This window comes from Streptomyces sp. NPDC127117, from assembly GCF_042677325.1.
Lineage (GTDB): Bacteria > Actinomycetota > Actinomycetes > Streptomycetales > Streptomycetaceae > Streptomyces.
Window position 1 is genome coordinate 1 of the sequence record NZ_JBHXTM010000058.1, and the last position, 44966, is coordinate 44966.

The following is a 44966-nucleotide window of genomic DNA, read 5'->3' on the forward strand; positions in this document are numbered from 1 at the left end:
CTGCGCGGCAACCGACCTCGCCGCGGGGGATGCGGACTGCACGCGGTTCACCGAACTGCTCCGCCAGAGCCGGTACGTGGCCCGCATCGCACCCGAGGCGCTGCTGGAAGCGGCCGAGGGCGCCGGCCTCAAGGAGGCCCCGATCGGGTCGATGCTCGCCGACGCGGTGCACGCGCGGGACCACGCCCTACTGCCGTGCGACCAGGCGACCTGGGTGGCCTGGCTGCATCTCCAGGCGACAGTGCGCGGTGACACCGAACTGGCCCAGGAACTGACCGGCAGCGGCCCCCGGATGCCGTGGCGGGTGAGCTGGACACGTTGGCGGCCGCCCGCCGCACTGCACCTGTCGTATCTCTACTGCTCCACGGTCACCGACCTCATGGAACTGCGCCTGGACGACCGGCCGGTCGCGGCCGCGACCACCTACCGTGCCCAGCAGCGCCACGTCACCCTGTACAACGCCCACAGTGGCGAGGAGTTGGCCACGGCGCCCTGGCCGAGAAATCGGGATCCCGAGGAGGTACTGCCGGGGCTGCGGTGGCCGACCGCGGGCGGCGAGGACGACAGGCCCGAGCCGGAGCCGGTGAACGCCAGCCTTCTGGGCGCCGGTCCCGTGCTCATCGGTGACACCGTGGTGATCGCCGGTCAGGGCGGCCTGTTCGGCATCGTGCCCGCGCCGGGAACGCCCTTCGCCGGGATCACCAGCTGGCCCGGCGGCCGCGTCGAGGCCGCCTGCCCAGCCGTCCTCAGGGCCCCCGCCACCATCCCGCGCCATGGGCCCGCGCCCCGACCCGCCGATCTGGACACCTTCTTCGCGTCCGAGGGCGGCACGCTGGTCGGCGTCCCGTCGCCGCTGGTCCCCGCCGGACTCACCCACCGGGCCACCCGCGACTTCCTGGCCACGCATGGAATCCCGTCGTTCCGCGATGTGCATGGCCTGGGCTTCTTCGGCCTCGAACGCGACCCCGACTGGTGGAGCGTGCAACACGGCACCCACACCGGCCCGCTGCCGCCGCGACCGGAGCGGTTCCTTCGCGAGTTGGCGGGGCCCACCGGCCTCACCGGCGCCCGCGGCCCGGGCGGCGAACAGGTCACCCTCACCGGCCCGTACTACCGGATCGGCCTCTGGATGGGCGACGACGTCGTCATCGACGGCCCGACCGGGCAGATCCTCCTCCTGCCCGCCGCGGACGCCGAACCTGCCGCGCGCGCCGAGGTCGTGGGGCGGAACCTGCACGACTTCCTCGCGCTGGTCTCCGTATGGCTGCTCGGCGTCCACGTCTTCACCGCGACGGGCGACAGCATCGAGACCCGCGAGGCCGCTGCCCGAGTGAAGAGTCTCCAGGCTATGGTCGACCCGGTCGGGGCAGCGGCCGGGATCTGGGGTGTGGCGCTGATGGACCACTGAGCGGAAACGCCCCTTCACGAGGCGATTCACCGATGCAGCGCTCACGGCTGGACCACCCCCCGTCCCCGCTGTCCTTGCCTGAAGGCCCGCTCCAAAGCGGACGGGGCCCGGGCCCGTGTGCTGCGCCCGTCCGGTGAACCGCCTGCCGAAAGGAAACGCCCCGTGGGCCACTTCCGGCGCCCTGGGGGACCGCGGAGCAGATGAGGACGACCGAAGACCGGCCAAGTGTGTTACTTCCTTGACACAGTTCAGTCTGTCGGGGCAGTGTGTCACATAGTTGATACACGTTGTGGGAGGGAACGGGGTTGCCATGTCTGTTGCCGCGGGAACGGAAAGAGCGAGGCGGGCGAGGCTTGAGACTCCCGTGCGATGGGCCGGTGCGGCGACCGGTCTGACTGTCAACGCCCTGGTCTCCTTCAGCCCCGAGTCCGATGTGGATCTGCTGTACGGGTTCCCCGTGTTCGGCCTGTGTGTCATGGGCGGCGTGTTCGCGGCAGATGTAATAGCGCGCCCGATTCCTGGCCGGCTACGAGTGGCCGAGGTTGCAGCGCGCCGGATCCGGGACAATCTGCCCCGATTCCTGACTGCTGCCCTGACCGCGCAGGCTGTTGTCCTGCTGGTCCTCCTGATCGTCGCCGCGACAACGGGCTCGGCGGACGCCGACGGTCGTTCAGGACGTGCTCTGTCTGTCATGTGCCCGGAGGGCACCCAGCTGCTTTCGCCCTGGCCGGGCCCCCACTACGCATGGCCGGCCCTCGGCGGTCTCGCCCTCGGTACTGTTGCCTGCACGTTGCTTCTGCGCCGTGTCACCGCGCGGTGCGGGAGCGACGATCAACGTCGGACGAACGTCCGGGCGGCGGTCGGCGCATGGGGAGTGCTGGTGACTGCCCCTCTTTTCGCTGTCTCCTTGACGATGGGCGTTGTGGTGCTGAGCTTGTCTTGCGCGGGCGGGATGAAGGACGTGGCCTTGTGGGGGCTGGCCGTCACGGCCTTCACCTCCGCACTGACCGCGTGTCACTGCCTGGGTGTCCTGTTGCTGCCGCAGGCCTACATCAAGGGCCGACCATGACAACAAATGGCATCAGCATCTGTGTCAACCACGCTTCCCCTGTCCCGCCGTACGAGCAACTCCGCGTACAACTGGCGGATTTGATCTCCGTCGGCCGGCTGACGCAGGGGGACAGACTGCCGTCCGTGCGCCAGCTCGCTTCCGACCTCGGGCTGGCCAACAACACCGTTGTGCGGGCATACCGCGAACTGGAAACCGCTGGCATGGTCAAGAGCCGCCGAGGTTCTGGTACCCAGGTCGTCGCCCCTGCTACCACTACCGACATCAAAGCGAAGCTCGCGGCACACGCAAGCAGTTACGCGGCCGCCGCCAGACAGCTCAATGCCACTGACGAGGAAACCCTCGCTGCAATCCGGCATGCTCTCGCATGTCGCGATACACCCTGACCTCAGGTAGGGCCGTACGGACCGTCCGACGCGCCTCGCGGGCGCCGGGCTCGCAGGATCGGTTTCGTGGAGTTCCCGACCAAGGTGGCACTGGCCCAGGCCGTACCGGTCCTGCCCGAGGGGCCGGGCTGGTGGTACGAGCCCAAGTACGACGGCCACCGGACTGTGCTGCGCCGTATCGACGAGACTGTCGTGTTGTACGCCCGGTCCGGCAGAGTCGTCACCCAGCACTGGATGGACCTGGTCGTCGCTGGCGTGACACTGCGCCGCGGCACGGTTCTGGACGGGGAGGCCGTGATCTGGCGGTACGGTCGGCTCGACTTCGCCGCGGCGCAGTCACGGGCCGCGTCATCCGTGACCCGGGCCCGCGCACTGGCAGCCCGGCATCCGGCGTCGTACGTCTGCTGGGATGTTCTGCAGCACCCGGACCCGAAGATCGGCGACTGCCGACACCTGCCGTACACCGAGCGCCGCGCCTTTCCTCCTGGAGCTTCTCGCCGATGTCGGGCCGCCGGTCCAGGTCACCCCGGCGACCGATGACCGGGACGTCGCCGTGCTCTGGTACGACGCCCTGCGCGAGCAGGGCATCGAGGGGATTGTCTGCAAGCGCGGCGGGGCGGGCTATCCGCCGTCAGGGCAGCGCTGGTGGTTGAAGGTTCGGCACGCGGACACGGTCGACGCCTTGGTGTTGGGGTTCACCGGCCCCGTGTTCAGGCCGCACCTTCTGGTTCTGGCGGTGGGGGACGAGGGTGGGCCGGCCAGGGTGTCCGCGCGCCTGGAGCCTGTCCTGGCGGCTCGTGTCGGTGAGGCCTTGAGCGGCGCGGTGGTGAGGGAGCGGCGGGCAGGGGGCGAGCCGTACACGCGGGTGGAGTCGGATCTGGCCGTGGAGGTGCTGGCCGGGTCTGGCCGGCACGGCACCCTCACCGTGACCCGGATGCGGTGAGGGTGCCCGTGTCTGACTGCTGGCCAGGGGACGCTCTCGTATGCACTGTCACGGGCCCGGCTGCGGCGCCCGGTACGACTTCTTATCCGGGCGGGTGACGCCTGCCGGGCAGCAACGATTCTTCGTTGGCCTGGGCCTAGGCCTGGGCCTGAGCATGATCGGCATGACTCGTCATCTGCGCCGAACCGCGCTCCTCACAGCTGTTTCGGCTCTTGCCGGGCTCGCGCTGACCGCCGCCCCGGCCACCGCTACCGCGGCCGGCCCCCACGCCCCGCCCGACAGGCCTCCGCCGGTCAGGCACCGTCCCTGCGCGGGCTCCCCGAACCGCCGGACGCGGCCAAGGCCCGCGAGCTCCTCGGGGACCTGGTGGTGGCCGGCGAGGACGACGTCCCCGGCTACTCCCGGGCGAAGTTCCCGCACTGGATCACCCAGCACGGCACCTGCGACACCCGCGTTATCTGCACTGCTGGTTCCGGAGACTCACGGAAGGCCGGTGGTAGTAGAGGAATGCAGTTGAAGACCACTGTCTGAGGCACGTGAGGCACAGCCAGTGTTGAGCAATGCTCAGATCCTGTGGATCGGCTCGGGAGGGCGTACCTTCCCGAGTGATCGATCGACTGGTATCGAGTAGGCCGACGTTGGCGCGTCGGTCGGGAAGGCACGCCCGTGCTCACGGTAGTCAACGACGACGGCTCGACGCGAGATGGATCCCTCATTGACGAGATCGTCCGGGAGGGTGCGCGGCGGATGTTGGCCGCCGCGCTGGAGGCCGAAGTCGACGCGTATATAGCCGAGCTGACCGGAGAGAAGGATGATCTGGGGCGTCGTTCGGTGGTCCGCAACGGCCATCATCAGGCGTGCAAGGTCACCACGGCATCCGGGATGATCGAGGTGAAGGCGCCGCGCGTGAACGACAAGCCCATCGATGCGGCCACGGGTGAGCGTAAGCGGTTCTCCTCGGCGATCCTGCCGCCCTGGGCGCGGAAGTCCCCGAAGATATCCGAGGTGCTGCTGCTTTACCTGCACGGCCTGTCCTCCGGCGACTTCATGCCCGCGCTGGAGCAGTTCCTGGGCAGCTCGGCCGGCCTCTCCCCGGCCACGGTCACCCGCCTGACCGCGCAGTGGCAGGCCGACCACACCGCATTCGGCGAGCGCGATCTGTCCGAGGCGGACTACGTCTATGTCTGGGCCGACGGCATCCACCTGAAGATCCGCCTGGAGCAGGCGAAAGCCTGCGTGCTGGTACTGATGGGCGTGCGCACCGACGGCACCGAGGAACTCATCGCAATGGCCGACGGCTACCGCGAGTCGCCGGAGTCCTGGGCGAACCTGCTGCGCGACACCGCCCGGCGCGGGATGCGTGCTCCCGTCCTCGCGGTCGGTGACGGCGCCCTCGGCTTTCGGAAGGCCCTCGCCGAGGTCTTCCCGACAACTCGCTCGCAAAGATGCTGGGTTCACAAAACCGCGAATGTCCTCGACAGCCTCCCGAAGTCGGCCCAGCCGGCGGCGAAGAAAGCGATCCAGGACATCTGCAACGCCGAAGATCACGACCACGCGGCCCGGGCTGTTAAGGCGTTTGTCCAGCAGTATGGTGCGAAGTTCCTCAAGGCCGTCAAGAGGATCGTCGATGACGAGGACGAGCTGCTGGCGTTCTACGATTTCCCTGCCGAGCACTGGATCCACCTGCGGACCACCAACCCCACCGACTCGACTTTCGCGACCGTCCGCTTGCGGACCAAGGTCACCCGCGACGCCGGCTCCCGCCCTCGCGATGGTCTTCAAGCTTGTCGAGTCCGCCCAGGCCCGCTGGCGAGCCGTGAACGCACCCCACCTCGTTGCCCTCGTCCGCGCCGGAGCCCGCTTCGAACGCGGGCAACTCGTCAAGCGACCGGAAGGGCGAGCCGCGTGACCGACTCCTACATCGGTGAGGAACCAGCCGAGCACCGGCGCTTCGCCCGCTACCTCACGGCCCTGGAAACCGTCGCCGAGACAGACGAGGCCAAGCTGGTGGCCGCCGTTCTGCGTGATGAGGACGCGACCATGGCCCAGAGCGCGATAGTCCGCCACATCGACCACCGGGCCGCCCGGCTGCTGGCCGACCCCCGATTCACGGCCTGGGCCCACACCCTGACCGGCGTCATCGCCGAACGCGACTTCCTCACCCGCCGCCTGCAGGAGTGGATCCTGCTCAGAGCAATCACCCTGGGGGAAACCTGGGCCCCCGAGGAACTGACCACCGCATCCGACTGGTGCCAGCACACGGCCGCGACCGGTCAGGCCGCCACCTCGCCCGAGGCCCTCATCCTGCTCGCCGAACACGGACGAACCCGCCGCGTTCGAAACGCAGCCACCCGTGGCCTACAACACCCCGCACACCCGAGCTGACGTGATCCACAGGTCTTGACTATTACTCTCAGCAAAATGAGGCTGCGGAAAGTTCGGTGGCGTCGGGCTGCTGCGGGGTTCAGTGGCTTCCTTCCCTGCGGTCCGCCTGTGTCTGCGGGCGTGCCTGGCGTGGTGGTCGTACGCCTGTGCAGGCGGCAGGTCAGGGTGGTCCAATTACCTCTATCTGTTGGGGAGTTCGCGGTTTCTCTGTGTGCCGGTGCGCGTACTGCGGTGTGACTGTGGCCGCCATGGGCCGGCGGTGAGGGAGCGGCGACGTGGGACAGCAGTTGGCGCGGGTGCCGCTGGAGGGCGGGGGCTCGATTCTCGTCGAGGCGGCGGAGGGCGCGGCCGGGCCGGTGAAGGCAGGCCGGGTCGGTGACGCGGTCCGGGACCTTCCGGCGACTCTTGGATCGGCGCTGGAGCCGGTGACCGACATGGCGCGCACGGTGCTGCGGCGGCTGCGGGATGCGGGGCCGGCCGAGGTGGAGGTGGAGTTCGGGGTCGATCTCTCCACGGAGGCCGGGGTGGTGATCACGAAGACCACGGCCAACTGCCATCTGACGGTGCGCATGGTGTGGAGCAGGGACGAGGCCGGCGCTCCCGCCGACGGCGTTTCTGCGGCTGGTGGCGAGCCGGCGGCCTGATCGAGTGGCTGCGGGATGGGGGTGCAGGGCATGGTGGTAGACGCGGTTGCGGCGGCGGTCGCGCAGGTTCGTGACGGGGCCGGGCTGGTGGTGGGGGCGGGCTTCCTCGTCGCCGAGGACCTGGTGGTGACGTGCGCGCACGTCCTGGCGGACGGCGGCTACGCGCCCGGTGCGGCGGTGGCACTGGTCTTCCCGCACGTGCCTGGTGTCCCGGAGGTCACCGGCCAGGTGCTGGAGGCCGCGTGGCGCGAGCCGCATGAACAGGACGTCGCCCTAGTGCGGCTGGAGCACGCGGTGGGCGCGGCGCCGTTGTCGCTGGGGTCTGCGGCGGGCTGTCGCGGTCATGGGGTGCGTTCGTTCGGGTTCCCCGCGCATGCGCCGCCGGGCGGGCACTTCGGGTTCGCTACGGCGGGCGGCCTCCTGCCGGCCGCTGACAGTGTCGGTGAGCTGCTGCAGCTGACCGAGGCCAACGACCTCACCACCGGGTTCAGCGGCGGGCCGGTGCTGGACGAGGTGACCGGCATGGTGGTGGGGATGCTCACCGCGATCACCGCGCCGGACAGCTACGACCGGGGCCTGGGTATCGCCTACGTCACCCCGACCGCCGTGCTGCGGGAGGTGTGGCCCGATCTCGGCGAGTTGGATGTGTCGCCCTACCGGGCGCTGGAGACGTTCACCGACGAGCACGCCCGCTGGTTCCGGGGCCCTGAGGAGGCGGTGCGCCAGGTCCTGGAGGGTCTGGCTGGCGGGCGGCGGGTGGCGCTGCTGCTCGGCCCGTCCGGTTCGGGGAAGTCCTCCCTGGTCCAGGCGGGGGTGCTGCCGGCGCTGGCGGAGGGGCGGCAGCCGGGCAGTGACCGCTGGCGCCAGGTGCTCACGCGCCCGGGCCCGGACCTGCCGGCCGCCCTCACCCGCGCGGGTCTGCCCGGGAGTGAGGCCGAGGACGGCGGGGCGGCCCGCACGACTTCTGGACCCCGTGTGGTGCTGGTCGTGGACCAGCTCGAGGAACTTCTCGCCCCCTCCGCCGGTCCTCAGGCGCTTGAGGCGCTTGACCGGATCACCGCCGCGATCCGCTCCGACGCGGCTCTCGGCGTGGTCCTCGTGATGCGCGACGACTTCTACTCCCGCCTGTCCGTGCTCGCCCCGGACCTGCTGGACACCGCCCAGCGGGCAAGCGGTGTCCTCAACGTCCCTGCAACTCTCACCGCCGCGGACCTCGACGCGATCGTCACCGGCCCCGCCCGCGACCTGGGCACGGCCTTCGAGCCGGGTCTGGCGGAGCGGATCATCGCCGACGTCCTGGAGCTGAACCCTCGCACCGACGGCGTCCACGGCGCGCCTGTCACTGTGCTGCCCCTGCTCGAAGTCGCCCTCACCCGGCTGTGGGAACGCCGCCTGGAGTATGACGGCTGCCTCACCCACGACGCCTACCGCCGCATTGGCGACGTCACCGGTGCCCTCACTGAGTGGTGCGACACCGCCCTACGCGAACTCGACCCCCGGCAACGGGACATCGCCCGCAGAATCCTCACCGCTTTGGTCCGCCCCGCCGACCCGTCCCTGAACATCCCGGCCGCACGCCAGCAGTTCCCGATCAGCGACCTGCGCGACATGGCAGCCGGGGAGAAGCTTCCCGCCACGCTGCGGGCCGTGGACGAGGTCCTGGCGGTCCTCTCCCGGCACCGCATCGTCACCACCGACCGGGTCCACGACGACGGACGGCCGGAGATCGTGGAGGGGACCGCGGTGGCCGAACTGGTCCACGACGCGCTCATTCGCGACTGGGTCACCCTGCGTGAATGGGTCGAGGAGGACGCCCGCTTCCTAGACTGGTTCGACCGAGCCCGCAAACAGCACACCCGCTGGAAGGAACACCGCGACCCCCAGGATCTGCCCGCCGGAACCCTCCTGGCCGAGGGCACCGACTGGTCCCGCCAGCGTCGGCTGTCCGTCGACCTCGACGACTTCCTCACCGCTGGACGCCAACGCCAGCAGGCCGCCGCTCGCCGCAGCCGACGCCTCAACACCGTCCTGGCCACCGCTCTCGCCCTCGCGCTGATCGCCTCGGGCATTGCGCTCTGGCGGCAGCAGGCAGCGGTGGCCGCCCAACAGGACGCTCTGCCCCGGCAGCTCGCCGCTCAGTCCGTTTCCCTGGTCGCGTTCGAGCCCGAACTCTCGTCCCTCCTCGCAGTCGCCGCCTATCGCACCAGCCCCACCGAAGAGGCTGGCGAGGCCCTCCGCGACGCCGCGCACCGTCCCTTGCGGCGTCGTTTCGCCGCTGGCATCGGCAACCGCAGGGGGCGGTGGCGTTCATTCGAGACGGGCACACCCTCGTTGTCGTCGGCGACGACCACTCCGTGCGGCTATGGGACACCACCACCGGCGAAACCAGCATCCCCGACATCGCCAATGGCGTCGGCAACCGCGCGATGTCGGTGGCGTCCAGCCCGGACGGGCGCACGCTCGCCATCGTCGGCGAGGACCACCTCGTGCGGCTGCGGGACACCACCACCGGCAAGACCACCGGCCCCGAGATCGACCACCTTGGTGAACTGACGTCGGTGGCGTTCGGCCCGGACGGGCACACCCTCGCCATGGCTGGAAGCGGAGGCTTCGTGCGGCTGTGGGACACCACTACCGGCAAGACCACCACCGCCCCCGCCGGTGGCCAGAGGTCCTTTGCGCCGATGGCGTTCAGCCCCGACGGACACACCCTCGCCACCACCGCCTACGGCGATGGCTACGTCGCCACCGTCGTGCGGCTCTGGTTCTATATCGCACCGGACACCGCAATCAGCAGGATCTGCGCGGCCGTCGCCCGCGAAATCGAAGAGTCGGAGAGAGACAGGTACCCAACCGTGTCCTCAAAGCCGGTCTGCCGCTCGTGAGCTGGCCGCCCGACGACAACCCTCCCACGCGCCCCACCTCCGGGACGGCCCCTGGCCACCCGTCCGGAACTGGTAACCCGGGTCGGCCCCGATGCATGCTCAGGCAGTGAAGCAATTGGTCAACCCGCCAATCTGTCGGATCGGCAAGCTGTAGCGGGTCGGCTCACCCGGCCGGTCAAGGGGTGGGGCCCGGTGTCGTCACCCACCGCCGTCCCGGCCCGGGAAGGGCCACGAACCCCCGGGGCAGGTGTCCCGGGCACCGGGCCACCCGCCTCTCCCGCGGCCTGGCCCGCGTGCTGCCCGATGAACACACCGCCGTCGGCGGACAAACCGGCACAGGCTGGGGCCTGCTCGCTGCTGAGGCTGATGACGAAAGTTCCGGCATCGGAGAACGGACAGCGTCCGGCCGCACTTCATGCCCTCAGGAGGCGATTGCCGGGCTTCGCAGCCTGCTCGGCGCCGAGCGTCGCCCGGCGCCGAGCCGTTCGGGTGGCCCTCCTCTCCGTACCCGCCGCGTACGGCGACGGCGAGGATGCCGCCGACAGCGGCCAGGATCTGGGCTCCAGCGGCTACTGAGCCGGGTCCGGAACCGCTCGAATGGTTCGTGTGAGGGCTCTACGGACCGCGGTGACCTCGTCTTCCAGTTCAGCTGTGCGGCGTTCGAGGCTTCCGGCTCGCTCGGTCTGCTCGGCAAGGTCGGAGATCAGGAGCGCGTTGTGGCTCTCCAGGTCCCGGATGCGGCGGAGGAGTTCGGTTCGCTGGACGTCGTCGATCTCGGCGCCGAGGGCGAGCCTGACCCGGTCCTGGAGCCGGTCCCGTTCTGTCTTCAGGCTCTTGATCTCTTCGCGGGCGAGTGCGAGGTCGGTCTGCAGACTGGCCTCGCTGACCCGTCGCCCGGGGAGAACGGCGGCGGCCGGAATGCCGTGCCGGGCCTGTTCCGCGTCGGATCCGTCACGGGGTCCTCCGGATGTCCAGGGTGTCTCCGGGGAAGAACGCCTGGGCGGCGCGGACCTTCCGCAGCTCTTTCGACGCCGTCTCCACCGCTTCCCGTTCCTGCGGTGACAGACCGGCCAGGCGCTCATCCATCTCGGCCAGGACCTTCGCGTATGCCTTCAGCTGGTGATCAAAGTTCGTCAGCACCCAGTCCGCCGCGCCCATGGCGGTCGCTGCCTCCCGGTCTGCCCGCAGATCGGCGATGGTCTGCTCCAGTGCCGGACGGTAGGAGGGGTCGGGCTCGTAGAAGTCGCCGCCGGCGCACTGGAAGCGGATGCGGCAGTGCCCGCCGCCGGCCTTGACGTTGCTGGGTTCGGTGCATCCTCCGTTCGGCACCGCGACGGATCGCGGCTCGTAGGCGAGCGGGTCGCTGGAGCCTCTCGGATTCCCGTGGCGGTCGGTCGCGAGTACCGCCACCGTTTCGACGGCCTTGCGACGGCGCTCCTGGGAGACGGTGTAGTAGTCCATGGTGACGTCGAGCGAGCGGTGGTCCATGAGCTTGCACAGCACGTCGATGGCGGTCCCGGCATCGGCGTGCCGCTGTGCGTAGGCGTGCCGCAGACCGTAGGCCATGATCTCGGAGCGGCGGAAGGCGACCTGGTCGCCGTTGTCGTCGAGGCGGTTGTCGAGGAGTTCGGGGACCGCGTGGACCCAGTCGCGGAAGACCTTGGACGAGAAGTAGTGAGCGGTCAGGTACCTGACGCGGGACCTGCGGGTGGCTCCGGGTGCGGGGAAGAGCCACTCCTCGCAGCCCGGCATCTCCGGGAGGCTGTCGCGGTGTTTCTGCCACTGCTGGATGTGCCGGGCGGTTTCCGGGCTGATGGGAAGGCGTCGGCCGTAACGTCTGCGCTTTCGGTGGTCGTAGATGAGGGACGGCTTGCCGTCGGTCCACCGCAGGCAGTCGCGCTTGAGCGAGTTGGCTTCCTCGGGACGGCGCCCGGTGTCGCGGATGATCCGGTAGACCTCCTGGTACATGGCCGCGAAGTCACCAGCCTGCCAGTCGGCGTGCTTGTAGGTGGAGCCCGCGCCCATCAGTGGCAGGTACCGGTCGAGCTGGGCGATGACGTGTTCGGGGATCGCGTCGCCGCTCTCGTCCTCGGTTGTGTCGACAGCCTCGATGCTGTGCAGTTCGGGGCTGAGCGCGAAGGTTCCCGGGATGTCGTCCATCAGGCCGGCCAGGCGCGCGTACTGCAGGAGCCGACGCCACCAGCCCAGCATCGCCTTGCGCTGGGCGATCGAGTAGGCGCTGCCGTCCTTCGGGATACGGGCGGATTCGATGGCCTCGACAACAAGGGTCATGTCGGCCAGGGCGAGTGTCTGCGGCCTCTCGGCGGCGGGCCTGGACGCCAGTGCGTTCGAGGCGAGCGCCGCGACGTTGGCCGTGCGCCTCAGCTCCGTCACGGTGGGCCGCACGGCCCGCCCGTACTCCTTGACGATCTCACGCAGCCACCGTTGCCGGTTCGGCTGGAAGTCCAGGTGCCCGTTGGCCGCAGGATAGCGGCGGTTCGGCGCGGACAGCAGCCCCACCAGCGCGCAGTCCCAGACGTCTGCGAGCGTCGGATCGACACCGTCGTACTGGATACGGGCCCGGTGGAGTCTGACCTGCATGTCGTTGACCAGGCTGTGCGTGGTCTTGGGGAGGTCGGTGACGGACAGCGGCGTGTCGAGGTCGAGAAGCGAGGGCAGCCTCGGGGGGAGGTTGCGGATGATGCGGCGCATCATCGCGGGCACGACCGGGCGGTCCTCCTTGTCACGGTGCTGAAGGCACAAGAGGATCTCAGCCCGCACCGCTGTGGAGAGGTCCCCGAGAGCGAACTGTGCGCGGCCCGGTTGCAGGCCGTCCCCCACATTGGGCTGTCGCACCGCGGGCAGGGCCGAGGTGTGGGTCGTATCGAAGTCGGCCGGCTGACCGCGCCGTGCGCTGACGGCCCGGCAAGCTTCGCAGCGGGACTCTGGCGACCTCGACCAGCGTGTCGCAGGCCGTCACGCGGCAGGCGAAGGCCCGGGTCCGCGGGTTGTCCAGATCCGCTGTGAACAGCAGGCTGCCGGGATCCCACTCATCCGTCCGCCACTGGAGGTCGAGCCGGTCGGCGAGCCAGGCCGCCCAGTCGGGCCGTGCCACCTGGCGCGCGGGCAGTTCGGCGTAGTCGTGCGCGACAGTCATCGGTTTCCCCCGGCTGCCACCAGATCGACCGCTGCCCGCAGGTCGTCGTCGCTGGCATGGAGGTAGACAGCCGTGCTGGCCGCGGAGACGTGACCGAGCAGGGTCTGCACCACGTCAGGGTCGACTCCCGCACGGATCCAGGCGGTTGCCGCCGTGTGCCGCATCATGTGGGGCCGGGCCCGGAACCCGCAGCGGGCGCCGGTCCGCTCGGTGATCTGCTTGGCATTCGAGTACGACATGGGTAGACCGGCATGGCGCGAGACCAGGTTCACGAACACGAAGTCGCATTACGCTGCCTCCTGGACACCGTCGCGCTCGACGAGGTGGTCCCGGTAGGCGTTCACCACCCGCCTCTCGACGGGAACATGCCGGTGCCTCCCGGATTTGGCGCGTGCACCGTTGCTGTTGTTCTGGCGGGGCCTGACGTGCACGTGTGCCCCGGCAATCTGGCAGCCGAGATGCTGGCAGTCGGGCAGGAAGTGCATGTCCTCGCGCCGCAGGCCAAGTGCCTCGCCGATGCGTAGACCGGTCCCCAGGAGCAGCGCGAGCAGGAAGCGGTCGCGCGCGGTGCGAGCAGCCGAGATGATCCGGTCGGCTTGCCCGGTGAGCAGGACGGCGGGCGGCATCTCGATCTCGGCCGCTTTGAGGACACGGGCGCTGACGTGCCGGAACTGACCGTCTTCGCCTTCGTTGAAGCCCTTCGGCGTGTACTGGAGGAACCGGGGCTCGCTGAGCGCGGACGCGACCTCGGGAGCCACGACACCGGTCGCCGCACACCAGCGCAGGAACCCGCAGGCCGTGCCCACCACGGCATTCACGGTCTTACCGGTCGGCAGACGGAGGGTGCGCGGGTCCGGCGTCTGCTCGGCGTGGAACTTATAGCGCGCCATCTCGCCCAGCGACACGCTCTTCCAGTCGGTGCCACGTCCAGAGCACCAGTTCAGAAACCGCCCGACGCGGGGCAGATAGTTGCGCTGGGCCTGCGGTGAGCGGTTCTTGGCACGTAGGTGGATGGAGGACTCAAGGCTCTCCGGGTGAGGGACGTACGTCTCCTCGTCGACGAGAAGCCAGGTGATCTCCCCGGTGGCCGGGGATATCGCCTTCTCTGCTCTGAACATGCGGTGGTGCTCTCCTGCATCATCTGTGGATCTCGTTCCTCACCGTATGGTCGACAGCGGTGAGGCACAGGAGCGGCCTGCCCCTGTGGCCCACGTGGCACGAAGTCAGCGAACGCATGCAGATAACCCGCGAAGTCACGCTTCAACGCGACGGCCAGAACGTCGTCCAGGACGACCAGTGCCGCGCCGTGTCCGGCACCTGGTACTCCGAGTACGACGGCCTGACCATCGATTCCGTCTCCCGCATCGACATCGACCACGTCGTCCCCCTCAAGGAAGCCTGGCGCTCCGGGGCCTCGGAGTGGACGACGCCTGAGCGGCGCGCCTTCGCCAACGACCTGGTCCATTCGCAGCTGATCGCGGTGTCGGCCGGCAGCAATCGGGCGAAGGGCGACAAGGACCCCGGGAACGGCGGCTGTAGGTCGTCCCGAACTGGGGACGTCAGCGCCGGACGCGGTCTCTGTCACTCGACTGCAGAGCAGCGCATGCCACTTGGCTGAGACCGTGCAGCCGTGGTGGCTACGCCGTTTGACGGAATGCCGTTTCGTTTGGAACGCGGGGTCTTCGGCGACAAAGCCGGTTGAGATGGCATCCTTGGTGAGGAAAGCTCTGTGACCATGGAGTACTTCTGCTACCACCGAGACCGGCCGGGCTCCCTCGCGTTGCGCGAGGAGTTGCTGGAGAAGCACTGGTCCTACATGGACCGGTACGCGAAGGAACTGATCGCCCGCGGCCCGACCTTCACCAATGATGGTGAGACGCTTACCGGAAGCGTGCACATCATCGATCTGCCCGACCCCGCCGCTGCCCGCGCGTTCGCCTTCGACGAACCCAACTACCAGGCCGGAGCGTACCGGGACGTGCTGCTGCGCCGATGGCGCAACATGCTGGGGCGCACCATGTGGGACTTTCCCGGTGACCGAAGCAGTGGCAGCCAGTACCTGGTCCTCGGCCTCGGCGAAGGCCCGGCCGCAGACCTCAACCTGCCGCCCGACCAGGACGAACTGATCGCGTACGGGCCACTGCTGGCCGACGACGGCGACACATGGCTGGGTACGGCAGTGCTGCTCAGGGCCCCGAACCCGGATTCGGCACGCGCCGTCCTGACTCCGGACCGGTACGGGGACATCGAGGTCCACGCCTGGGAGTTCGGCGGACGCCGATGAACCACGGAGGCACCGGCCCGATGCCACCCCCGGAACACATCGACCTGGGACAGGAACGGTGACGGTGACGATGCGGACGGTCCCGTTGGTGGGCGGGCCGGTGGAGTTACGGGGTGCGCTGGACCTGGAGACCACAGCGGCAGGGGTGATGCCGCGCCGGCTGCCCGCGTGGACCAAGGAGCAGTACCAGGACCCGTCGGTCTACGGGGTGACCGTGATGCCTTCGGGAGTGCGGCTGGTGTTCCGCACCGATGCACGCGCACTGGAATTGGAGATACTCACCTCCACTGGCCAGCTCGCCGCCGACCCCCACCCTCGCCCGACCGGGATGCTGGAGTTGTTGGTGGACGGTGCCCTGGCCGGGCGTCGGCAGGCACCGGTGGGCAACGTACTGAGAATGGCGGGCCCCGGAGCCTCACAGCGACTCATCCCGGGCAAACCCGGAACCGTACGGTTCGCCGGACTGCCGGCTGGCATGAAGAACGTCGAGCTGTGGCTTCCGCAGCAGACCCCTACGGAACTGGTGGCACTGCGCGCCGACGGCGACGTGCTGGCGCCGCTGCAGGACGGGCGGCGCCGCTGGGTGCACCACGGCAGTTCCATCAGCCACTGTATCGAGGCTGACGGTCCGACCGGGACCTGGCCGGTGGTGGCAGCCGCGCTCGGAGGGGTGGAGGTGATCAACCTCAGCCAGGCGGGCAACGCACTGCTGGACCCCTACGTCGCCCGGACGATCCGCGACACGCCGGCTGACCTGATCAGCCTGAAGGTGGGCATCAACATCGTGAGCCTGTCCGCCTTCCGGCTGCGGACGTTCGGCCCGGCGGTACACGGATTTCTGGACACGATCCGGGACGGTCACCCGGACACCCCACTCCTGCTGATCTCCCCGGTGAGCTGCCCGGCCCTTGAGCAGGTTCCCGGCCCGACCAGGACCGGACCGGACGGGAGGATCACCGCCCTGGGCGACCCGGCCGATGTGGCCGACGGCGCACTGTCGCTGACGGTGGTCCGCACCGAGCTGGCCCGGATCGCCGCAGCACGACAGGCATCTGATCCCCACCTCCACTGTCTCGACGGACGAGCACTGCTCGGCCCGGACGAGACAGACGACCTGACCGACGGCCTTCACCCCACCGCCGCCGCGTACCGCCGAATGGGCAAGCGCTTCGCTGCCCACGCCTTCACACCCGACGGTCCCTTCCGCTGAGCTGTTCTTGCCCTCCCGTGTCGAAATGCGCTTCGAACTGGTCCGCTGGCCTGGGCATTCGCCGGACGCTGAGGCGGCCTTCGCCTGATCATGTGCTCCGACCCGGGACGAGTTGGGAGCGTCAGCTCGACCGCCGAGTGCATCGCACCCGGCGCACACAGCACCGCGTCCACCAGCTCGAACAGCTCATCGCCTCGAACGGTCAGACACGCGTATTTGCGCACGGAGCTTGCCGGTCCGAGCGGTGTACTGACGTTGCCTCACGCAGCCCTGATGGCGCATGGCCGGGCTTGACGTTGCTCTGCCCAAGTGGATGGGGTGAGGCTTCATTCGTCCAGCTGACCTTCGCCGGTCAGCCGTCGGCAGCGGTCGGATTCTTCGGCCAGCTGGGGGTCGCGCCTTTCCGGGCGAGGCGCCTGATCATGAGGGTGATGGCGGCCCAGGTGATTTAGAGTTTCGGAGTGCTGGACGAGCCGTGAACGCACCCCACCTCGTCGCGCTGGTCGGTGCCGGGGCCGGCTTCGAGCGGGGCGTCCTAGCGAGAGATCCGCGGCCCGCGCGGCATGAACCCCACCGACTACCGCCGGCCGGAAAACCGGTGGCAGGCCCGCCAACCCGTGGTGAAGATCGCGGCATGACCAACTTCCTGGAGACCGACCGACTCGTCCTGCGCGCGTTCACGACGGCCGACACCGACCACCTGCTCGCCCTGGACAACGACCCCGAGGTCATGCGCTTCATCGACGGAGGCCGCCCCACCAACCGCGAGGCAATCGAGACGCGGACCCTGCCGCGACTCCTGCACGACTACCCGTGCTGGGGGATCCGCGGCTACTGGGCCGCGCAAAAGAGGACCACCGGTACCTTCCTGGGTTGGTTCGAGTTCCGGCCGCTGAACGAGCACAGCCCCGCCGTGTTCGAGCTCGGCTACCGGTTGAACCAGGCGGCATGGGGGCACGGCTACGCCACCGAAGGCTCCCGGGCCCTGATTCACAAGGGGTTCACGAACTTGGAGGTCGAGCGGGTCACGGCGAACACGATGACCGTCAACATCCGGTCCCGCCGCGTCATGGAGAAGTCGGGCCTGTCCTTCGTCCGGAACTTCACCGGGGACTGGCCGGAGGCGATCGAGGGCTCCGAGCACGGTGAAGTCGAGTACGAACTCACCCGGACCGAGTGGGAACAGCGGTAGACGGCAACGACCCAGTCCACAACCCTTGACAATTTCTCGGGGCGTTCTGGTAAGTGAGGGTGACGGACTTTGGCTTCGTGCATCTCTAGGAACAGCAGATGTGGACGGGGTCGGGAGGCGGTTGGTGATCTTTCGCCGCCTGGATGTCGGTGAGAAAATGACGTCACTCTCTGCGGTGGAAGCCGACTCACTCCCTGGCAGGTGCGGTTTGGAGCCTGGCTCCCTGGCTGGGTTGTCGGCTGCTGGGGAAAACCGACGTGACAGGCGATGTCTGCTGAGGAAGACTCGCGCCGTGCGCGATCGTGTGGATGCTTCCTCTGGCCTGGTGTTGCGGGGATGGAGGGCCGAGGATGCCTGGGCGGTGATGGTCGCGTTCGCGGATCCGCTCATGCGTGGCCAGGCCAGCGAGCCAGTCAATTCTGTCCAGGCTGCCGAACGGTGGATAGCAGCTCGCGATGACCAGTGGGCTGCGGACTCTGCCTATTCCTTCGCCGTCGTCGATGGCGATGACCTCGTTCTCGGCCAGGTGTGTGTCAGCCAAGTGGATCGGCGTCATACCACTGGATGGGTGTCCTATTGGACGACGGCAACGGCTCGTGGCCGGGGCATTGCTTCTTGCGCCTGTCGTGCCGTGGCCCGCTGGGCTTTCGATGACGCGGAGCTCTTCCGGCTGGAGCTTGGGCACCGGGTGAACAATCCCGCCTCATGCAGAGTGGCCCGTGCTGCTGGCTTCGCGGTGGAAGGACAGCAACGACAGAAACTCGAATACAACGGCGTCCGCTTCGACGTGGAACTCCATGCCCGTCTGGCATCGGATACGGAGCCCGCGTCGTTGTGAGGCCCGCCGCCGTTCCAGCGTTCCACCGGGAGAACCGGGCTGTTCCACCTGTTCCACTTGTCCCACCGCGGACAGGCCCTCGGTGTTGGCAGGCGCCCGGTGGCCGGCCGTCGCCCGCGGCCGCCTGGTCCTCGGTGCCGTCCCGCGCGCAGACGCTGGCCCGTGGGCGGGCCCCACGGCCCTGGCCGGCACCGGGCAGGAGGGTGCCCTGGCCCGGGATCTCCTGCGTCATCCCCTGCGCGATCCCTGGCGGTATCTCCTGCGGTATCTGTTGGACCCTCTCCTGGTCTGTTGGGCCGGTCTGGGCTGCTGACGGCAGGTGTGCCGAGTGCGGTGGCTCCGGCCACACCGGGCGCGGCACCATCTACGACCCGTCCCACTCCCGTCATCGTCACAGCGCCCCCTGCCCGGCTTCGGCCGGGGCAGGGGGCTTTCGTGATGCTGCTTCGTGCCGGTGTACCCGACCGCCCTGAAGGGGTCAGCGGACGTCGAACGAGTGGGCCTGGTAGTTGTTGGCGGGGGCGCAGTCGTTCAGGACGGCGATGGTGGGCACGGCGGAGGAGGACAGTTGCTGCATGCACTTGTTGTAGGCCAGGTTGCGCAGCAGGTGCCGGCTGGGCTTGCCGGAGTCCGCCATAGTGAAGGTCTGCTCTTCCCACCGGGGATCGCACGGACGCTGCTGGAGGGCGTCCCCGGTGCTCGCGCTCATAGCGGTGACGCACATGTCGCTGTTGAGATTACGCAGCAGGAAGGTGGTGCTGGTGACCGGGTCGATGGCCCACTTCTGGGCCAAGGCGTCGGTGTCGGTCTGGTACTGGAGCTGGGCAGCGCCGACCGTCGAGTTGCTGGCGACGCCGAGGACGAGACCGCTGGCCCAGGCGCGGACCTTGGTGCCGCTCAGCGGCCCGGTCGCGTCGGCGGTACCCACCCCGAGTACGGTCGCGCTGAGCGCTGCGGCAACCATGACGCACGCAGATCGGATGCGCATGAAGGACTCCTCCACTTAGAGCGGTCACACTTTGTGTCCGATTGATCACGGAATGTATAGCACTGGTTTGGGTGCCCCCCCGCCAACGCACCGCAACGAAGAGGGTGACTCGGCTCGCCCGATCAGGCAGCCCTCGGCTGCGGCAGTCACCGCTCCGCTCTGCGTGGCTCTGTCGATGACGAGGAGCAGCGTTTCTCTGGCGGTTCGGGAGGCGTTCCCCGCGTCGAATAGTCGTCCTAGGTGAGCTTCCACCGCAGCTTGGTACCCACCCAGTCGGCACCGTACGTGCACTGTGCGGACGTGGCCGGCGCACCCTCCGGGCACTCGCCGCCGTCCTGGCACCCGGCTGACAAGGGTGACGTCCGCCTCCGGACAGCCCGTCCGGAGGCGGAACCCTGCACCGCCACGAGCCAACGACCGCAGAGCCTGACGCGCCCGGGCCCGGACAAGGCAGACGCCCCGGACCGCGACTGCTACGGGTCCGACGAGATCATGCCGAGACGCCGTCGAGGCGGGCGGCCCGCGCCGGAACACCCCATTCCTCGAAGTGCCTGTCAGGAATGCAGCGTCGTGAACTTGATGTCGTCGGTTTCGAGGCCCGTGGCCGTGTTTCGCCCGGTGGGGAATTGGCCGCGCACTTGGCCGTAGAGGTCGTACCTTCCCGTGTCGTTCTTTTTGGTCCAGAACTTGATCGTGCCCCGGAAGTCAGGGCCGCTGAGGTCCTGCTTGATCTCGGCGAGGAGACTGCCCGTGACGGGGAACGTCCTGATGTTCCCCGGCTCGATCTCCACGGAGAGAGTGACATCGGCGTCCAGCTTCTCTCCGCTGACCTTGCCGGTCAGCTTTAAGTGGCCGATCTCGGCGAGGACGGAAGCAGTGAGCCTTTTCCATCTTGATCAGCTGGCGAGTTCGAGGGCGACGACGGCCCGGACGAGGGCGGTGATCCGGGTGGTGCTGCAGCGGATTTTTCGCAGGAGCCGCCAGCATTTGAGGATCGCCATAGCGCGTTCGCCGAGGCTGCGGATCTTGGCGTGGTCGCGGTTGTGACGTCGGCGCCAGCCGCGCAGGTGCCTCCCCCGGATCGGGACGCGTATCGCGGGGTCGGCACCCTGATACGCCTTGTCGGCCCAGCACTTGATGTTGTCGGCGGCGAGGGCGTCGGGGATGCCGTGTGTCCGGGCCGCGGTCAGGTCGTGGGTGGCTCCCGGCAGGGCGTCGGAGGCCCAGATCAGGCGTCCTGCGGGATCGGCGAGGACCTGCACGTTCATCCCGTGGTGCTTCTTCTTGCCCGAGTAGTGCGGCCGGTCGGCGGCGATGCGGTCGATCGGGAACGCGGTGCCGTCGAGGGTCACGTACGCCTTCCGTCGAACGCCTGCTCCAGGGTGGGCGCGAGGGCGGCGAGCAGATCGACGGCCTCGCGTATGCAGCGGTAGACCGTGGCGATTCCGATCCGGAAGCCCGTGGCGAGACGGGCGTAGGTATCGCCGCACCTCAGATGGGCCAGGTCGAGCAGGGCCTGTCGGCCGCAGGCCAGGCGGCGCCACCGGGAACCGATCCGGCGACGGTGGTCTGCGAGCAGGCCGGCGAGGTACCGCAGGGTGCGGCTGGACAGATCGATGGCGGACGGGTAGACAAGCACGCGAAGCTCCTGGCGGACTGGTGATCTTGGTCGTGAACCCGTCTACCAGGAGCTTTCTTCGTGCCCACGCCGGGGCTGCCGATCCGACCACCCGTCAGGTTGGAAACGGCTCACTGACCCTAGGCAGACTTCCGGCGGTCGCCTCCTGCACGGGGGCGACCGCCTTTGCCGCACTCAGGCTTCACGCCGGCACCCGCGATGGAAGCAGCCGTGACGGGCTCGCTGGTCACCTTACCGCCCGGGTTTTCGTTCAGCGGCCAGCTTCGAGAAGGCTCACCCCCGCTGAGCGAAATCCATGGCTCCGCATGTGCGGATTGCCAGGAGCACCGCGCGCGGGGAAGCGCCGGCGCGTGACGGGGTCAGGGAAGAGGGTGGCAGGTGATGTGGCCGCGTCAATAGAGTGACGGGATGGGACTGTTCAAGCGGAACAAGGCGACGTCCGGCGTGCTGCTCGTGTCCGACAGGGGCATCCAGCAGGTGAAGACCGCGTCGTACGGGATGGATCTCGTGCAGGAGGTCGCTCGTCTTCTCGGTTCGGAGCACATACGCTCCACCAAGCTCGGCGAGGAGCTCACCCTCTGGTGCGCCGAGGACGGCCCGGGTCGGGCGCGCTCCGGCCCGCCCAACCCCGTGGCCAGTCGGCTCGCGTCCGATCACGGCGTGGCGCCCGTCACCGGTCCCGCCGTCGTCACCGGTCCGTTGCTGTACGGCAGCCCGTACCCGCTGGGCGCCGAGGAGATCACGCAGGTCTCGGGGCGACTGCACGGATAGCCGCGGTTCAGCCGGCCATGGCCGCCACGATGCGGGGCAGGAGTACGGCGTTGGCGCTGCCGAGTGACACCCTCACCGGCTGTTGCCTGCCCCGTTCATGGATCCACACCAGGCCGTTCGCGACCTCGACGTCCGTGATCGAACCCCAATCGGCCTCCATGACCCCGCGCAGCGTGAGCCCGCCGCGGTGCACGCGCATCTCGCCGATGGTGAACGACCCGCCGCGCCGGATCAGGTTGAGATGCTCCGCGAGCAGCTGGGGTTCCAGGACACGCTGTGCGAACTGGACCAGGGCCCGCCACGCTTCGGGGGCCTCGGCCCTCTTGCCGCCCTTGCTCCAGATCAGATTTCCCAGGCTCTCCGGTGAGTTCCCGTATCTGCCCACGCCGAACGTGTACGTATTGGTGTACATGGAGGGGAACAGGAAGCCCTGGTGTTTGGTCCGCGAGACGGGATACCGGACCCACTCGATCTCCTCCCAGGCCAGCGAGTCACCGCCGTACGTGATCCGCTGCTGGTCGGCGACCACGTGTGTCGTCCAGCCGACCAGACTGTCCACGAAGGGGCGCTCGGGGGCCTCCTGGCGCGGGGGTGCGGATCGCGGAGGTGCCGTGTGCGGGGATGCCGTGCGCTGGCCGTTCGCCCCGGCATAGGCCCGCAGCCACGCCGGTACCTCGGTCCGCGGGTAGGCGGCGAGGTCGTTGCGGTAGTGCGTGGGGGCGAGCAACTGCCCGTCGGGGAGCCGCTCGTCACCGTAGTCGTACTGGGTGGAGACCTGGGCCTGGCCGCCGGATCCCTTGGTGACGGCGACCATCAGACGCAGCCACGGTCCGGCCGGCATGGCGGCCGCGAGGTGGCGCTGGCGGCGTACGAGGAGGGCTATCTGCTCCGGCACCCGTGCCTCCATGGGCCGTTCGTGCTGCCAGAAGCGCAGATCGGCCGTCTCGGCAGAGACGGCGCAGGAGAATGCTGCCACCATGCGCTCCCACTGCTGTGGTCCGCACAGCGCCAGCTGGCGGGCGATCTCGTCGGTCAGCGCGGTCACGCGGGCCGCCGTCACGTCCTCGGGCGGGGCGCCGACGACGGTGAAGTCGGTGATCGCGCCCGGCTGCCCGGACCGGGCATCGAGGCGCTCGAACTCCGCCTTGAGGTCGTTCATGAACGTCTCCTCGGCGGGCGGACGCCGTACGAAGGCCTCCTCCGCGGTGAACAGGGCGGCGGCCTGTTCGGGCGGGATCGCGGAGGTGACCTCCTTGATGCGCCCCGTGTCGCCGACCATGAACACCGAACGGCCGACGGGCATGTCGAGGAAGGCCATGGGATCGCTGTCGTCGACGTCGACGGGCGCGTATACGCTCCAGCCCGCGGCGAACCGATCCGCGACCAGGCCCTGGGTCGGGTAGTCCAGGCCGCCGGTGGCGATGTGCTCCTGGACCAGGGCGATGGCGCGCCGCTCGTCGATACGTCCGACCGCACCCGGCTGCGGGGCCCTGCCCAGCGGATGGCTCGGGTCCGCCCCGTCCGGGCCCGGGTAGTGGTGGGTGAGCTCGAACCACAGGCGCATCTCGTCGGCGGTCACCGCGTCGGTCCCGGGGCTCACAGCGTCCCACGTGCCTCCGGGATCGCGGGCGTAGAGCCCGACGGACTCCCCCTGGGAGACGGTCACGTACTCGCAGGCATGGAAGTCTCCGTACGCGGCGACCACGGTGAGCGATGGCGCGGCGGGGCGCTCCTCGCGGGCGATCTCCCTGCCGTCCATGCTCGTCGCGGCCAGTACATGGCGGGGCATCAGCACCACTCCCTTGCAGACATGGGGCACGACCGTAGCCCAAGGCGACCATCATGGTGAAGAAGGGGATCCCGTTTCGGGGCCGCCGCCTCAAGCGGTGGAAGCGCCGCCACAACACCACCCACGCCAAGATCCGCTGCCTCGGCGAGCAGGCCATGGTGCACCCTCAAGGGGTGGCGCCTCCTGCGAAGCTCCGCCGCAGCACCAACCGCATCACCGACGTCGTCAAGGCTGTCCCCGTCCCTCACCACGCATCAGCGTGAGGTTGGAAAACGCTCAGTCTGTGAGTGCACAGCGAGTCTTCCGCGCGGCGGCCGGTGACCATCCGGGTTCGGAGCTCTCGGCACCAAGCCGTGCGTCCCGTCCCGGGGGCCGGAACGAATGGCCGCCGCTGTCCCACTGGCATTGACAAGGAGCACCTCGTGCAGGGAATCATCGTGCTCCATCCCGACAAGCTCGGGGAAGACCCCTCTGTCGGCATGGACTTGTGCCGCCGCCGTTGCGGGAGCGGGCCGCACACCATGCGCGACCCGCCATGGCGACGGACCGACCGGCCCGTGGCGCTTCCGTCCCGGCGTGTCCCGGCGCCGCCTCCCCGTCGCGGCCGGGGCAGTACGCAGGACGCACATCGGCGACCCGTCCTGCTGCACCTGACGTACCGCCAGTTCATGCCTCACGGCGATGCGCGTGGGTGGAGCGCGCTGAAAGGCTCGACCTGCCCGGCCCGGACGCTCTCCGGGCCGACCGTGTTCCTCACCGTCAGGAGAAGCAACATGATCACCCCCGGCACCGCCGTACGGCGCGCCTCGGCTGTGGGACTCGTCCTCGTCGCCGGACTCGCCACCGGCCTGTCCACCCCACCCGCCACCGCCGCGACGCCCGCGGCCGCCAACGCGGCCCCCGCGGCCGGGCTCGGCCGCTATTACCAGCAGCGCCCCCATTGGCAGCGCTGCGCCCAGGGTGCCGACGACGAGACGGGCCGCGCCCTCGACGCCGCGGGCGCACGCTGCGCGGACGTGACCGTGCCGCTCGACTACGGAAAGCCCCGCGGCCGGACCATCACCGTCGCTATATCCCGACTGAAGGGCACCGACACCCGTCACCGGATCGGCTCCCTCCTGGTCAACCCCGGAGGTCCGGGCGGCCCGGGCCTCGACACGGGGCTCGCCGTGCGCCCCGCGATGAAGGAGACCGGTGCCCGCTACGACCTGATCGGCATCGACCCGCGCTTCACCGGCCGCAGCACTCCCCTGGACTGCGGCCTGTCCTCCGGCCCCGGCCTGCTGTCGGCCGGCCCCGACCGGGCCGGCTTCGACCGCCAGACGGCCCGCGCCAGAAGCGTCGCGGAGCGGTGCCGGGCCACCAACGGCACCCTCCTGCCGCACGTCACGACACGCAACACCGCCCGCGACATCGACGTCGTCCGCAGCGTCCTCGGCGAGCGGAAGATCTCCTACCTTGGCTTCTCCTACGGCACGTACCTGGGCACTGCCTACACTCAGATGTTCCCCACCCGCTACGACCGGGTGGTCCTCGACAGTGCCCTGGACCCCGACCGCTACAACCCCCGCCTCCTGAAGGGCGCCGACGCCGAGAACGAGAGGGCGTACGACGACTGGGCCGACTGGACGGCCGCGCGCCACAGCACCTACGGCCTCGGCCGCACCCGCGACCAGGTACGCGCCACTCTCGACGACGTGATCGCCGCCTCCGCCCGCGAGCCGCTCACCGTCGGCACCGCCCCCGACGTCTTCCGTCTTGACGGCAGCCAGGTCCCCGCCCTGCTCTTCACCGAACTCGCCAACGACACCGACCCGGCGCGCGCCTCCCTGGCCGAGCACATGTCCCTGCTCGCCCGAGCCGCCGAAGGCCGACCCACGACCCTGCCGCCCGCCTTCGCCGGCCTGCTGCGCAGCGTGTTCACCCCGGCCGGTTCCTCCATCGCCAGCGTCCAGACCGCGATCCTGTGCGGCGACGTTTCCGCCCCTCGCGACCCCGAGACGTACTGGCGTGACATCGAACGGGGCCGCGCCGCCCACCCGTTGTTCGCGCCGCTGACCGAGAGCATCACCCCGTGCGCCTTCTGGGACCGCCCGCGCGAGGCACCCGTCCGGGTCCGTCACGACACCCAGGCCCTGATCGTCGCCTCCACGGGTGACCCCCGCGTCCCCTACACCAACAGCGACGCCCTGCACGACCGCCTGCCAAGCTCCCGCCTCCTCACCCTCACCGGCGCCAACCAGCACGTGAATTACGCCGTCTACGGCAACGCCTGCATCGACTCCACCGTCAACTCCTACCTCGCCACCGGCCGCCTGCCCGCCCGCGACCGTACCTGCGCCAAGTAGCCCGGCAGCTGCTTCACGAGCCCTCGGCCCGGACGTCCCGCGACGCCCGGGCCGAGCGCCCCGTTTCCCCGACCCTGGCACGACCAATCTGGCGGCGAGGTGGGGTGCGGCCCGGTAGGCGATGGCGAGCTTGTCCGTTCGCATGGCCAGGCCGCGCCACTGCTTGAGCCGGATGATGCATCGCTCGACTGCGTTGCGCTGCTTGTACGTCTCCGCGTCGAAGGACCGCGGTCGGCCGCCGACACAGCCTCGCCGCAGACGGTCGCCGATCTGGTCGGACGGCTGGGGGATGACAGCGCGGATACCGCGTTGGCGGAGGTGACTGCGGATCACCGGAGAGTGCCTCTGAACTGGGGAGATAGGGCTTGTCTAGGGTCCTGTCCGCCCCAACGAGAGGCACTCTCCAGGTGAGGAAGCGTAGCGCGTCGTACCCGCGTGTCCGTATCGAGAGTGGCGGTCACGGGGTGGTCTCCCAGGCCGGGGGTGTGCTGCTGGTCGAGACCGCCCGCAAGAGCGGCCTGGATACCGCGATATCGGCGGCGCTCGTGCCCTGGCGGCGCCCTCGGACGGTGCACGATCCGGGCAAGATCCTGCTGGATGTGGCGCTCGCGGTCGCGCTGGGCGGAGACTGCCCGGCCGATGTCGGCATGCTGCGGGCCGAGCCTGCCGTGTTCGGGCCGGTGGCCTCGGACCCGACCGTCTCCCGTCTGGTCGACCACCTCGCCGCTGCCGGGCCGAAGGCCCTGGACGCGATCCGCACCGCTCGGGCCGATGCCCGCGAGTACGTATGGAAGCTGGCCCGGAACGAGGCGCCGGATAGGGACGGCCACGTGATCGTGGACCTGGACGGCGTGCTGGTACTGGCGCACTCCGAGAAGCAGGCCGCCGCCACCTGGAAGAAGACCTACGGGCACCATCCGCTGATGGGCTTCGTCGATCACGGACGCGGCGGCACCGGGGAGCCGGTGGCCGCCCTGCTGCGGCCGGGGAACGCGGGCTCCAACACCGCCGCCGACCACATCACCGCCACCCGGCTCGCCCTGGCCCAACTTCCCCAGCGGCATAGTCGCGGCCGGTCCACACTGATCCGCACTGACTCCGCAGGCGGCACCCACGAGTTCGTGGCCTGGCTCGCCCGGCGCGGGAGGTGGTTGTCGTACTCGGTCGGGATGACCATCACCGAACAGATTCACCAGGCTCGCCCGGTCGCGTCGCTCCCTCCCGCTGCGGCGACGAGTGCAGCGGCGGCCATGTCCACTGGCGCATGGAAACCACCACCACGGACGGCGCGTCGGCGGGTGCTACTTCGGTGTTGTGGTGTCGATCTCGGAGAGGCGGGCCGCGATCTCCCGAAGACGGTCGGTGGGCAGCAGGCCGACGGCGATGGCGGCTATCTGGAGGAGGGAGAGGTTGACGGCGCGCTGGGCGAAGGGGCCGTCGAGGAGGGCGGCGAAGTGGGCGCGCACGACGGCTTCGGCTTCTGGGTGGGCGATGAGGTCGCGCAAGGGGACCTGCACGCTGAAGGGACCGGTCGGGAAGTCCTCGGGGCGGGCCGGCGGCTGGAGAGCGGCGTCCGCCTGCGGCTTCTGGGTGCGGGCCAGAAGGTGTTCGGGCGTGACCGGGCCCGTGGGCGGCAGGCCGAGGCGCTCGTATTGGCCCAAGGGGGCGTCGGCGGCGCGGAGCTGTTCGGTGAGCAGAGTGGCCATGCGTAGTTCGAGGGCGTCGTCCAGCAGGGGGTGTTCCTGACCGGGGTCGGTGTGCAGGTCGAAGAGGAGCGTGCCGAAGGAGTAGGGGTTGGACAGGGCGTGCCCCGGGACCTTGAGCAGAGGGACGTCCTTGGTGAAGGAGAAGGGCGGGACGAGCTCGGCGTTCTTCAGCTCGGCGGGGGTGAAGAAGCCCCGCATGTGGGTGGGCATGAGGGTGTGCTCGTGCAGGGGCTGGTTGTACGGGTTCGCGCAGGCCCGCATGTAGACGTAGCGGCCGTCGGTGACACTGACGTGGCCGCCGAAGCCGCCGAACAGGCCGGCCTCGCGGACCGGGGTGTCGTCGGCCACGGTCCGCCGCAGGGGGTGGCCCTGCATGTCGGGGGTGCGGTCGACGCCGAAGTACTCCAGGAGCGTGGGGCCGATGTCGACGGTCTGGACGAGGGCCTCGCGGCGCTCGCCCCGGACCCGGCTGCACGGATCCCAGACGAACAGCGGGGTGTGGATGGTCTCGTCGTACCAGGGCGCGACGCCCTTGCCCCACCACTCGTGCTCGCCCAGAAGCAGGCCGTGGTCGGTGTTGACGATGAGGAGCGTGTCGTCCCACAGGTCCAGCTCGTCCATGGCGTCGAGCACCCGGCCGAGGGACTGGTCGCACATGGTCAGTAGGGCCGCGTACTCAAGGCGCGCGTGCTCGGTCTGCTCCGCGGTCTCCTGGACGCGCTTGTAGTCGGGCCAGTCGAAGTGCGGGCCGTCGTAGGCGTGCGGGTAGTGCCGCTTGTGGCGTTCGTAGCTGAAGAAGGGCTCGTGCGGGTCGAAGGTCTCGATCTGGAGGAACCAGTCGTCCGCAGCGTGGTTGGTGTGCAGGAACTCCAGCCCCGCGTCGAAGGTGCGGGTCTGCGGGTGGTCCTCCTCGGAGGCGAGGTGCTGCCGGTTGACCCAGTCCTGCCGCCAGACGTGGTCGCGGCGCACCCGGTCGGCCTCGGGGATGTCGGGGTCGGCGACCTGTCCCTTCCAGGGGTCGCCTTCCTGGCCGCGGAAGAACTCGTAGGTCCGGAAACGGCCGTGGTACGTGGCTCCGCCGTCTTCCCAGTAGTGGGGGTGGTCGGTCGCCAGGTGGGTGTGGATCCCCTGCTTGCCGAGCAGCTCGGGGACTGAGTCGTCGAAGGGTTCCAGGGGGCCCCAGCCGCGGTGCAGGAAGTTGTACCGCCCGGTGTGGAGCTCCCGCCGGGCCGGCATGCACGGCATGGAACCGGCGTAGCAGGTGTCGAAGGTCGCCGTGCGTGCGGCGAGGCGCCGGAAGTTGGGCGCGTGAATCCAGTCCGCGCCGTAGGGCGGCAGGAAGCGGCGGTTGAGCGTGTCGAACATGACCATGACGGCCTTCATGGGGTTTCCCTTCCCTGGGCTCGTCTGCTATGGCTATGTACGTTAGAACATAAGTGCCGAGGACCGGAAGATCCGGTTCCCAGAAGATCCGGTTCCCCGGAAGGAGCGGACCGTCATGTCCGAACACACCCCGACCCGCGTCGCCCCCTGCTGCAGCCCCTCAGGGGGACGGTCGCGCGCCCCCCTGCCGCCGCCCGGCCCGGCTCCGCGCCGGGAGGCGTCCACCGAAGGTATGGTGCTGCTCCCCGGCGGCGAGTTCCTGATGGGCGCCGAGGACGCCGAGGGGTTCCCCGCCGACGGCGAGGGGCCAGTGCGGGCGGTGCGGCTGAACCCGTTCCGCATCGACGCGCACGCGGTCACCACCGAGCGCTTCGCCCGCTTCGTCGCCGACACCGGGCATGTCACTGACGCCGAGCGTTTCGGCTGGTCGTACGTCTTCGCCGGCTTCCTGCCCGCCGCCCTGCGCAGGGGCGCCCCCCGCCCCGAGCGGACCCCGTGGTGGTGCGGTGTGGAAGGGGCGACCTGGCGCCACCCCGAAGGTCCGGGCAGCGACCTCGCCGACCGCGCCGACCACCCGGTGGTCCATGTGTCCTGGAACGACGCGGCCGCCTACGCGGCCTGGGCCGGCAAGCGGCTGCCGACCGAGGCCGAGTGGGAGTACGCGGCCCGCGGCGGCCTGGAACGGAAGCGTTACCCGTGGGGCGACGAACTCGACCCGGACGGCACGTACCGGTGCAACATCTGGCGCGGCACCTTCCCGTCGAAGAACACCGCCGCCGACGGCTACCGGGGCACCGCCCCCGTCGGCGCCTTCGAACCCAACGGCCACGGCCTGTACAACATGTCCGGCAACGTGTGGGAGTGGTGCGCCGACTGGTGGACGACCGATCACCCCGCCACTCGTCCTCTCGTCGACCCGCGGGGGCCCGCGACCGGCACGGACAAGGTCATCCGCGGCGGCTCGCACATGTGCCACCGCTCCTACTGCAACCGCTACCGTGTGGCCGCGCGGAGTGCCAACACGCCGGACAGCTCCAGCGGCCACGCGGGTTTCCGCTGCATTGCGTCCGCATGACAGGTCTTGACACCGCGCCACGTGAAGGTGAACCTGAGGTTCATAAGTTCCAACGAACATAGGTGGCTCAGATGCAGCTCGACTTCGTGATCCTGGGATCCCTCGCGCTGCGCCGCCTGTCCGGGTACGACCTGCGGCGGTGGATGGACGGCCCGGGCCGGTACATCGGCTACGACGTCCAACTGCCGCAGATCTACCGCCAGCTCGGCAAACTGGTCGAGCGCGGCTGGGTCGCGTACGACGTCGATGCCCGCGAAGGCCGGCCCGACGCCAAGCTGTACCGGCTCACCGAGGAGGGCCGCGCGGCCTTGCTGGAGTGGGCCCGCTCGCCGTTCCAGCCCTCGCCGCGCCCCAGGGATCCCGACTTCACCCTGCGGTTCGTCTTCGCCGGGCAGCTCGACCCCGAGATCGCACTGGACACCGTCACCACGGAGCTGGCCTACCGGCTCGAACACCGCCCGGCCGTGCCGTCGGGGCCGTTCCCCGACCCGTACGACCCGCAGATCCCTGAGCTCGACGCCGACTGGGCCGGTGAGATCCACACCATGGCCCACGAACACGGCTACGCCTACGGCGCCTCGTACATCGCCTGGCTCGAACTCACCAAGGCCCGTCTGGAGGCGCGCCTCGACCGCGGCTGACCCGCCGCACCGCCGCGCCGCTGCACCTTCGGACCTCCGCACCTCCGGCCCTTCCACCCTCCCGGCAGCCGCCCTCGCGGCGACCGGTCGGCCGGCGTTTCCCGCCGAGCCGTACCGGTGATACCCCCTGCCCGAAATCCCCGGAGCCGCCATGCGCATCATCTATGTCGACGTGGACACCCTCCGCGCCGACCACACCACCCCGTACGGCTACTATCGCCCCACCACCCCCCACCTGCGGAAGCTGGCCGACAAGTCGGTCACCTTCGACCGCTACTACTGCTCCGACTCGCCCTGCCTGCCCTCCCGGACAGCCCTCATCAGCGGCCAGTTCGGCATCACCAACGGGGTGATCGGGCATTTCGGGCCCGCCGCGCAGTTCCGGCTCGACTCCGGGCACGGGCCCGAACCGGACCGGCCGCTGCTCGGACAGCGGCTCGGCTGGGGCGGCTACTACACCGCGGCCGTCTCCGTGTTCGCCGAGCGGCACCGCGCCTACTTCTTCCACGGCAACTTCCGCGAGTCCCACCGCGCCACGGACCGTTTCGGCGACGAACCGGCCGAGGACGTCAACCGGGTGGCCATCGACTGGATCAGGCGTCACGCCGAAGAGGAGGACTGGTATCTGCACGTCACCTACTGGGACCCCCACACCAACTACATCCAGCCCGCCGAGTGGACCGAGAAGATGGCGGCCTCCGGCCCCGTCCAGGAGTGGCCCGACGAGGAGACCATCGCCGCCCACGCGGAGATCTACGGCCCGCGCAGCGCCCTCGACCTCCACTGCTCCCTGACCGGCAGTGGCCGTTCCCCGGTACCGCACAACATGCCCGACGCCATCCGCTCCCGCGCCGACTTCGAGCACCTGATCAACGGCTACGACGGAGCCGTCCACCACTGGGACCACCATTTCGGCCGGCTCATGGCGACCCTGGAGGAACTGGGCATCGCGGAAGAGACCGCGGTCATAGTCAGCGCCGACCACGGCGAGTCCTTCGGCGAGCAGGGCTCGTACGCGGAACACGGCCTGGCCAACGAGCCCACCCACCGGCTGCCGCTGATCGTGTACTGGCCCGGCGTCACCGACCGGCTCCCCGCCGAGGCCCGCCGCAACGACGCCCTGCTCTACAACATCGACCTCGCACCTACCCTGTGCGACCTGCTCGGCATGGAGACACCCGCGGGCTGGCAGGGCGAGTCGTTCGCCCCCGCCGTACACGGCGAGACCATCGAGTCCCGCCCCTATCTGGTCCTCGGCCACGGGGCCCACACCTACCAGCGCGCCGTCCGCACCCGGGACCACCTCTACATCCGCACCTACCATCCGGGAGCCTTCCGCGCCGAGTGGGAACAGCTCTTCCACGTCACCCACGACCCGTACCTGACCCGCGACCTGCTCGACCAGGAACCGGAGCTCGCCGCCACCATGCGCTCCCACCTGGCCGAATGGCTCCACGAGTACGCCGGCCGGCCCGGCTGCCTGCCCGATCCGATGCAGACGACCCTGCAGACCGGACCGACGTACTACAACGACCCCGTCCGCTACGCCCGGCACTTGCGCGACACCGGCCGGGAGCACCTGGCCGACGACCTCGAAGCCCGTCTCGCCTCCCTGAACATCCCGGCGTCCTGGCACGCCCCCGACCGCCCACGCACCGTCGAACTCGCCGCGCGCTGGGCGGAGCTCCTTCAGACCCGCGACCAGCGGCCCATCCAGCCGAACTGACCTGCCCGAGCCCTCAGGAGTCCCGATGCACTCCGCTCCACCAGTTCCGACGGACGGCGGCGCCTCCCTACCGCCCGCCACCGGCCGGGACAGACCACGTCGCCGGCGTCAACTGCTCCTGCTCAGCGCCGCCAACAGCGCCGACAGCGGCGAACAGAGCGTGATCTCCGTGATGTTCCCCGCCATCCGGGCCGCCCTGGACCTCCCCCTGGCGGCGCTCGGCGTCCTCGGCGCCACGGCCAAGCTCGCCGGCGTGGTCTTCGGGCCGCTGTGGGTGAGCATCGCCCAGCGCGTCCCCCGCACCCAGGTCCTCGCCGCCTGCTCCGGCCTGTGGGGCGTATGGACCATCGCCACCGGATTCGCGCAGAACTACGCGCAGCTCCTGGTCATGTCCACCATCGTCGCGGCGGGCATCGTCGGCGGCGGCCCGCTGGTCAGCGGAATTCTCGCCGACCTCTTCGACGACAAGTCCCGTGGCAGGGCGGCCGGATTCCTCTTCGGAAGTGTCGCCCTCTTCACCGGAGCCCTCGGCCCGCTGCTCGGACAGCTGTCCCGGTTCGCGGACGGCTGGCGGTACGGATTCTTCGCCGTCGGAACCACGCAGATCCTGGTCGGCCTCGCCGTCCTGCGGTACTTCAAGGACCCCGGCGTCGGCGCGGCCGAACCCCAGCTTGCCGCCCTGGACGCGACGGCCCCGACCCGGCGCCCCCAAGCCCTGAACAGGGCGAACGTCCGCCGGCTGCTGGGCATTCGCAGCTTCGCCCTGATCTGCGTCCAGCGCCTGTTCGGTTCCCAGTTCATCCTGCTCGCCTTCGGCGTGGTGTTCCTGGTCGACGCTCGCGGTTTCAGCAACGCGTCGGCCTCGCTCGTGACGCTGCCCACCGCTGTCTCGTACTTCCTCGGCACGATCGGGGGAGGCGTGCTGGCGGATCGCATGCAACGCCGTTTCCCCCGTACGGGGCGCATAGCGATCCTGCAGACGTCCTACCTGGTGTACGCGGTCGTCGCGTTCCTCACCACCCAGATCCCCTGGTCGTCGCTCGCCGCCTACGCCGCCCTGTTCTCCCTCCTCGGCGCCCTGCAGGGCATGCAGCCGAGCCTGAACCGGCCCCTCATCATGTCCGTCGTCCCGCCCGAACTGCGCAGTGCCGCCTTCGCCCTCTTCCTCGCGATCGAAAGCGTCGCCTGGGCCGCGCTCACCGTCTTCGTCGGTCAGCTCGGCGACAGCACGGGCCTTGAGAGCGCGTTCCTGTGGAGCCTCGTCGTCGTCATCCTCGCCGGAGGGTTGTTCGCGAGCCTGTTGTACCGCCCGTACGCACGCGATCTCACCGCCTTCCAGCACGAACTGGACCGCCGCGCCGCAGGCAGCGGCCAATCCCCGGAATGATGCACAGCAGGAAAGGTCCCACCTCATGTCCGATCGGCCGCGCCCCAACTTCGTGATCTTCATGCCGGACCAGCTGCGCGCCGACGCGATCGGCGCCTTCGGCGACCCGCACATCAGCACTCCGCACATCGATGCCCTTGCCGCCCGCGGCACCCCCGACACCATGTAGGGGTGGACGCCGACTGGGGCGTCCGTCCCGCCGGCCACTGCGGCCACGCCGTCCCCGCCCCGCCGCCGACCAGCCCGGCCGCCGCCAGTACCCGTCGCCAGCACCCGCCGCAGTGCGCCAGACCCACGCGCCATCTCCCCGCCCCCTTCGCGCCGCCTCCGTCGGAGGGGGGCGTGGCGGTCCCCGAACCTTCCGGATGCACGCCGGGGCCGCAAGCGGTGAACCGGCCGTTCCCGATCACCCGGGTCCAGCCGGTCCGACGCCGGTCACGCTCTGCGCACGGGAGCGGCCCGGCTGGTCAGGCGCCGATGACGGCGGTGAGGTGGAAGATCTGCGGGAAGGTGGTCCCGAAAGTCAGCAGGGCGGTGGAGCCGAGCAGGGCGAGCGCGGTCCGGGAGTGTACGGCGGCGGGCGTGACGGCGCGGCGGACGGTGTTCACTGGGACAGGACCTCTCGGTGCCGGAAGTGGTCGGGTGGTCAGGGCGTGATGACCGGGCCGAGGACGTTGATCAGGTCGATGACTGCCTGGGTCAGGCTCACGGGAGTCTCCTTCATGGTGTGGGTGCGGGGCGGGGTTCGGACAGGTCAGCGCAGCGGCAGGGCGGCTGCGCGGCGTGTTGTTCTTCCAGGCGGTGCAGGCGGCGGGAGAGTTCCTGGACTGCGGCGATCGGCACGCCCTGGGCGTCGACGACGTCGATGGTCGTCTCCCGCCCGCCGCAGCCGAAGGTGCCCCGCCGGTCCTTGGCCATCGGGCCGATGTGCAGGGTGTCGGGATCCCCGTCGTAGCGCCACTCGCTGACGGAGAGCCCGTCGATGAGCCGGACGATCTCCGCCCGGCTGAGGGGCTCGGTTCGTTCGGTGCGAGGTGGCCGCGAGGCGAACCTGCGGGCCAGGACGGTGAACGTATGGGTCCTCCGACCGCTGCCGGGGCCGGACGGTCAGGTGAGGGGGTTGATGTCGTGCTTCACGTCATGGTGGGTTGGGGAGGACGAGCGGCACCCGTGTGGTCATGAGCCGGTCTGGGCGGCGGCCGCGCGGCCGGCCTGGCGGCCGGTGAAGAGGCAGCCGCCGAGGAAGGTTCCTTCCAGAGCGTTGTATCCGTGGGCGCCGCCGCCTCCGAAGCCGGCCACCTCGCCGGCGGCGTAGAGACCCTCGATGGGCCGGCCGTCGTGGCCGAGGGCCCGGGAGTCGAGGTCGGTTTGGATGCCGCCGAGGGTCTTGCGGGTCAGGACGTGGAGTTTCACGCCGATGAGGGGACCTGCGGCGGGGTCGAGGATGCGGTGCGGGGCGGCGGCGCGGCCGAGGCGGTCGCCGAGGTAGCGGCGGGCGTTGCGGATGCCCTGGATCTGAGAGTCCTTGCTGAAGGGGTTGGCGATCTGTAGGTCGCGGGCCTTGATCTGGCGTCGGATCGTGGCCGGGTCGAGGAGTGGCTCGTCGGTCAGGCGGTTCATTCCGGCGATGAGTTCGTCGAGTGTGTCGGCGACGACGAAGTCCTCGCCGTGGTGTTTGAACGCTTCCACGGGCGTCGGTGCTCCCTTGCCGAGCAGGCGGGCACGGAGGAAAGCGGCGCGGTCCTTGCCTGTGATGTCGGGGTTCTGTTCGGACCCGGACAGGGCGAACTCCTTCTCGATGATCTTCTGGGTGAGGATGAACCAGGAGTGGTCGTGGGCGGCGATGTCCGGTGTGGTGCGCAGGTGCCGGAGGGTGCCGAGGGTGTCGTAGCCGGGCAGGCAGGGGGCCGGAAGGCGCCTGCCGAGGGCGTCGAACCACATCGGGGAGGGGCCGGGCAGCACACGGATGCCGTGGCCGGACCAGATCGGATCCCAGTTGCGCAGTCCCTCGGTGTAGTGCCACATGCGGTCGCGGTTGACCAGTCGCACGCCGACTGCCGCGCTGATGTCGAGCATGCGTCCGTCGACGTAGGCGGGGACGCCGGTGACCATGTGCGCGGGAGGTGTGCCGAGGCGGTCGGGCCAGTGGCGCCGTACGAGGTCGTGGTTCGCGCCGATGCCGCCGGTGGTGAGGATGACTGCCTGTGCGGTGAGTTCGAACTCGCCCACGACGTCCCTGCTGGAGGCCGCCCCACGCGGCGAAGGGTCATCGGCCAGCCGTGCACCCCGTACACCCTTGGCCGTGCCGGCTTCGACGAGGAGTTCGTCCACGCGGTGGCGGTGGTGGAAGGTGAGCTTGCCGTCTGCCGCAGCTTTCTGGGCATGGCGTACGAAGGGCTCGACGACGCCGGGGCCGGTGCCCCAGGTGACGTGGAAGCGGGGCACGGAGTTGCCGTGTCCCTCGGCTCGGAGGTCGCCGCGTTCGGCCCAGCCGACGGTGGGCAGGAAGGACAGGCCGTGGCCGGTCAGCCACGAGCGTTTCTCACCGGCTGCAAATTCGACGTAGGCGCGGGCCCAGCGGGCCGCCCAGGAGTCCTCGTCGTCGAGCCGGTCGAACCGCGCGCTGCCCTGCCAGTCGTTCCAGGCCAGCTCGCACGAGTCCTTGACGCCCATACGGCGTTGTTCAGGTGAGTCGACGAGGAAGAGGCCGCCGAACGACCAGTGTGCCTGGCCTCCGAGGTCGGTCGGTCCTTCCTGGTCGACGAGGGCGACGCGTCGTCCCCGTGCGGTGAGTTCGTGTGCGGCAACCAGGCCGGCGAGGCCGGCTCCGACGACGATGACGTCGGCGTCCATGGATCTGTCTCCTTCTCCTTCCGCTGCCGTGGTGGCCGGGGGCGGAGGGGATCGGGTGCGGAGGGGTGCTGTGGGACCGGTTGTCAGGTTCCGGTCCCACAGCGGTCGGTGGGGCGGTCAGCCGGTGATGTGCAGTTCGGTGGAGAGGGCGGGTGTGGTCGCGTCGTGGGCGGCGTGGACGGTGTAGCGGCCGGGGAGCGTGGCCCAGGAGCCGGACGTGGTGTCCCAGATCTGGAACGCGCGCTCCGGCAGAGTGATGTCCACTTCGGTCGCCTGGCCGGGGCACGCGGTGAAGGAGGCGAAGCCGGCCAGCCATTGTTCGGGGCGCCGGGGTCCGCCGGCCGGGGTGGCGTCCGTGGGGCTTACATAGATCTGGACGACGGCACGGCCGTGGCGGCTGCCGGTGTTGCGGGTCCGGACGCGTATGGTGCGGGCACCGACGAGCTCGATGTGCTCGTACTCCCAGCTGGTGTAGCCGAGTCCGAAGCCGAAGGGGTACGCGGGCTCGCTGTCGTGTCGCTGCCAGGCCCGGTAGCCGATGAACACCTCCTCGTCGTAGCGCAGGACACCGGCCTTCGGGGTGACCTCTCGGACGGGCGCCTCCTCCAGGCGGCTGGGCCAGGTGGTGGGGAGCCGACCGGCGGGTTCGGCGTGGCCGAGAAGGGCATCGGCGAGGGCGGCGCCGCCCTGCTCCCCGGGGAACCAGACCACAAGGACGGCGGCGACATCGTTCCGCCACGGCATCTCGACGGGGGCGCCCGCATTGACCACGACCACGGTGCGGGGGTTGGCGGCGGCGACGCGGGCGACGAGTTCGTCCTGCCGCCCCGGCAGGCGCAGACTGCTGCGGTCGAAGCCCTCGCTCTCCACGGTCTCGGTTGTGGCCACGACGACGATCGCTGTGTCGGCGGCCGCCGCTGCGGCGACCGCCTCCTCGATCAACTGGTCGTCCTCGCCGATGGGTTCATGGTGAGCGAGCCCGAAGGTCACGCCCCGCAGGGATCCGTAACTCATCTTCGGTGTCGAGGCCAGGAGCCTGACCTCGACCGGCAAGCCGGCAGGGAGGTCCGCGACGCCACGCTCAACCGGGGGGCCGGTGATGGCGGCGAGGGGGTCGGCGTCTGCGGGGCGGTGGACGCCGTCGAAGAGTGTCTTGTCGCCGACGGTGAGGCGGAACACGCCGAGACCGCGGGTGCCGAACGCATGCGGTCCACCGGTCCGGGGGACGAACGTGCCGACGATTTCGACGGTGTCCAGCGCGTCGAAGTCCGCGCCGCCGGGCAGGGTCTCGGCCATCCACCGGATGCGTCCGTCCGGCAGGGGCTGGTCGGCGAGCACGGCCCCGCTCGCGTCGCGGAGGATCGCGCGCAGGGTGAAGCCGTCGGCGGCGGGGGAAAGACCGTCACTGAGGCCGGCGCCCCGGACCCATGTGAGCGGGGTTCCTTCGGGCAGGGCGGCCCGCAAGCCCTCCAGCGGTGAGACAACAGCCCCGGGAAAGACGGTCGCGGAGCCGCCGCCCAGGATGCGGGCGTGGCGGGCGGCGTGGCCGATGAGCGCGATGCCGCCGATGCCGGCCGGGTGCAGTGGCAGGATGCCGCCGATGCCGGCCGGATTCAGGGGCAGGATGCGCTGTTTGTTGCGGAGCAGGACGAAGGAGCGGGCGGCGATCTCGCGAGCGCACGCCGTTCCGTCGGTCGGCGCGGGCCTGCGGGCGGCGGGGACGGCTGGTTCGGCTCCGGCGAGGAGCCCGAGCCGGGCGGCGAGCAGCAGGACGCGTCGCACGGTGGCGTCGACGGTCGCCTCAGCCACCTTCCCCTCGCGGACGGCTGCCGCGAGCGCGGGCCCGAAGACGGTCTGCGGGCCGGGCATCGCCACGTCGAGGCCGCCCCCGATGGCCCCTGCGGTATCGCGGGCGGCCAGCCAGTCGGAGACGACGACGCCGTCGTAGCCCCATTCCTCGCGCAGCACACCGATCTGCAGGGCACGGTGCTCGGTCATGGTGGAGCCGTTGACCGAGTTGTACGCGGACATGAGCAGCCACGGGTGTGCGGTGGCGATGATCTCCTCGAACGGGGCCAGATACAGCTCCCGGAGCGTGCGCTCGTCGACCTGATTGTCGACGGTGAAACGCTCGGTCTCCGCGTCGTTGGCGACGAAGTGCTTGAGAGTCGCGGCGACACCGCTCTCCTGCACGCCGGTGACGTAGCCGGCGCCGACCCTGGCGGTGAGCAGCGGGTCTTCGGAATACGCCTCGAAGTGCCTCCCGCCCAGTGGGGAGCGGTGCAGGTTGATCGTCGGGGCGAGCAGCACGTGCACGCCCTTGCGGTGGGCCTCCTGGGCGAGGACGCGCCCTGCCCGCCGGGCGAGCTCCGGATCCCAGCTCGCGGCGAGCGCGGTCGGGCTGGGCAGCGTCAGCGACGGATCGTCCGGCGTCCAGCCGGAGCCACGCACGCCGACCGGCCCGTCGGACATGACGAGGGAAGAGAGTCCGATCTCGGGCAGGGCCGGCAGGGACCACAGGTCCTGCCCGGCCAGAAGGCGGGCCTTGGAGTCCAGGTCGAGACGGGCGAGCGCCGCCTCGACCACCTTGCTGTAGCGGGGATCGTCCGCGTACCCGCCCGGGTATGCGTCGGTGGTCACGTCACCGGGGGTTGCCATAGTGGTGTGCTTCCTCTTGGGGCTGGTCAGGACTGGGGCACGTCGCGTCGTGCGGCGGCTCCCGGGACCGGGAGGTCGACGGCCGGGAGCCGGGGATCGGCAGCGGTGGGGATGACGTCCGCGGTCTCGACCAGCCACCGCAACATCGCGTCGTGCATGCGCTGCTGGACCGCGGCGTGTTCGGACCGGCCCGCAAGGTTGACCCGCTCGTGCGGGTCCTCGCGGCGCGCGTACAGCTCGGGCTCTTCGTACAGGCGCCACACGTACGTCCACTGCTGGTCGCGTACGGCGATGGCCTTGCCGGCAAGCGTGGGGTCCGCGTGCTGGAGTGCGGACTTACGGTCATAGGGGAAGGTGGCGTTCTCCATCCGGGGTTCCTCGGCGACGGTGAATCCGCCCTCGGTGAAGGCGAATTCACGGTGCGGAGCCGACGGGTCCTTCAAGAGCGGGACCAGACTGCGCCCGAAGTGGGAATGCGGGGCCTCGACACCGGCGATTTCGAGCACGGTGGGCAGGATGTCTACGAGTTCCACCATCTCCTCGCAGACCTCGTCACGGCCGAGCCCGAGGCCAGGGCCGCTGATGATGAGCGGGTCACGGGTGATGCAGTCGTGCATTGCCGAGGGCCACTTCTCGATCAGTCCGTGGTCCCCGAGGTACTCGCCATGGTCGGCGAAGAACAGCGTCACCGTGCTGTCCGTCGCGCCCGCGCCGTCGACGGCCGCCAGCACGCGCCCGAGGTGGTCGTCGAGCCGGGACACCATGCCGTAGTAGGTGGCCGCGACCTCACGCCACTGCTCGGCGGTGACTTCGCCGAGTTCGTACCGCTCGCGCAGGGCGGCCATGAACCGCGGCTCACGTGCCGGATCGCCCGGCGGTGCCGGGTCGGGGACGGTCGCGCGGTCGGTCTGCGAGTACCAGGGTTCGGGAACCTGGAAGGGGCAGTGCGGGGCGACGAGGGGAACGAACAGGACCCACGGAGCCGACGGAGGTTCGCAAAGCCACTCCTCGGCCGTGCGCACGGCGGCCTCGTCGGGATCGACACGCCCGTCGTCCGGGACGAGACCGCGGTAGAAGAGACGGGACCAGACGCCGTCGGGATACTCGCCGCCGAAGCCGACGGTCGGGGCGACGGAGAAGCCGTACTCGTGCACGCTCGCCTCGGTGACGCCCGGGGCGAAGGTGTCGCCGCGGGCGCCGGCCCAGGTGACGTGGTAGCCGGCGTCCTTCAGGATCCTGAGCAGGTTCGGCTCGTGCTCCTTGAGCAGGTGGGTCAGGGTGCGGTGGCCTGCGGTATGCGGGTACAAGCCGGTGAGGAACGAGGCACGGCTGGGCGAGCACACCGGGTGCTGTACGTACGCCTGCGTGAATCGGGTGCCGTGGGCGGCGAGGGCGTCCATGTGCGGGGTGCGGGCGTGCGGGTTTCCGAACGCGCCGACCGCGTCCGCGCGCAGTTGGTCCGGCACGAAGATCACGAAGTTGGGGCGGGACACGTGGGGCCTTTCTATGAGGGGAACGATGACGGGCGAGGGGTCAGCGGACGGAACGGATGCGCTGGTTGCACACCGCTCCGACCAGGCCGACGACCGCTCCGCCGAGGAAGAAGGCCGCGTAGTTCTCCCCGTCGCCAATGGCGAGGAAGAGTGGGGCGACCGCGGGAGCCACCGACTGCGGAAGTACCTGGGCCAGGTGGAACACGCTCATGTCTTTGCCGGTGTCGGCACGCGACGGCAGCACCTCGGCGACCAGCGCCAGATCGACGGCGAGATAACAGCCTCCGGCGATACCGGCGATCGCGGTCGCCACGAGATACCAGCCGAGGGACGGGGCGAACGCGGCCATGACGTGGGCCAGCGCGAGCACGACCGCCGAGAGGAGGACGAAGGGCTTCCGTCTGCGCAGGCGGTCCGACAGTGCCCCGAAGACCACGCTGGCCAGGACCACGCAGACGGCGTTTACCAACAGTGCTTTGAACACGACGCCCCCGATGGTGTCCTCGTCGTATCCGAAGCGGTCCATGAGGAAGTACGTCTGGTAGCTGCTCAGGGTCACGTTGCCGAAGCCGACCAGGAAACGGGAGAGCCAGGCCCACGCGAAGTCTGGCTCCTTGCGGGGGTTGACCCAGTAGGCGCGCAGCCAGGTACGCCAGGTCAGCGGAGCGCGCCGGGTCTGCGTAAGGCGTCGGTCCGGCAGGACTCGCAGCAGGACACCGGCTCCCACCAGGCACAAGAGGGCGGGGATCAGGAGGGCAGCGGTCAGGTTGGGCAGCAGCGCCTGGACGAGGAAGGCGCCGCCCGCGACGCCGAGCTGTGTGGTCAGACCGGCGAGCGCGGTGACCCGGCCGAGCTGGGACGGGGGGACCTGATCGGGAATGACGGGGTTGAGACCCGCCAGCAGGATGTTGAACGTCAGCTGCGTCAGCGCCCAGGCGAAGACGAGCATGCCCGTGTTGGCCGCGGTGGCGAGCAGGACCAGGCTGACAGCGCCGGACATGGCGCCGAGGGCGATCCATGGGCGCCGCATGCCGAACCGGCTCGTCGTCCGGTCCGAGAGAAGTCCGAAGACGTTCTGACCGAGGAGCGCGACGACGGCACCGACGGCCAGAACCATCGACAGCACCGCTGCCTTGTCGTCGGGCGCGATCTGCTGGACCCGCAGTGCGAGCGTGATCTGGATGGCGGGGAGCAGAGCCAGCCAGGTGCCGAAGTACGCACTGGTCAGGGCAACGATGAAACCGGCTCCGACGCGGGGCGGCTGCGCCGCCGGCTCGGGGCCCGCGAGAGCGGCTGTGCCGCCGGTGGCGGGCGTTGCGGGATCGACCGTGTCCATGCGGACACCTCCGTTGCTCGGCGGGGATCGGGCCGGAACGCGTGGCGGACGGGAACAGAATCAGGTCGGCGGCAGCCCGGAAGGGACGATGGGTGGACACGTGTCCACCTTGGTCGTTCGTCAGCGTGACACGTGGATGAACAGAGAAACAAGAGCAAACAGGTGAGATTCTTGCCCTCGGCTCGTAAGATAGTGGCAACACGATGGACACGTGTCCGGCCTGCGTCTATGTCGGGCTGTCCTAGCCCGACGGCCACGCTGCAGCTGGCCGCGACCGAACAGGAGCCGACCGAACGTGAGCCCCGCCCAGCGCCGTCCGACGAGCGCCGATGTCGCCCGACTCGCCGGGGTCTCCCGCACCACTGTGTCCTCGGTCCTGAACGACGACCGGGACCGACCCATTGGTGATGAGACACGGCGCAGGGTCCTCGCCGCCGTACGCGACCTCGGCTACACCCCGCATGCCTCGGCCCGGATGCTCCGAGCGGGCCGCAGCAACATCGTGCTGCTTCCCATGCCGCGCCTCCCGCTCGCCCCCGCGCGCACCACCTACCTGGAGATCCTCGACCGGGAGCTGACCGCGCGCGGGCTCACCCTGCTCATCCACGGCGATCGTGAAGCGAGCGGAGTGACCGGAGCACGCCTGTGGGCCGAACACCGGCCCGCCGCCGTGCTCGTCGCGGCCGACCGATGCCCCGAGGAAGCAGTGCGACTGCTCCGGCAGGCAGGCGTCGACCACGTTCTCCTCGAAGCCCGCCGCCCCCTCTCCTACACGACGACGATCGTGGTCGACAGTGTCTCGGTGGCCGAACTCGCCGCCCAGTACCTTTTGGACCGAGGGCACCGCCAGCTCGCCTGCCTCGTCCCCGGCGGCGACATCGCCGCCCTCGCCCGTGACCGTTTCGACGCCGTGACGACGGTCGCGGGAAGAGCAGGCGTACCCGTCCAACGAGTCGACTGTGCCTTGACGACCGACAGTCTCGCGGCGACGGTCGGCATCTGGCGCGACCCCCGACGGCGACCGGACGCCGTCTACAGCTACAACGACGAGTTCGGCCTCGTCCTCATCCAGGCCCTGACCGACGCCGGCCTCCGGGTGCCCGATGACATCGCCGTCATCGGCACCGACAACCACCCACTCGGCGCCGCCCTCCGCCCCGGCCTCACTACGACCTATCTGGACCCCGTGGAAGGCGCTGTCGCGGTCGCCTCCTCCATAGAGCGGCTTCTCGGCGGCGAGGAACTCGACCCCGGCCTCGCGGAGATCGCCCAGCCGAGAATCATCACCCGGAGCTCCGCCTAACCACCCCCACCGGAGAGTTCACAGGCGTCGCGCATCGGCACATCCCGCGAAACCTGCACCAAGACCCGGTGCAAGTGCTTTACCTCGCCAGGGGGCGCCCTCGGCTCGCCACGGCGATCCTCACCGGGAGTACGACCGTGGAGGTCCGGGGGCAGCGATTTGCCGCTCCGCCCAAACCGCTGTGCTCCTTTACGCCATAGCGCCCGCTATGGCCATCGTGGGCGGCCAACCGCGCAGTTCCGCGATCCGCGCGGCCCGACTGTTCAAGAACGCGGCCAACTGCGGGTCCAGTAGCGGCTGCTTACTGCTGCCTCCGCGAAGGCTGCGGAGGCATGCCGAGAAGCGTCAGCTCCGTCAAGCGGGCTGGCCAGGGTGGAGGCCCGCCGCGGGGCCGCACGCAGCCTGACGTGGAGTTCAGGGACCGTGGGTTCCGCGTCAGTGCGAACAAGGTTCCGTGGACAGGCCTTGCTGTACTTGCGGCGGCTGGTCGCTGCCAGGCCGACTGGCGGGAGGCAGCTCGTGTCCACGGCCAGCGACTCTTCGTCTCACCCGGACTCGATCTCGTCGCCGTTCACTTCGGCTCTCAGGTCATCTCCCCGGACGTGCCGGTCACCCGCTCATCAAGGCGTTCCTATGGATCGGGGCTCACCTCGGGACGACTCGGTGAACTTCCTGTGAATCACGGCGGGACGACCGGGAGAAAGACCTGCTTTCCGCCGCTCCGGCCTTGTGGTTGCCGTCGCGCTTCACAGAGAACTCCCAGGATCTCTCCAGGAGCGATCAGGGGGCGCTGACAGCGTCGGTGCCGCGCCGACGTGCCGGCTCTGATCCTCGACTGCCTCTCCCCGGGCAGGACAACGAGGCGAGCGCTCGTCGGTCTTCCGATACGCCCCGACTGACGTGGAGCCTTTGCTGTGGCCTCGTTCTTTTCCCGGCTGGGCCGGTTCTCCTTCCGGAGGCGCTGGCTGGTCGCGTTGCTGTGGGTGGTCCTGCTCGTGGGGACGGGGGCGCTGGCCGGGAGGGCCCCCGCCGCCCCGCCCAACGACTTCTCGATGCCCGGTACGGAGGCGCAGCAGGCGTACGACCTGCTGGAGGAGCGTTTCCCGGAGCTGAACGCCGACGGCGCGACGGCCCGGGTGGTGTTCCGCGCGGAGGATGGCAAGGTCACCGACCCCGAGGCGAAAGAGGCTGTCCAGGAGGCGGTCCGGGAGCTCGGGAACAACCCGCAGGTCGCGCAGATCACCGACCCGTACACAACCCGATCGGTCAGCAAGGACGGCTCCACTGCCACAGCGTCAGTTTGTATGCTGCTGGCCCGAATACCCGCGACCCCGGGTCCATGCTGGCGGTCAACCGCGGCGCACCGGGCTCATGACTCCGGGCGTGCTCGGGTGCTTCCCAGATCCGGGCCGTGGCGGTCATGTACAACCGGCGGGTCGCCGGCATCTTCGTCTGGTCGTGCACCGCGG

The 44966-nt window shown here is 69.8% G+C and carries 34 protein-coding genes and 8 pseudogenes; 28 read left to right on the top strand and 14 right to left on the bottom strand.

The window, feature by feature from the left end:
- From ACFVH0_RS33895 to ACFVH0_RS33950, 12 genes and pseudogenes are all read left to right on the top strand, one after another.
- Nucleotides 1–1408: hypothetical protein (locus ACFVH0_RS33895; protein WP_385826536.1), on the top strand; the 1408-nt coding region annotated here is incomplete at its 5' end.
- Between the two features lie 364 nt (nt 1409–1772).
- Nucleotides 1773–2477, top strand: a complete 705-nt coding sequence (locus ACFVH0_RS33900) for a hypothetical protein (protein WP_385826538.1) — start codon at nt 1773–1775, stop codon at nt 2475–2477.
- Complete coding sequence (locus ACFVH0_RS33905; RefSeq protein WP_385826540.1) at nt 2474–2863, top strand: GntR family transcriptional regulator; 390 nt, start codon at nt 2474–2476, stop codon at nt 2861–2863. Before ACFVH0_RS33900 ends, ACFVH0_RS33905 begins: the two co-directional genes overlap by 4 nt.
- A 66-nt stretch (nt 2864–2929) precedes the next feature.
- Entirely contained in the window at nt 2930–3403 is a 474-nt protein-coding gene (locus ACFVH0_RS33910) for a hypothetical protein (RefSeq protein ID WP_385826542.1), read from the top strand.
- 13 nt (nt 3404–3416) lie between these two features.
- Nucleotides 3417–3806 (top strand): hypothetical protein, encoded by a 390-nt coding sequence (locus ACFVH0_RS33915; protein WP_385826545.1) that lies wholly within the window; start codon nt 3417–3419, stop codon nt 3804–3806.
- Nucleotides 3807–4472: 666 nt separating this feature from the next.
- A pseudogene (locus ACFVH0_RS33920) lies at nt 4473–5715 on the top strand (IS256 family transposase).
- The gene (locus tag ACFVH0_RS33925) at nt 5712–6191 is read left to right on the top strand and encodes a hypothetical protein (protein ID WP_385826547.1); all 480 of its coding nucleotides are present in this window, start codon (nt 5712–5714) and stop codon (nt 6189–6191) included. The pseudogene ACFVH0_RS33920 and the gene ACFVH0_RS33925 overlap by 4 nt, the downstream one beginning before the upstream one ends.
- 275 nt (nt 6192–6466) lie before the next feature.
- Nucleotides 6467–6835: a CU044_2847 family protein gene (locus ACFVH0_RS33930; protein ID WP_385826549.1), complete on the top strand. Its 369-nt coding sequence runs from the start codon at nt 6467–6469 to the stop codon at nt 6833–6835.
- A gap of 30 nt (nt 6836–6865) precedes the next feature.
- Nucleotides 6866–8656: pseudogene (locus ACFVH0_RS33935) on the top strand (trypsin-like peptidase domain-containing protein); the annotation flags it as partial.
- Nucleotides 8632–9171: pseudogene (locus ACFVH0_RS33940) on the top strand (hypothetical protein); the annotation flags it as partial. The pseudogenes ACFVH0_RS33935 and ACFVH0_RS33940, both read left to right, overlap by 25 nt.
- 150 nt (nt 9172–9321) lie before the next feature.
- Nucleotides 9322–9720: a WD40 repeat domain-containing protein gene (locus tag ACFVH0_RS33945; RefSeq protein ID WP_385826594.1), complete on the top strand. Its 399-nt coding sequence runs from the start codon at nt 9322–9324 to the stop codon at nt 9718–9720.
- Between the two features lie 432 nt (nt 9721–10152).
- Nucleotides 10153–10296 (top strand): hypothetical protein, encoded by a 144-nt coding sequence (locus ACFVH0_RS33950; protein ID WP_385826551.1) that lies wholly within the window; start codon nt 10153–10155, stop codon nt 10294–10296.
- A gap of 375 nt (nt 10297–10671) precedes the next feature.
- On the opposite strand, the gene ACFVH0_RS33955 is transcribed toward ACFVH0_RS33950, so the two are convergent.
- Nucleotides 10672–12435, bottom strand: coding sequence for a tyrosine-type recombinase/integrase (locus tag ACFVH0_RS33955; RefSeq protein WP_385826596.1), 1764 nt, complete (start codon nt 12433–12435; stop codon nt 10672–10674).
- Nucleotides 12436–12873: 438 nt separating this feature from the next.
- Nucleotides 12874–13995: pseudogene (locus ACFVH0_RS33960) on the bottom strand (tyrosine-type recombinase/integrase).
- Between the two features lie 116 nt (nt 13996–14111).
- Between ACFVH0_RS33960 and ACFVH0_RS33965 the strand changes: the two are divergent.
- From ACFVH0_RS33965 to ACFVH0_RS33985, 5 genes are all read left to right on the top strand, one after another.
- Nucleotides 14112–14495 carry a DUF1524 domain-containing protein gene (locus ACFVH0_RS33965; RefSeq protein ID WP_385826553.1) on the top strand — a complete coding sequence of 128 codons (384 nt, stop codon included), beginning with the start codon at nt 14112–14114 and terminating at the stop codon, nt 14493–14495.
- A 117-nt stretch (nt 14496–14612) separates the two neighbouring features.
- The gene (locus ACFVH0_RS33970) at nt 14613–15161 is read left to right on the top strand and encodes a YciI family protein (protein ID WP_189282008.1); all 549 of its coding nucleotides are present in this window, start codon (nt 14613–14615) and stop codon (nt 15159–15161) included.
- A 70-nt stretch (nt 15162–15231) separates the two neighbouring features.
- Nucleotides 15232–16371 (top strand): GDSL-type esterase/lipase family protein, encoded by a 1140-nt coding sequence (locus ACFVH0_RS33975; protein WP_385826598.1) that lies wholly within the window; start codon nt 15232–15234, stop codon nt 16369–16371.
- Nucleotides 16372–17005: 634 nt separating this feature from the next.
- Complete coding sequence (locus ACFVH0_RS33980; RefSeq protein ID WP_385826555.1) at nt 17006–17563, top strand: GNAT family N-acetyltransferase; 558 nt, start codon at nt 17006–17008, stop codon at nt 17561–17563.
- Between the two features lie 292 nt (nt 17564–17855).
- Nucleotides 17856–18401, top strand: coding sequence for a GNAT family N-acetyltransferase (locus ACFVH0_RS33985; protein ID WP_385826557.1), 546 nt, complete (start codon nt 17856–17858; stop codon nt 18399–18401).
- Between the two features lie 478 nt (nt 18402–18879).
- On the opposite strand, the gene ACFVH0_RS33990 is transcribed toward ACFVH0_RS33985, so the two are convergent.
- The 3 genes and pseudogenes from ACFVH0_RS33990 to ACFVH0_RS34000 all read right to left on the bottom strand — a co-directional run bounded on the left by ACFVH0_RS33990 (nt 18880) and on the right by ACFVH0_RS34000 (nt 21028).
- A complete protein-coding gene (locus ACFVH0_RS33990) occupies nt 18880–19389 on the bottom strand; it encodes an RICIN domain-containing protein (RefSeq protein ID WP_385826559.1) in 510 nt (169 codons plus the stop codon).
- Between the two features lie 554 nt (nt 19390–19943).
- Nucleotides 19944–20180 (bottom strand): hypothetical protein, encoded by a 237-nt coding sequence (locus ACFVH0_RS33995; RefSeq protein WP_385826561.1) that lies wholly within the window; start codon nt 20178–20180, stop codon nt 19944–19946.
- A 105-nt stretch (nt 20181–20285) separates the two neighbouring features.
- Nucleotides 20286–21028, bottom strand: a pseudogene (locus ACFVH0_RS34000) (transposase family protein).
- A 408-nt stretch (nt 21029–21436) separates the two neighbouring features.
- On the opposite strand from ACFVH0_RS34000, the gene ACFVH0_RS34005 reads away from it, so the two are divergent.
- Nucleotides 21437–21799, top strand: a complete 363-nt coding sequence (locus tag ACFVH0_RS34005) for a hypothetical protein (protein WP_385826562.1) — start codon at nt 21437–21439, stop codon at nt 21797–21799.
- A gap of 7 nt (nt 21800–21806) precedes the next feature.
- Here ACFVH0_RS34005 and ACFVH0_RS34010 read toward each other — a convergent pair whose 3' ends face one another.
- Entirely contained in the window at nt 21807–23588 is a 1782-nt protein-coding gene (locus ACFVH0_RS34010) for a hypothetical protein (RefSeq protein WP_385826564.1), read from the bottom strand.
- A 68-nt stretch (nt 23589–23656) separates the two neighbouring features.
- Here ACFVH0_RS34010 and ACFVH0_RS34015 point away from each other — a divergent pair.
- Nucleotides 23657–23851: pseudogene (locus ACFVH0_RS34015) on the top strand (IS5/IS1182 family transposase); the annotation flags it as partial.
- A gap of 510 nt (nt 23852–24361) precedes the next feature.
- On the top strand, nt 24362–25936 hold the full coding sequence (locus tag ACFVH0_RS34020; RefSeq protein WP_385826566.1) for an alpha/beta fold hydrolase: 1575 nt from the start codon (nt 24362–24364) through the stop codon (nt 25934–25936).
- 81 nt (nt 25937–26017) lie between these two features.
- Here the strand turns inward: ACFVH0_RS34020 and ACFVH0_RS34025 are convergent.
- A pseudogene (locus ACFVH0_RS34025) lies at nt 26018–26275 on the bottom strand (IS5/IS1182 family transposase); the annotation flags it as partial.
- Between the two features lie 68 nt (nt 26276–26343).
- Here ACFVH0_RS34025 and ACFVH0_RS34030 point away from each other — a divergent pair.
- Nucleotides 26344–27204: pseudogene (locus ACFVH0_RS34030) on the top strand (transposase); the annotation flags it as partial.
- A gap of 33 nt (nt 27205–27237) precedes the next feature.
- Here ACFVH0_RS34030 and ACFVH0_RS34035 read toward each other — a convergent pair.
- Entirely contained in the window at nt 27238–29025 is a 1788-nt protein-coding gene (locus ACFVH0_RS34035) for a sulfatase (protein ID WP_385826568.1), read from the bottom strand.
- Nucleotides 29026–29140: 115 nt separating this feature from the next.
- On the opposite strand from ACFVH0_RS34035, the gene ACFVH0_RS34040 reads away from it, so the two are divergent.
- From ACFVH0_RS34040 to ACFVH0_RS34060, 5 genes are all read left to right on the top strand, one after another.
- Entirely contained in the window at nt 29141–30100 is a 960-nt protein-coding gene (locus ACFVH0_RS34040; protein ID WP_385826570.1) for a formylglycine-generating enzyme family protein, read from the top strand.
- Nucleotides 30101–30171: 71 nt separating this feature from the next.
- Nucleotides 30172–30741: a PadR family transcriptional regulator gene (locus tag ACFVH0_RS34045; protein WP_385826572.1), complete on the top strand. Its 570-nt coding sequence runs from the start codon at nt 30172–30174 to the stop codon at nt 30739–30741.
- A 151-nt stretch (nt 30742–30892) separates the two neighbouring features.
- Complete coding sequence (locus ACFVH0_RS34050; protein ID WP_385826574.1) at nt 30893–32467, top strand: sulfatase; 1575 nt, start codon at nt 30893–30895, stop codon at nt 32465–32467.
- 25 nt (nt 32468–32492) lie between these two features.
- Complete coding sequence (locus ACFVH0_RS34055; RefSeq protein WP_385826576.1) at nt 32493–33854, top strand: MFS transporter; 1362 nt, start codon at nt 32493–32495, stop codon at nt 33852–33854.
- 25 nt (nt 33855–33879) lie between these two features.
- The gene (locus tag ACFVH0_RS34060) at nt 33880–34023 is read left to right on the top strand and encodes a hypothetical protein (RefSeq protein ID WP_385826578.1); all 144 of its coding nucleotides are present in this window, start codon (nt 33880–33882) and stop codon (nt 34021–34023) included.
- Nucleotides 34024–34321: 298 nt separating this feature from the next.
- Here the strand turns inward: ACFVH0_RS34060 and ACFVH0_RS34065 are convergent, their stop codons facing one another.
- The 6 genes from ACFVH0_RS34065 to ACFVH0_RS34090 form a co-directional block, all read right to left on the bottom strand.
- Complete coding sequence (locus tag ACFVH0_RS34065) at nt 34322–34462, bottom strand: hypothetical protein (RefSeq protein WP_383859317.1); 141 nt, start codon at nt 34460–34462, stop codon at nt 34322–34324.
- A 112-nt stretch (nt 34463–34574) separates the two neighbouring features.
- Nucleotides 34575–34772: a hypothetical protein gene (locus ACFVH0_RS34070; RefSeq protein ID WP_385826580.1), complete on the bottom strand. Its 198-nt coding sequence runs from the start codon at nt 34770–34772 to the stop codon at nt 34575–34577.
- Nucleotides 34773–35030: 258 nt separating this feature from the next.
- Nucleotides 35031–36707 (bottom strand): FAD-binding dehydrogenase, encoded by a 1677-nt coding sequence (locus ACFVH0_RS34075; RefSeq protein ID WP_385826582.1) that lies wholly within the window; start codon nt 36705–36707, stop codon nt 35031–35033.
- A 117-nt stretch (nt 36708–36824) separates the two neighbouring features.
- A complete protein-coding gene (locus tag ACFVH0_RS34080; RefSeq protein WP_385826584.1) occupies nt 36825–39365 on the bottom strand; it encodes a beta-glucosidase in 2541 nt (846 codons plus the stop codon).
- Between the two features lie 26 nt (nt 39366–39391).
- Complete coding sequence (locus ACFVH0_RS34085; protein WP_385826586.1) at nt 39392–40858, bottom strand: sulfatase-like hydrolase/transferase; 1467 nt, start codon at nt 40856–40858, stop codon at nt 39392–39394.
- Nucleotides 40859–40898: 40 nt separating this feature from the next.
- A complete protein-coding gene (locus tag ACFVH0_RS34090) occupies nt 40899–42194 on the bottom strand; it encodes an MFS transporter (protein ID WP_385826588.1) in 1296 nt (431 codons plus the stop codon).
- 295 nt (nt 42195–42489) lie between these two features.
- On the opposite strand from ACFVH0_RS34090, the gene ACFVH0_RS34095 reads away from it, so the two are divergent.
- Both ACFVH0_RS34095 and ACFVH0_RS34100 read left to right on the top strand, forming a co-directional pair.
- On the top strand, nt 42490–43497 hold the full coding sequence (locus ACFVH0_RS34095; protein WP_385826590.1) for a LacI family DNA-binding transcriptional regulator: 1008 nt from the start codon (nt 42490–42492) through the stop codon (nt 43495–43497).
- A 914-nt stretch (nt 43498–44411) separates the two neighbouring features.
- On the top strand, nt 44412–44966 hold a 555-nt coding region (locus ACFVH0_RS34100; protein ID WP_385826592.1), incomplete at its 3' end, for an MMPL family transporter.

Bases quoted from the DNA above. Each gene is read 5' to 3' on its own strand.
- ACFVH0_RS33905 (WP_385826540.1), top strand. From the start codon at position 2,474: ATGACAACAAATGGCATCAGCATCTGTGTCAACCACGCTTCCCCTGTC.
- ACFVH0_RS33955 (WP_385826596.1), bottom strand. From the start codon at position 12,435: ATGATGCGCCGCATCATCCGCAACCTCCCCCCGAGGCTGCCCTCGCTT.
- ACFVH0_RS33965 (WP_385826553.1), top strand. From the start codon at position 14,112: ATGCAGATAACCCGCGAAGTCACGCTTCAACGCGACGGCCAGAACGTC.
- ACFVH0_RS33970 (WP_189282008.1), top strand. From the start codon at position 14,613: ATGGAGTACTTCTGCTACCACCGAGACCGGCCGGGCTCCCTCGCGTTG.
- ACFVH0_RS33975 (WP_385826598.1), top strand. From the start codon at position 15,232: ATGCGGACGGTCCCGTTGGTGGGCGGGCCGGTGGAGTTACGGGGTGCG.
- ACFVH0_RS33980 (WP_385826555.1), top strand. From the start codon at position 17,006: ATGACCAACTTCCTGGAGACCGACCGACTCGTCCTGCGCGCGTTCACG.
- ACFVH0_RS33990 (WP_385826559.1), bottom strand. From the start codon at position 19,389: ATGCGCATCCGATCTGCGTGCGTCATGGTTGCCGCAGCGCTCAGCGCG.
- ACFVH0_RS34005 (WP_385826562.1), top strand. From the start codon at position 21,437: ATGGGACTGTTCAAGCGGAACAAGGCGACGTCCGGCGTGCTGCTCGTG.
- ACFVH0_RS34010 (WP_385826564.1), bottom strand. From the start codon at position 23,588: ATGCCCCGCCATGTACTGGCCGCGACGAGCATGGACGGCAGGGAGATC.
- ACFVH0_RS34020 (WP_385826566.1), top strand. From the start codon at position 24,362: ATGATCACCCCCGGCACCGCCGTACGGCGCGCCTCGGCTGTGGGACTC.
- ACFVH0_RS34035 (WP_385826568.1), bottom strand. From the start codon at position 29,025: ATGAAGGCCGTCATGGTCATGTTCGACACGCTCAACCGCCGCTTCCTG.
- ACFVH0_RS34040 (WP_385826570.1), top strand. From the start codon at position 29,141: ATGTCCGAACACACCCCGACCCGCGTCGCCCCCTGCTGCAGCCCCTCA.
- ACFVH0_RS34045 (WP_385826572.1), top strand. From the start codon at position 30,172: ATGCAGCTCGACTTCGTGATCCTGGGATCCCTCGCGCTGCGCCGCCTG.
- ACFVH0_RS34050 (WP_385826574.1), top strand. From the start codon at position 30,893: ATGCGCATCATCTATGTCGACGTGGACACCCTCCGCGCCGACCACACC.
- ACFVH0_RS34055 (WP_385826576.1), top strand. From the start codon at position 32,493: ATGCACTCCGCTCCACCAGTTCCGACGGACGGCGGCGCCTCCCTACCG.
- ACFVH0_RS34060 (WP_385826578.1), top strand. From the start codon at position 33,880: ATGTCCGATCGGCCGCGCCCCAACTTCGTGATCTTCATGCCGGACCAG.
- ACFVH0_RS34070 (WP_385826580.1), bottom strand. From the start codon at position 34,772: ATGGCCAAGGACCGGCGGGGCACCTTCGGCTGCGGCGGGCGGGAGACG.
- ACFVH0_RS34075 (WP_385826582.1), bottom strand. From the start codon at position 36,707: ATGGACGCCGACGTCATCGTCGTCGGAGCCGGCCTCGCCGGCCTGGTT.
- ACFVH0_RS34080 (WP_385826584.1), bottom strand. From the start codon at position 39,365: ATGGCAACCCCCGGTGACGTGACCACCGACGCATACCCGGGCGGGTAC.
- ACFVH0_RS34090 (WP_385826588.1), bottom strand. From the start codon at position 42,194: ATGGACACGGTCGATCCCGCAACGCCCGCCACCGGCGGCACAGCCGCT.